General features: G+C 74.7%; 50 protein-coding genes (1 of these 50 cut by a window edge). 25 read left to right on the top strand and 25 right to left on the bottom strand.

Annotated features, from left to right (window positions below; translation table 11 throughout):
* Positions 1-659, bottom strand: partial view of a hypothetical protein gene (locus tag CRP51_RS13855; RefSeq protein WP_097231474.1) — the 5' portion only. 232 nt of this gene lie to the left of the window's left edge; the window shows 659 of its 891 coding nt (coding positions 1-659); it begins with the start codon at positions 657-659; its stop codon lies off the left edge, out of view.
* Positions 660-746: 87 nt separating this feature from the next.
* The gene (locus tag CRP51_RS13850; protein WP_097231473.1) at positions 747-1,097 is read right to left on the bottom strand and encodes an ArsR/SmtB family transcription factor; all 351 of its coding nucleotides are present in this window, start codon (positions 1,095-1,097) and stop codon (positions 747-749) included.
* 160 nt (positions 1,098-1,257) lie between these two features.
* On the opposite strand from CRP51_RS13850, the gene CRP51_RS13845 reads away from it, so the two are divergent.
* From CRP51_RS13845 to CRP51_RS13830, 4 genes are all read left to right on the top strand, one after another.
* Positions 1,258-2,340: an NADH:flavin oxidoreductase/NADH oxidase gene (locus CRP51_RS13845; protein ID WP_097231472.1), complete on the top strand. Its 1,083-nt coding sequence runs from the start codon at positions 1,258-1,260 to the stop codon at positions 2,338-2,340.
* A gap of 120 nt (positions 2,341-2,460) precedes the next feature.
* On the top strand, positions 2,461-3,138 hold the full coding sequence (locus tag CRP51_RS13840) for a uracil-DNA glycosylase (protein WP_097231471.1): 678 nt from the start codon (positions 2,461-2,463) through the stop codon (positions 3,136-3,138).
* Complete coding sequence (locus CRP51_RS13835; RefSeq protein ID WP_245880571.1) at positions 3,135-4,127, top strand: N-acetylglucosamine kinase; 993 nt, start codon at positions 3,135-3,137, stop codon at positions 4,125-4,127. The genes CRP51_RS13840 and CRP51_RS13835 overlap by 4 nt, the downstream gene beginning before the upstream one ends.
* A 111-nt stretch (positions 4,128-4,238) precedes the next feature.
* Positions 4,239-5,126, top strand: a complete 888-nt coding sequence (locus CRP51_RS13830) for a sirohydrochlorin chelatase (RefSeq protein WP_097231470.1) — start codon at positions 4,239-4,241, stop codon at positions 5,124-5,126.
* 19 nt (positions 5,127-5,145) lie between these two features.
* Here the strand turns inward: CRP51_RS13830 and CRP51_RS13825 are convergent, their stop codons facing one another.
* On the bottom strand, positions 5,146-6,654 hold the full coding sequence (locus tag CRP51_RS13825) for a cryptochrome/photolyase family protein (RefSeq protein ID WP_245880570.1): 1,509 nt from the start codon (positions 6,652-6,654) through the stop codon (positions 5,146-5,148).
* A 236-nt stretch (positions 6,655-6,890) separates the two neighbouring features.
* Between CRP51_RS13825 and CRP51_RS13820 the strand changes: the two genes are divergently transcribed.
* Together CRP51_RS13820 and CRP51_RS13815 are read left to right on the top strand one after the other, a co-directional pair.
* On the top strand, positions 6,891-7,355 hold the full coding sequence (locus CRP51_RS13820) for a MarR family winged helix-turn-helix transcriptional regulator (protein ID WP_097231468.1): 465 nt from the start codon (positions 6,891-6,893) through the stop codon (positions 7,353-7,355).
* Between the two features lie 128 nt (positions 7,356-7,483).
* Positions 7,484-9,574 (top strand): MMPL family transporter, encoded by a 2,091-nt coding sequence (locus CRP51_RS13815; RefSeq protein ID WP_097231467.1) that lies wholly within the window; start codon positions 7,484-7,486, stop codon positions 9,572-9,574.
* Positions 9,575-9,597: 23 nt separating this feature from the next.
* Here CRP51_RS13815 and CRP51_RS13810 read toward each other — a convergent pair whose 3' ends face one another.
* Positions 9,598-10,443 carry a class I SAM-dependent methyltransferase gene (locus tag CRP51_RS13810; protein ID WP_097231466.1) on the bottom strand — a complete coding sequence of 282 codons (846 nt, stop codon included), beginning with the start codon at positions 10,441-10,443 and terminating at the stop codon, positions 9,598-9,600.
* Positions 10,444-10,494: 51 nt separating this feature from the next.
* Between CRP51_RS13810 and rpmF the strand changes: the two genes are divergently transcribed.
* The 3 genes from rpmF (at position 10,495) to rpsN (ending at position 11,299) form a co-directional block, all read left to right on the top strand.
* Positions 10,495-10,659, top strand: coding sequence for a 50S ribosomal protein L32 (gene rpmF / locus CRP51_RS13805; protein ID WP_097231465.1), 165 nt, complete (start codon positions 10,495-10,497; stop codon positions 10,657-10,659).
* 31 nt (positions 10,660-10,690) lie between these two features.
* Positions 10,691-10,927, top strand: coding sequence for a 50S ribosomal protein L28 (gene rpmB, locus CRP51_RS13800; protein ID WP_097231464.1), 237 nt, complete (start codon positions 10,691-10,693; stop codon positions 10,925-10,927).
* A gap of 66 nt (positions 10,928-10,993) precedes the next feature.
* Positions 10,994-11,299 carry a 30S ribosomal protein S14 gene (rpsN, locus tag CRP51_RS13795; protein WP_097231463.1) on the top strand — a complete coding sequence of 102 codons (306 nt, stop codon included), beginning with the start codon at positions 10,994-10,996 and terminating at the stop codon, positions 11,297-11,299.
* A gap of 49 nt (positions 11,300-11,348) precedes the next feature.
* Here rpsN and CRP51_RS13790 read toward each other — a convergent pair whose 3' ends face one another.
* From CRP51_RS13790 to CRP51_RS13755, 8 genes are all read right to left on the bottom strand, one after another.
* Positions 11,349-12,344, bottom strand: coding sequence for an ABC transporter substrate-binding protein (locus CRP51_RS13790; RefSeq protein WP_097231462.1), 996 nt, complete (start codon positions 12,342-12,344; stop codon positions 11,349-11,351).
* Positions 12,341-13,183 (bottom strand): ABC transporter ATP-binding protein, encoded by an 843-nt coding sequence (locus CRP51_RS13785; RefSeq protein ID WP_097231461.1) that lies wholly within the window; start codon positions 13,181-13,183, stop codon positions 12,341-12,343. The genes CRP51_RS13790 and CRP51_RS13785 overlap by 4 nt, the downstream gene beginning before the upstream one ends.
* A complete protein-coding gene (locus CRP51_RS13780; protein WP_170970551.1) occupies positions 13,184-14,194 on the bottom strand; it encodes a FecCD family ABC transporter permease in 1,011 nt (336 codons plus the stop codon). It lies immediately after the preceding gene.
* A 206-nt stretch (positions 14,195-14,400) separates the two neighbouring features.
* Complete coding sequence (locus tag CRP51_RS13775; RefSeq protein WP_097231459.1) at positions 14,401-15,189, bottom strand: TauD/TfdA family dioxygenase; 789 nt, start codon at positions 15,187-15,189, stop codon at positions 14,401-14,403.
* 371 nt (positions 15,190-15,560) lie between these two features.
* Complete coding sequence (locus CRP51_RS13770; RefSeq protein ID WP_097231458.1) at positions 15,561-16,319, bottom strand: class I SAM-dependent methyltransferase; 759 nt, start codon at positions 16,317-16,319, stop codon at positions 15,561-15,563.
* A gap of 89 nt (positions 16,320-16,408) precedes the next feature.
* A complete protein-coding gene (locus CRP51_RS13765; RefSeq protein ID WP_097231457.1) occupies positions 16,409-17,632 on the bottom strand; it encodes an aminotransferase class V-fold PLP-dependent enzyme in 1,224 nt (407 codons plus the stop codon).
* 5 nt (positions 17,633-17,637) lie between these two features.
* Positions 17,638-18,981: a pyridoxal-phosphate dependent enzyme gene (locus CRP51_RS13760; protein WP_097231456.1), complete on the bottom strand. Its 1,344-nt coding sequence runs from the start codon at positions 18,979-18,981 to the stop codon at positions 17,638-17,640.
* On the bottom strand, positions 18,978-20,528 hold the full coding sequence (locus tag CRP51_RS13755) for a Y4yA family PLP-dependent enzyme (RefSeq protein ID WP_097231455.1): 1,551 nt from the start codon (positions 20,526-20,528) through the stop codon (positions 18,978-18,980). The genes CRP51_RS13760 and CRP51_RS13755 overlap by 4 nt, the downstream gene beginning before the upstream one ends.
* A gap of 453 nt (positions 20,529-20,981) precedes the next feature.
* Here CRP51_RS13755 and CRP51_RS13750 point away from each other — a divergent pair, with 453 nt between their 5' ends.
* Positions 20,982-21,692: a transglycosylase SLT domain-containing protein gene (locus CRP51_RS13750; protein ID WP_245880569.1), complete on the top strand. Its 711-nt coding sequence runs from the start codon at positions 20,982-20,984 to the stop codon at positions 21,690-21,692.
* Positions 21,693-21,789: 97 nt separating this feature from the next.
* Here CRP51_RS13750 and CRP51_RS13745 read toward each other — a convergent pair whose 3' ends face one another.
* Positions 21,790-22,383 carry a GNAT family N-acetyltransferase gene (locus CRP51_RS13745; RefSeq protein ID WP_245880568.1) on the bottom strand — a complete coding sequence of 198 codons (594 nt, stop codon included), beginning with the start codon at positions 22,381-22,383 and terminating at the stop codon, positions 21,790-21,792.
* A gap of 149 nt (positions 22,384-22,532) precedes the next feature.
* On the opposite strand from CRP51_RS13745, the gene CRP51_RS13740 reads away from it, so the two are divergent.
* Positions 22,533-24,119 carry a PepSY-associated TM helix domain-containing protein gene (locus CRP51_RS13740; protein ID WP_097231453.1) on the top strand — a complete coding sequence of 529 codons (1,587 nt, stop codon included), beginning with the start codon at positions 22,533-22,535 and terminating at the stop codon, positions 24,117-24,119.
* Between the two features lie 192 nt (positions 24,120-24,311).
* Positions 24,312-26,840 carry a tetratricopeptide repeat protein gene (locus tag CRP51_RS13735; protein ID WP_097231452.1) on the top strand — a complete coding sequence of 843 codons (2,529 nt, stop codon included), beginning with the start codon at positions 24,312-24,314 and terminating at the stop codon, positions 26,838-26,840.
* Between the two features lie 298 nt (positions 26,841-27,138).
* Here CRP51_RS13735 and CRP51_RS13730 read toward each other — a convergent pair whose 3' ends face one another.
* Together CRP51_RS13730 and CRP51_RS13725 are read right to left on the bottom strand one after the other, a co-directional pair.
* Positions 27,139-29,196, bottom strand: a complete 2,058-nt coding sequence (locus CRP51_RS13730) for a glycoside hydrolase family 97 protein (RefSeq protein WP_170970547.1) — start codon at positions 29,194-29,196, stop codon at positions 27,139-27,141.
* A 157-nt stretch (positions 29,197-29,353) separates the two neighbouring features.
* Positions 29,354-30,169, bottom strand: a complete 816-nt coding sequence (locus CRP51_RS13725) for a glycoside hydrolase family 16 protein (protein WP_097231450.1) — start codon at positions 30,167-30,169, stop codon at positions 29,354-29,356.
* Positions 30,170-30,523: 354 nt separating this feature from the next.
* Between CRP51_RS13725 and CRP51_RS13720 the strand changes: the two genes are divergently transcribed.
* From CRP51_RS13720 to CRP51_RS13685, 8 genes are all read left to right on the top strand, one after another.
* Positions 30,524-31,858: a PP2C family protein-serine/threonine phosphatase gene (locus CRP51_RS13720; RefSeq protein WP_097231449.1), complete on the top strand. Its 1,335-nt coding sequence runs from the start codon at positions 30,524-30,526 to the stop codon at positions 31,856-31,858.
* Positions 31,859-31,898: 40 nt separating this feature from the next.
* Positions 31,899-33,137 carry a CynX/NimT family MFS transporter gene (locus CRP51_RS13715; protein WP_097231448.1) on the top strand — a complete coding sequence of 413 codons (1,239 nt, stop codon included), beginning with the start codon at positions 31,899-31,901 and terminating at the stop codon, positions 33,135-33,137.
* 231 nt (positions 33,138-33,368) lie between these two features.
* Complete coding sequence (locus tag CRP51_RS13710; RefSeq protein ID WP_097231447.1) at positions 33,369-33,851, top strand: DUF5709 domain-containing protein; 483 nt, start codon at positions 33,369-33,371, stop codon at positions 33,849-33,851.
* Between the two features lie 117 nt (positions 33,852-33,968).
* Entirely contained in the window at positions 33,969-34,355 is a 387-nt protein-coding gene (locus CRP51_RS13705) for a TM2 domain-containing protein (protein ID WP_097231446.1), read from the top strand.
* 5 nt (positions 34,356-34,360) lie between these two features.
* Entirely contained in the window at positions 34,361-34,777 is a 417-nt protein-coding gene (locus CRP51_RS13700) for a DUF2752 domain-containing protein (protein WP_097231445.1), read from the top strand.
* Positions 34,778-34,848: 71 nt separating this feature from the next.
* Positions 34,849-35,631 (top strand): SGNH/GDSL hydrolase family protein, encoded by a 783-nt coding sequence (locus tag CRP51_RS13695; RefSeq protein ID WP_097231444.1) that lies wholly within the window; start codon positions 34,849-34,851, stop codon positions 35,629-35,631.
* An 11-nt stretch (positions 35,632-35,642) separates the two neighbouring features.
* Positions 35,643-37,073, top strand: coding sequence for an adenylosuccinate lyase (gene purB / locus CRP51_RS13690; RefSeq protein ID WP_097231443.1), 1,431 nt, complete (start codon positions 35,643-35,645; stop codon positions 37,071-37,073).
* A gap of 70 nt (positions 37,074-37,143) precedes the next feature.
* Positions 37,144-38,292, top strand: coding sequence for an ROK family protein (locus CRP51_RS13685; protein WP_097231442.1), 1,149 nt, complete (start codon positions 37,144-37,146; stop codon positions 38,290-38,292).
* 72 nt (positions 38,293-38,364) lie between these two features.
* Here CRP51_RS13685 and CRP51_RS13680 read toward each other — a convergent pair whose 3' ends face one another.
* On the bottom strand, positions 38,365-39,087 hold the full coding sequence (locus tag CRP51_RS13680; RefSeq protein ID WP_097231441.1) for a GntR family transcriptional regulator: 723 nt from the start codon (positions 39,085-39,087) through the stop codon (positions 38,365-38,367).
* Between the two features lie 157 nt (positions 39,088-39,244).
* Between CRP51_RS13680 and CRP51_RS13675 the strand changes: the two genes are divergently transcribed.
* On the top strand, positions 39,245-40,021 hold the full coding sequence (locus CRP51_RS13675; RefSeq protein WP_097231440.1) for an SDR family oxidoreductase: 777 nt from the start codon (positions 39,245-39,247) through the stop codon (positions 40,019-40,021).
* Between the two features lie 16 nt (positions 40,022-40,037).
* Here the strand turns inward: CRP51_RS13675 and sigJ are convergent, their stop codons facing one another.
* Entirely contained in the window at positions 40,038-40,925 is an 888-nt protein-coding gene (gene sigJ / locus CRP51_RS13670; RefSeq protein WP_097231439.1) for an RNA polymerase sigma factor SigJ, read from the bottom strand.
* Between the two features lie 169 nt (positions 40,926-41,094).
* Between sigJ and CRP51_RS13665 the strand changes: the two genes are divergently transcribed.
* Together CRP51_RS13665 and CRP51_RS29980 are read left to right on the top strand one after the other, a co-directional pair.
* Positions 41,095-41,739 carry a GNAT family N-acetyltransferase gene (locus CRP51_RS13665; protein ID WP_097231438.1) on the top strand — a complete coding sequence of 215 codons (645 nt, stop codon included), beginning with the start codon at positions 41,095-41,097 and terminating at the stop codon, positions 41,737-41,739.
* Positions 41,740-41,787: 48 nt separating this feature from the next.
* On the top strand, positions 41,788-42,627 hold the full coding sequence (locus CRP51_RS29980) for a hypothetical protein (RefSeq protein ID WP_097231437.1): 840 nt from the start codon (positions 41,788-41,790) through the stop codon (positions 42,625-42,627).
* 7 nt (positions 42,628-42,634) lie between these two features.
* On the opposite strand, the gene CRP51_RS13655 is transcribed toward CRP51_RS29980, so the two are convergent.
* Positions 42,635-43,096 (bottom strand): hypothetical protein, encoded by a 462-nt coding sequence (locus CRP51_RS13655; protein ID WP_141514600.1) that lies wholly within the window; start codon positions 43,094-43,096, stop codon positions 42,635-42,637.
* Positions 43,097-43,198: 102 nt separating this feature from the next.
* Here CRP51_RS13655 and CRP51_RS13650 point away from each other — a divergent pair, with 102 nt between their 5' ends.
* Positions 43,199-46,294, top strand: a complete 3,096-nt coding sequence (locus CRP51_RS13650) for a CHAT domain-containing protein (protein ID WP_170970546.1) — start codon at positions 43,199-43,201, stop codon at positions 46,292-46,294.
* A 112-nt stretch (positions 46,295-46,406) separates the two neighbouring features.
* Here the strand turns inward: CRP51_RS13650 and CRP51_RS13645 are convergent, their stop codons facing one another.
* A complete protein-coding gene (locus CRP51_RS13645) occupies positions 46,407-47,858 on the bottom strand; it encodes a S41 family peptidase (RefSeq protein WP_097231434.1) in 1,452 nt (483 codons plus the stop codon).
* Between the two features lie 222 nt (positions 47,859-48,080).
* Between CRP51_RS13645 and CRP51_RS13640 the strand changes: the two genes are divergently transcribed.
* Positions 48,081-49,760 (top strand): DUF885 domain-containing protein, encoded by a 1,680-nt coding sequence (locus CRP51_RS13640; protein WP_097231433.1) that lies wholly within the window; start codon positions 48,081-48,083, stop codon positions 49,758-49,760.
* 71 nt (positions 49,761-49,831) lie between these two features.
* Here CRP51_RS13640 and manD read toward each other — a convergent pair whose 3' ends face one another.
* The 6 genes from manD to CRP51_RS13610 form a co-directional block, all read right to left on the bottom strand.
* Positions 49,832-51,055 (bottom strand): D-mannonate dehydratase ManD, encoded by a 1,224-nt coding sequence (gene manD / locus CRP51_RS13635; RefSeq protein WP_097231432.1) that lies wholly within the window; start codon positions 51,053-51,055, stop codon positions 49,832-49,834.
* A 33-nt stretch (positions 51,056-51,088) separates the two neighbouring features.
* Positions 51,089-51,931 (bottom strand): carbohydrate ABC transporter permease, encoded by an 843-nt coding sequence (locus tag CRP51_RS13630; protein ID WP_097231431.1) that lies wholly within the window; start codon positions 51,929-51,931, stop codon positions 51,089-51,091.
* A complete protein-coding gene (locus CRP51_RS13625) occupies positions 51,928-52,863 on the bottom strand; it encodes a carbohydrate ABC transporter permease (protein WP_097231430.1) in 936 nt (311 codons plus the stop codon). Before CRP51_RS13625 ends, CRP51_RS13630 begins: the two co-directional genes overlap by 4 nt.
* On the bottom strand, positions 52,863-54,185 hold the full coding sequence (locus tag CRP51_RS13620) for an ABC transporter substrate-binding protein (protein ID WP_097231429.1): 1,323 nt from the start codon (positions 54,183-54,185) through the stop codon (positions 52,863-52,865). The genes CRP51_RS13625 and CRP51_RS13620 overlap by 1 nt, the downstream gene beginning before the upstream one ends.
* A 240-nt stretch (positions 54,186-54,425) precedes the next feature.
* Complete coding sequence (locus CRP51_RS13615; RefSeq protein ID WP_097231428.1) at positions 54,426-55,211, bottom strand: FadR/GntR family transcriptional regulator; 786 nt, start codon at positions 55,209-55,211, stop codon at positions 54,426-54,428.
* Positions 55,212-55,251: 40 nt separating this feature from the next.
* Positions 55,252-56,244, bottom strand: coding sequence for an SDR family oxidoreductase (locus tag CRP51_RS13610; RefSeq protein WP_097231427.1), 993 nt, complete (start codon positions 56,242-56,244; stop codon positions 55,252-55,254).
* Positions 56,245-56,320 lie beyond the last annotated feature (76 nt).

Here is a 56,320-nt window from a genome sequence, read left to right as displayed (position 1 = left end):
CCGAAGAGGCTGCCCTCGGGGTCGTCGGACGAGCACAGCAGCGTGGTGGCGTCGCGGAAGTCGCAGCCCTGCACGTCGCGGACGGGCCGGTCGAGGTGGACGGTGGCGACCTGCGGCAGGTCCTCGGAGGGCGAGGTGTCCGGATGGACGCCCGGGGTGGGGAAGACCAGGAAGCGGTCCATGGTGCCCCACTCCCCGGAGAGCATCCACCGGCCGTCCGGCGAGATCGCGACCCAGGAGTTGTTCAGCACCTCGTCGGGACCGAGCCGGTGGACGTACTCGGCCCAGTCCCCGGACGGGTCCTGGACGCGGTACATCTTGGTGTCCCCGTCGTCCCGCTGGTAGGGCTCGATGTAGTGGCCGTCGTAGGAGGCGTCGGGGTCGCCGACGTGGTTCCAGCCGCGGGTCCTGACGTCGAACGGGATGGTGCCGATGCCGGTGTAGCGGTTGGCGCTGTTCGCGGGGACCTCGACGGAGGCGAGCCCCTGGCTCTCGGTCAACGGGTCGGCGCGGTCGGAACCGACCTCGCTCCAGGTGTCGGCGGCGGGCGCGGGGTCGGCGGCGGCGGGCGGCGCCGCGGAGAGCCCGGCGGCGAGCGCGAGGGCGGCGAGCAGGCCGGTCGCGGCGACGGGGCGGCGGCGTGGGGCGCGGGGGGACATGGGGACGGGGCTCCTCGGTGGTGGGGGAACTCTCGCCCGGGAGTCTTCCCCGCCGAGGAAGGCGTGTACAGACCAACTCGGCCCGGTTCAGGTCCCGTCGGCCCGGCGGCGGGCGGTCAGCACGACGTCCAGGAGCCCGGGGAAACGCGCGTCGAGATCGGCGCGGCGCAGGGCGTTCAGCTTGGCGGTGCCCCGGTACACCTGGCGGATGACGCCCGCCTCGCGCAGCACCCGGAAGTGGTGGGTGCAGGTCGACTTGGAGACCGGCAGCGCGAACGCGGAGCAGGGCAGCTCCTCCCCCGTCTCCGCGAGGACGCCGACCACCGAGAGCCGCACCGGGTCGGCCAGGGCGTGCAGCACCCGCTCCAGCGCGAGCTGCTCGCGGTCGGGGTGGGCCAGGGCGCGGCCCGGGGCTGCGGTGCCGGCTCCGGACGTCATGGCCCCATCCTACGGAACGGGTCCGCGCCGGCGGCCGCGCGCCGGGCGCCCTCGCCCGGCGCCGGACCCTCCTTGTACGATGACTCTCGTACTTAACGTCCCGCCGCGCCTCACGGCCCTCCGAGGCCGGGCGCCGGGCGGGCCCGTGGGAGGAGATTTGGTGAGTTCGCTCTTCGAGCCCTGGTCGTCGCGTTCGCTGACGGTGCCCAACCGGGTCTGGATGGCCCCCATGTGTCAGTACTCGGCGGACGCCTCGGGACCGGACGTCGGGGCGGTCAACGACTGGCACGTCACCCACTACGTCAGCCGCGCGGTCGGCGGCGCGGGGCTGGTGCTGCTGGAGGCCACCGCGGTCTCCCCCGAGGGGCGGATCAGCCCCCGGGACCTGGGGCTGTGGAACGACCGGCAGCAGGAGGCGCTGACCCGGCTGACCGGGCGGCTGCGCGCCCACGGCGCGGTCGCCGGCGTGCAGCTCGCGCACGCCGGGCGCAAGGCGTCGACGCACGTCCCGTGGGAGGGCGGCGGGCCGCTGGCCGAGGACGAGGGGGCGTGGACGACGCTGGGCCCGAGTCCGCTGCCGTTCGACGCGGGCCACCCCGCCCCGCACGAGTTGAGCGTCGAGGAGATCGGCGAGGTCGTCGAGCGGTTCGCGGCGTCCGCCCGCCGCGCGCTGGCCGCCGGCTTCCAGGTGGTCGAGGTGCACGGCGCGCACGGCTATCTGCTCGGGGAGTTCCTCTCCCCGCACAGCAACCACCGCACCGACGGCTACGGCGGCGACTTCGCCGGGCGGGCCCGGCTGGCGCTGGAGGTCGTCGAGGCCGTGCGGGCGGTGTGGCCCGAGGACCTCCCGTTGTTCTTCCGGATCTCGGCCACCGACTGGCTGCCGGAGCACGGATGGACCCCGGACGACACCGTGCGGCTGGCCGGCGAGTTGCTGGCGCGCGGCGTCGACCTGCTGGACGTCTCCTCCGGCGGCAACGCCCCGGGGGTGCGCATCCCGACCGGTCCCGGCTACCAGGTGCCGTTCGCGGCCCGCGTCAAGGCGGAGACCGAACTCCCGGTGGCGGCCGTCGGATTGATCACCGAGCCGGAGCAGGCGGCCAAGATCCTGGAGGCCGGCGAGGCGGACGCCGTCCTGCTGGGCCGGGCGCTGCTGCGCGAGCCCTACTGGCCGCGGCGCGCCGCGCGGGAGCTGGGCGCGACCGGGCTGCCGCTACCCCCGCAGTACCTGCGGGCCCACTGAGCGGCCACGGCGCACGGAATACCGTTGCCCCGGCGCGTGGACTCCCCCGCGCGCCGGGGAACGCCCGGGGGCCGCGACCGGTCAACGGGCTGTCGGTGCTTGCCAGTAGGGTGACCGACCGTGGCAGCACGAGCATTGCATGAGATTGTCGAGGCGGGCTGGGCGAAGGCGCTGGAGCCCGCGGCCGAGCGGATCGCGGCCATGGGGGACTTCCTCAGAGCGGAGATCGCGGCCGGCCGCACCTATCTGCCCGCGGGCGGACACGTCCTGCGCGCGTTCCAGCAGCCGTTCGACGAGGTGCGGGTGCTGATCGTCGGTCAGGACCCCTATCCCACGCCGGGGCACGCCGTCGGCCTGTCGTTCTCCGTGGCGCCCGAGGTGCGCCCGCTCCCCGGCAGCCTGGAGAACATCTACCGCGAGCTGGGCAGCGACCTCGGCCTGCCCCGGCCGTCCAACGGCGACCTGACGCCCTGGACCGAGCAGGGCGTGCTGCTGCTCAACCGCGCGCTGACCACCGCGCCCCGCCGGCCGGCCGCGCACCGGGGCAAGGGCTGGGAGGAGGTCACCGAGCAGGCGATCCGCGCGCTGGTGGCGCGCGAGCGCCCGCTGGTGGCGATCCTGTGGGGACGGGACGCGCGGGGGCTGCGCCCGATGCTGGGGCCGGTACCGGCGGTGGAGTCCGCCCACCCCTCGCCGATGTCGGCGGACCGCGGCTTCTTCGGCTCCCGCCCGTTCAGCCGGGCCAACGCGCTCCTCGCCGAGCAGGGCGCCGCGCCCGTGGACTGGCGGCTGCCGTGACGGCGTGGGTGCTGGGCGTCGACTCCGGCGGCTCGGGGCTGCGGATCGCGCTGGCGCGGGCGGGCGTCGACGGCGTGGAGCCGCCGGCCGGGCAGCGGCGGACGGACGAGCCGGTGCGCACCGGGCCCGGAGGGATCGACGCCGGCCATCTGCTGGCCCAACTGCTGCCCGCCGCTCGGGCGTTGCTCGACGAGTCGGCGCCGACGGCGCGGATCGACGCGGTGTGCGTCGGCGCCGCCGGGATGGCCACGCTCGGCGGCCGGCTGCGCGCCGAGCTGCCGCAGGCGCTGGCGGCCGGGCTCGGCGCGCGGCGGCTGGCGCTGGCCGCGGACGCGGTCACCGGGTACGCGGGGGCGCTGGGCGAGACCCCGGGCGCGGTGGCCGCCGCCGGCACGGGGATGATCGCGCTCGGCACCGAGCTGCGGTCCTGGCGACGGGCGGACGGCTGGGGCCATCTGCTGGGCGACTGCGGCGGCGGCGCCTGGATCGGGCAGCGGGGCCTGGAGGCGGCGCTGCGGGCGCACGACGGCAGGTCGGGCGGCTCGACGGCGCTGCTGGCGCGGGCGGAGGCCGCCTTCGGGCCGGTCGCCGGGCTGCCGGGGCAGCTCTATCCGCGCTCCGACCGCCCCGCGGTGCTGGCCTCGTTCGCGCCGGAGGTGGCGCGCTGCGCGAGCGGCCCGGAGGCGGACCCGGTGGCGGTGGGCATCCTCGCCGAGGCGGCGGCGCAGATCGCCGGGACGGTGGCCGCCGTCTGCCCGCCAGGCGGGGCCGGCCGGGTGGCGCTGACGGGCGGGCTGTTCCGGATGGGCGCGCCGCTGACCGAGCCGCTGGCCGGGGAGTTGGCGCGCCGGCTGCCCGGGGCCGAGGTGGTCGAGGCCGCGGGCGGGCCGCTGGAGGGGGCGTTGCTGATCGCGGGGCGGCTGGCGTTCGGGGCGTGCCGGCTGCCGGCCGATCCGGCGCTGTTGCACCTGGTCGGAGACCGGGGGTAAAGGCGGGGTGCGAGGCGCGTCACACTGACGTGCGGGATATATCGGGACACAAGCGCTTGGCGAGCCCCCGGGCGAACAGCCAACCACATCAAGGCATTAACATGCGGCGACATGAGCTCCTCCACTGGACCGGCCTCCGGCCTTCCCGTACGTATGCCGCGCCCCCGCCAGTCCGGCCGACACCGCAGGCCGGAGCCCGTTTCCGCGCCTGAGGGCGCTCCCCCGCTGGTGCTCGCCGTCCCCGGCGTGCCCTCGGCGGCGAGCCTCTCGGTGGCCGAGGAGGTGCTGAGTATCGCGCGCTCCGAGCTTCCCGGGCTCGACGCGCGGATCGGCTTCGCCGAGAAGGCGGAGGAGGAGCTGCCCGCGCTGGAGACGGTGCTCGCGGGCGCGGACGCGGCGGCGTCCGAGGAGTCGGGCGCGCCCAGCGCCATCGTGGTGCCGCTGCTGGCCGGCCCGGACAGCGCCCAGCTGCGGGGCATCCGGCAGACGGTGCTCAGCAGCGGCTCGGGCGCCGAGCTGACCGACGTGCTCGGCCCGCACCCGCTGCTCGCCGAGGCGGTGCACGTGCGGCTCTCGGAGGCGGGTCTCGCGCGCGCCGACCGCGCCCGGCTGTTCACGGTGGCGACCGCCGCCGACGGCATCGTGCTGACCACGGTCGGCGGCGAGGAGGCCGTGCAGACGGCGGGCATCACCGGCATGTTGCTCTCGGCGCGGCTGGCGGTGCCGGTGCTGGCGGCGGCGCTCGACGAGGACGGCGCGGTGGCCGCCACGGCCGAGCGTCTGCTGGAGGCCGGCTCCCGGCAGTTGGCGCTGGCGCCCTGCCTGATCGGCCCGGAGATCCCCGAGGGGCTGCTGGAGTCGGCGTCCAAGGAGGCCGGTTGCCCGGCCGCCGAGCCGCTGGGCGCCTACCCGGCGATCGGCAAGCTGGTCCTGTCCACCTACATGACGGCGGCCGGCCTGGACCCGCAGCGCTCCGGCCAGCAGAGCCCGGCGCGCTGACCCTCCCGCGCCGCGCCGCTCACGGGGGCGCGGTGCGGGAGTGGTTCCCCTCCTGTTCGAGGAGCGCGTCCAGGTCCTTCAGGCGGTCCAGGCCCTTGAGCGTCCTGGCCATCCGCCCGTTGCCCGCCAGCCGTTCGCGGTGGCGGGCGAGGAACGCCCAGTACCCCGCGGTGTAGGGGCAGGCCCGCTCCCCCACCCGGTCGCCCGGCCGGTACGCGCAGGGCCCGCACAGGTCGCTCATGCGGTGCACGTAGGCGCCGCCCGAGGTGTAGGGCTTGGTGGTCATCAGCCCCCCGTCGGCGTACTGGGACATCCCCACGACGTTCGGCAGCATCACCCAGTCGTAGCCGTCGACGAAGCAGCGGTGGAACCAGTCGGTGACGGCCGCCGGGTCCCAGCCCCGCTGGAGGGCGTGGCTGCCGAGGATCATCAGCCGGGGGATGTGGTGGGTCCACCCGGTGTCCCTGACCTGGGTCAGCACGGTGCGCAGGCAGCGCGCGGTGACGGCGTCGGCGTCGAGTTCCAGGAACCACTCCGGCAGCGGGTCGTGGTGGTCCAGGGCGTTGCGCCGGCGGTACTCCTCGCCGAAGTGCCAGTAGAGCTGCCAGACGTACTCCCGCCAGCCGGCGACCTGACGGACGTATCCCTCCACGCTGTTGAGCGGCGCGTCACCGGAACGCCAGGCGTCCTCCGCGCGGGAGACGCACTCGGCCGGGTCGAGCAGCCCGAGGTTGAGCGAGGAGGACAGCAGGCTGTGGCTCATCACCGGGTCCCGCGCCAGCATGGCGTCCTCACGCGGCCCGAACTCCGCCAGCCGGCGGCTCACGAAGCGGCGCAGCGCCGACAGGGCCTCCCGGCGGGTGGCGGGGAAGCGGCGGGGGCCGTCCACGCCGACGAAGGAGACCACGCCGTCGCGTTCCCAGCGGTCGAGGTCCTCCCTGACCTCGTCGTCGACGGCGTCCTCGCGGGGGCGGTAGGGGCCGGGGAGCCCCAGCGTCTCGGCGTCGCCCGGCGGGGGTTCGCGGTTGTCGTGGTCGAGGTTCCAGTGGTCGCCGGCCGGCTGGTCGCCGTCCATCAGCAGGTCGTGCTCGCGGCGCACCCAGCGGTAGAAGTCCTCCTGGCGCAGCGCGGCGTCCCCCTTCCCCTCCGCCCAGGCGTGGAAGTCGTCGAAGGACACCAGATAGCCGCGCGGGGGGAGCACGGTGACCTGGTCGAGGGAGGAGACCAGGCCGAGGGCGGCGCGCGAGGTGGGGTGGCAGACGGTCACCTGCCCGTCCCCGACCGCCTCGCGCAGCCCCTGCCGGTAGGTGTCGGCGCGGACGTAGGTGACGCGGTCGCCGAGCTCCGCGGCGCGGTGGCGCATCGCGGAGAGCACGAGATGGGCCTTGGCCCGGTGGAAGCGGCGGCGGCGCAGGACGGAGCGCGCCTCGATCATCACCACCGGCGCGTCGCCGGCCGGGCCTTCGGGGCCGGGGCGCAGGAAGTGCGGCCCCAACTGGTCGCCGAAGAGCCAGTGCGGGGTGCTCACGGCGCCTCCGCGCGTGGAGGCGCGGGGGTCGCGCGGGGCGCGGGGGACGGCGGCATGGGCGGGCTCCTGACCGGTGGCCGACGGCGGGCACGGGCGGGGTGGGGCACCCGGCCCGCGGGCCATCCTCACCGAGCCGGCCCCCGCCCGCCCTCCGGCGCGCCAGCGGGCGGGGTCGCCGACGGCCGTTTGCCGGACGGCGCGCCACCGGTGGTGTGCCGTTTCTATAGGCTGACGGGATGCCCGGTACCGAGGATGTGGCGACCGACCTCCAGGCGTTCGCACGACAGTTGAGGCGTGTCAACGGAGAGATCAACCGGCTGGTGCACGGCTTCGCCCTGGCGCGGGGGCTGCACCCGACGGACGTGCAGGCGCTGGCGGTGATCCTGGACAGCGAGGAGCCGCTGACGCCCGGACGGCTGGGGACCCGGCTGGGGCTGACCTCGGGGGCCGTCACGGCCTGTCTCGACCGGCTGGAGCGGTCCGGTCAGGTGCGGCGTTCGCGCGCCAGCGACGATCGGCGGGTGGTCCACGTGCACTATGTGGCGGACGCCAGGCCGGCGGCGCGGGAGTACTTCCGTCCGCTGGCGGCGGCGACCGAGAGCGTGCGCGGGCGGTTCGACGAGGCGGAGCTGTCCGTGGTGCTGCGCTTTCTGACGGAGCTGGGCCAGGAGCTGAACGAGGTGCCGGCGCCCCGACGCTGAGGCGGAGGGGGGCGCGTCCCGCGGCCGCACTCCGTCGTTATATCTTGATGCTTGAGATTGTTTTTCGTCGAGATAACTCGCCACAGCCCACGCCCCGCGGCGTACGGGCGTCTGAACGGGAGCGGCCCATGTTCGGTAGCAGGGGAAGGGCCGGCTGGCTGCTCGCCCTGGTCGTCCTCGTGGTCTGGCTCGGCGCGGGCGGGGGGTTGGGGCCGTTCGCCGGCAGGCTCGGCGAGGTGGCCACCAACGACCAGGCCGCCTTCCTGCCGGGCGGCGCCGAGTCCACCCGGGTGCTGGAGGGCCAGCGGGCGTTCCGGCAGGAGGAGTCGCTGCCGGCGATCGTGGTGTGGACGGCCGAGGAGGACGGGGCCGCGCTGCCGGGGTCGGCGCCGGAGGAGGCGGACGCGGCACTGCGGTCGCTGGCCGGGGAGGCCGCGCTGGCGGGTGAGCCGTCCCCGGCGCTGCCGTCCGACGACGGGCTGGCGCTGTCGGGTGTGGTACCGCTCGACCCGGACCTGGACGAGGAGCTCGCCGGGGCCCTGGAGCGGGTCGTCGCGGCGGCGGAGCGGGTGCCGGGCACCTCGGTCCAGGTGGCCGGCCCCGCCGCCACCCAGGCGGACCTCTCCGACGCGTTCGCGGGCATCGACGGACTGCTGCTGGGTGTCGCGCTGGTGACGGTGCTGCTGATCCTGCTGCTGGTCTACCGCTCGGTGCTGCTGCCCCTGGTGATCATCGTGGGCGCCGTCCTCGCCCTGGCCCTCGCCTGCGCGGTGGTCTACGCGCTGGCCGACCGGGACGTAGTGCGGGTCGACGGGCAGGTGCAGGGCATCCTGTTCATCCTGGTCATCGGGGCGGCCACGGACTACGCGCTGCTGTTGACCGCGCGCTTCCGCGAGGAGCTCGGCGCGGGCGGGGACCGGCTGGCGGCGATGCGCACGGCGCTGCGGCGGTCGGCGGGAACGATCGTCGCCAGCGGCGCGACGGTCGCGCTCGGCCTGTTGGCGCTGCTGCTCAGCGACCTGACCAACAATCGCGCGCTGGGCCCGGTCGGGGCGATCGGTATCGGGTGCGCGGTGCTGAGCGCGCTGACCTTCCTGCCGGCCGCGCTGCTGCTGCTGGGGCGGGCCGCCTACTGGCCGGCCAGGCCGAGGGCCGGCACCGAGGAGGGGCATCCGGTGTGGCGGCGGGTGGCCGCGCTGGTGGACCGCGCGCCGCGCCGGGTGTGGGTGGTCACGCTGGTGGCGCTGCTGGGGGGCGCGGCGTTCGCGCCCACGCTGAACGCCAAGGGCGTGCCGCTGGACGAGATCTTCGTGGGCGGCGCGCCCTCGGTGAGCGCGCAGGAGACGCTGGGCGCGCACTTCCCCGGCGGCGCGGGCAATCCGACGGTGGTGCTCGCCGACGCCGACGCCCTGGAGCAGGTGGTCGCCGTGGCGGAGCGCACCGAGGGGGTGGCCTCGGCGGCGCCCGTGAGCGCCTCCGGGCAGCCGGGCGGCGGGCCCCCGCTGGTGGTGGACGGCCGGGTGCGGGTCGACGCGACCCTGGAGGACGCGGCGGACAGCGACGCCGCGCGGGAGACGGTGGTGCGGCTGCGGACGGCGGTGCACGGCGTCGCGGACGCCGACGCCCTGGTGGGCGGGTACACCGCGCAGCAGTACGACACCCAGCGGACGGCGGGCGAGGACCGGACGGTGATCGTCCCCGTGGTGCTGGCGATCATCCTGCTGATCCTGGTCGGCCTGCTGCGGTCGCTGGTGACCCCGCTGCTGCTGGTGGCGACCGTCGGGCTCAACTTCCTCGCCACGCTGGGGATCTCGGCCCTGGTCTTCCAGGGCCTCCTCGGCTTCGGGGGCGCCGACTCGTCCGTGCCGCTGTACGGCTTCGTCTTCCTGGTGGCCCTCGGCGTGGACTACAACATCTTCCTGATGTCGCGGGTCCGCGAGGAGACACGCGCGCACGGCACCCGGGAGGGCGTGCGGCGCGGGCTGACCTCGACCGGCGGGGTGATCACCTCGGCCGGGCTGGTGCTGGCCGCCACGTTCGCCGCACTGAGCGTGATCCCGCTGGCGTTCCTGGCGCAGATCGCGTTCATCGTGGCGTTCGGGGTGCTGCTGGACACGCTGGTGGTGCGTTCGCTGCTGGTGCCGGCGCTGGTGCGGGACATCGGGCCGCGCGTCTGGTGGCCGGGGGACCTGGCCCGGCGCGAGGAGGGCACGCGCTGACCCGCGCTCGCCGCGCGCGTCCCTCAGGGCAGTCGGAGCAGGTGCATCCGGTACTCCTCGACCTGGGGGAGGCGGCGACGGGCGAGATCGTCGAGCAGCGCGCGGTGACGCGGGGGCAGGGCGTCGTGGACCGCGCGCGGCAGTGAGGTCAGGGTGTGGGAGGCGAGCACCCGGCTGCCGGGCGCCCAGTCGGCGACGACCTCGATGTCGGCGCAGCCCCAGCGCAGCCGCGCGTCGGTCCTGCTGAGGGCGTCGTGCGCGTCCTGGTCGGCGACCAGCCGGGGCGTGTGGGTGTCCAGGGCCAGCAGGGTGCCGGGCAGCCGGCGGGCGATCCGTCCGACGAGCGCGCGCACCTCCGCCTCGGGCAGGAAGGGCAGCACGGCCTCGGCGGCGAACAGGCGGGCCCCGCCGGGCTCCCGGCCCACCTCTTCCAGCCAGTCGGGCTCGGTGACGGAGGTGGCGAGCGTCGTGCGGCGCGGGGTCTCGGCGAAGAACGCGCCGCGCAGGGCGGCGACATCGGGCAGGTCGAGCTCGAACCAGCGCGCGCGGCCGTTGTCGGTCCGCTCGAAGCGGGTGTTCAGCCCCGCGCCGATCTCCACCACCGTGCCGGCGGGGTGGTCGCCGAGGAAGTCGCGGGTCCAGTGGTCGAAGAGCAGGGTGCGCAGCACCGAGCCGGTGAGGCTGGGCAGTTCGGCGAAGCGGGCGAAGTCGTAGTCCAGCGCGTCGACCAGCTCCGCGGCGCGCGGGTCGGTGAGCGCCGCGTCGGGGCGGCGATGCTCGACGGCCCGTCCGTAGAGGGGGATCAGCAGGGTCTCCTGCACGGCGCCCAGGGAGGGGCGGGTGGGCGGGTGCGACGCGTCGTGGGACATGGGGCTACTATACGCAAACGGCAATCATGTTCAATAAGGAGGTGGCCCCCCGTGGCCGTGCCCAAGCGCAAGATGTCGCGCAGCAACACCCGTCACCGCAGGGCGCAGTGGAAGGCGAGCACGCCCGATCTCGTGCCGATCACCGTCGACGGCCGACAGCACCTGGTCCCGCGCAACCTCGTGCGCGCCTACCAGCGTGGCCTGCTGACCCCCTGACCCGCCCCTTCGCGCGAGAGACGAGGCCCCCGTGTCCGCCCACTGCCAACTCACCGGCCGCAAGCCGGGCTTCGGCAACCAGATCTCCCACTCCCACCGCCGCACCCGACGCCGCTTCGACCCCAACATCCAGACCAAGCGGTACTGGCTGCCCAGCGAGAACCGGTTCGTCCGGCTGCGGCTGAGCGCCAAGGGCATCAAGACGGTCGACGTCATCGGGATCGAACGCGCCGTCGCCCGCGTCCGCGCCCGGGGCGAACGGGTCTGACGCCCCGCCCCCGCCCGTCCCCGTCCCCCGTCCCCCGTCCCCCGTTCCGAGGAGGAACGCACCACCATGGCCAAGGCCAGCAAGATCGCCAAGAACGAACAGCGCAAGGAGATCGTCGCCCGCTACGCCGCACGCCGCGCGGAGCTCAAGGCCGTCGTCCGCTCCCCCGACAGCACCCAGGCCGAACGAGAGGCCGCCCAGCGCGAGTTGCGCCGCCAGCCGCGCGACGCCAGCGCCACCCGCGTGCGCAACCGCGACAGCGTCGACGGCCGGCCACGCGGCCACCTGCGCGCGTTCGGGCTCTCCCGGATCAACCTGCGCACGATGGCCCACGCCGGCGAACTCCCCGGCGTGACCAAGTCCAGCTGGTGAACGCGCCGCCCGCCCGCGCCGGCGTGCGCGCGGGCGGGCGGGCGCCGGCTCAGCGGTCCAGCTCCCTCAGGTAGTCGCCGAAGCCCTCGACGCCGTCCACGATGCGCGGCCCGCTGATCGCCTCGTTGTAGTCGAGGATGTGGAAGTTGCGCTCCCGGACCGCCGTCACCTCGGACAGCGCGGGCGAGGAGGTCAGGAAGGCGATCTTCTCCTCGGCCGGCAGGTCACCGTAGTCGAGGATGATGATCACCTCGGGGTCGGCCTCGATGACCGGCTCCCACCCCACCGAGGTCCAGCGCTCGGTGAGGTCGGCGAAGACGTTCTCGCCGCCGGCGATCTCGATGATCTCGTGGGGCGGCGCCTGGTTGCCCGAGGTGAACGGCGCGTCGACGCCCGAATCGTAGAGGAAGACCCGGGGCGGCCTGCCCTCGGGCGCCCGTTCCCGCACCGCCTCGACCCGCTCCCGCAGGCCGGCGACGACCTCCTCGGCGCGCTCCCGCACGTCGAAGATCTCCCCCAGCCGCTCCAGGTCGGTGTAGAGCCCCTCGAACGGGGTCACCTCCAGCGGGTGCCCCGGGTAGTTGTAGCAGGTCTCGCTGTGCAGAAAGCTCTGGATGCCCAGGTCGTCCAGGATCGCGGGCGTGATGCCGCGCTCGTCGCTGAAGCCGGACTGCCAGCCGGCGACCACGAGGTCCGCGCGCGCGTCCACCACCAGCTCGCGGTTGAGCAGGTCGTCGCTGAGCATCTCCACCCGGGCGTACTCCTCGGCCCAGGGGGACTCCTCCACCGGCGGGTTGGCCGGGGGCATGACATAGCCGTGCACGGCGTCGGTCAGGCCGAGCGCGAAGAGCTTGTCGGCGCTGCCCGCCTCGTAGACCACGGCTCGCTCCGGCCTGCGGTACTCCACCTCCTCGCCGCAGCGGGCGACCGTGGTGGTCTCCGCCTCGCCGCCGGAGTCGTCGGCGACGTCGGCGCCGCAGCCGGTCAGCAGCAGCGCGCCGGCCACGGCCGGGAGGAGTACGGTTCGGGAACGGGGTGCGGTCATGGGCGACTTCCTCGGCTTTCCGGTGTGCCTCGTACCGCCTCGGCGGCTCCCGCCGGGGCGGTCGAGGAGTTCAGGGTGTAGAGCAGTTGCGGGTCGCCCGTCAGCGGGTGGGGCACCACGGTGGCGGCGACGCCGAAGACCCCGGCGACCAGCTCCTCGGTGACCACCTCGCGCGGGGTGCCGACGGCGACCAGCGCCCCGGCCTCCAGCACGGCGATCCGGTCACAGACGGCCGCCGCGAGGTTCAGGTCGTGCAGCACCACCAGCACGGTCAGCCCGGGGTCGCGCAGCAGCCCCAGCAGCGCGACCTGGTGGCGGATGTCGAGGTGGTTGGTCGGCTCGTCCAGCACCAGCAGCCCGGCCTCCTGCACCAACGCCCGCGCGGCCAGCACCCGTTGACGTTCCCCACCGGAGAGGGTGAGCACCCCGCGGTCGGCCAGGTGCAGCACGTCGAGCCGGCGCATCGCCTCCCGGCACAGCGCCCGCTCCCGCGCGCTCAGGGGCTGGTTGCCCCTCAGATGGGGCGTGCGGCCGAGGGCGACGATCTCCTCGACGGTGAAGTCCAGCTCCGTGCCGCTCTCCTGGCTCAGCGCGGCGACCCCCCGCGCGCTCTCCCGCAGCGGCATGTCGGCGAGGTCGCGCCCGTCCAGCCACACGGTGCCCCCGGTGGGGCGCAGCGCGCGGTAGACGCAGCGCAGCGCCGTGGACTTGCCGCTGCCGTTGGGGCCGACCAGGCCGACGACCTCGCCCGCGCCGACCGTGAGGGACAGGGCCCGCACCAGGGCCCGGCCCCCGGCCTCGACCGAGAGCCCGTCGAGTCGGAGTGGTTCGCGTGTCATTCAACGTCCTCCGAAGAGATAGCCCCGCCGGCGCATCAGCGCGACGAAGACCGGCACCCCGACCAGCGCCGTGATCACACCGAGCGGCAGCTCGCGCGGGGCCGCGAGGGTCCTGGCCAGCAGGTCGGCCCAGACCATGAAGACCGCGCCGACCAGGGGCGCGACCAGCAGCACCCGCACATGGCGGGCGCCCACCACGATGCGCACCAGATGCGGGACGATCAGCCCGACGAAGCCGATCGCCCCGCTCACCGCGACGATCGCCCCCGTCATCAGCGAGGTGAGCACGAACAGCCCCCGGCGCAGGGCGGTGACGTCGACGCCCAGACTGGCGGCCGTCTCGTCGCCGAGCGCGAGCACGTCCAGCGACCGGCTGCGGCGGTGCAGCACGCCCAGCCCGACGAGCACCACCAGCGCGACCACCGGAAGCGAGCCCCAGGTCGCGGCCCCCAGGCCGCCCATCGTCCAGAACAGCACGGTGTGGGTGGCCTCGCCGTCGGGCGCGAGGTAGACCAGCACGCTCATCAGCGCCTGGAACCCGTAGGCCAGCGCGATCCCGGTGAGCACCAGCCGCAGCGGCGTCAGGCCCGTGCGGCTGTAGGAGGCGAGATAGACCAGCGCCGAGGCGGCCAGCGCGCCCGCGAACGCCCCGGCCGAGAGCGCGTAGATCCCCAGCGAGCCGAAGAGGCCGACGGTCAGCACGGAGACGGCGCCGACCGAGGCCCCCGAGGAGATGCCCAGGACGAACGGGTCGGCCAGCGCGTTGCGCACCAGCGCCTGCACGGCCACCCCGATCGCGCTGAGCCCGGCGCCGACCACCACGGCCAGCAGCACGCGGGGCGTGCGCACCTGCCAGACGATCTGGTAGCGGGTCACCTCGTCGGCGGTGATCGTGCCGCCGCTGAGCGCGGCCCAGAGGTAACGGGCCACGTCCGGCGGCGAGATGACGGCCGTGCCCCACCCGATGGCCAGCAGGACCGAGACCGCCAGCAGCACCAGCAGCCCGGCCATCGCGAGGACCAGCGCCCGCCCGGCGAGCCGCGGGGTGCCCGCCTCAGCCGGAGGAGCGGGCGCCGACCCGGTGGCGGGCCCGGCGGGAAGGGCGGGCCCGGGAGCGGACCGCCCCGGGGCGGGCGTCCCCTCGCGGGGCAGGGGGGCGGGAGGTGTGGCCATATCGAGGAACGATAAGCACATTGGTAATCATTTTCAACACGTGCTCAGCGCGCATCCTCGCCCCGCAGGGTCAGAATGCGCACGGAGCGCTCCCCCTCGTGCGGGTCCCGCCCGTGCCAGCAGCGGTAGTTGTCCAGCAGCAGGATCTCCCCGCGGGCGAGCGAGAGGCGGGGCAGGGACGCCTCAAGGCCATGGACCCTGGCCTCGAAGCGCGCCAGCATCTCCCGGACATACCCCTCGCGCGGGTCGCGGCGCAGAGGGACGGCGCCGTCGGTGCGGCGCACCACGCGCCGCCCGGCCCGGGTGAACTCGACGTGGCGGGCGACGCGCGGCAGCGCCGGCAGTCCGCGCAGCCCCGCCCAGGCCCCGTAGAGGTCGACGTCCACCGTGGTCAGGAAGGCGTGCAACTCCGGGTCCTCCTCGGCCAGCCGGTCCACCAGCCGGTAGGCGTCGAGCACGAGGGAGGCGCCCCCCGAGGGCGCCGGACGCACGCTCTGCACCAGCACGTGGTCCTCGTCCGGATGGCGCCGCCGCGTCGGCACGCCCCCGACGTCCACGACGAAGTCCAGGCCGTCGGCGTGGAGATGGACCGGCCCGCCGTCCCGCGAGGCGCGCTCGCGGAGCGGGTACAGCTCGCGCAGGCGCGCGCCGAGCACCGTGGCGGCGGCCACCACCAGCGCGTCGGCCGTCACCTCGGCGCCGGTCAGCACGACGGCGCCGTCACGGGCGAGCGCGCGGGCCGCGTCCGCGCCCCGGGCGAGCGGGACGCGCGTCGGCAGCACGCCGCAGGCGCCCCCGAGCGGGTCGGCGCGGGGAACGTCGGCAACGGACATGACGGGAACTCCCTTCGGCACCGCCGGATCGGCGTGCGGCACGGGGCGACCGGCCTCGCGAACGGGGGCCGCCTGCGGGCATCCTAGGTGAAAATGATTGCCGGTTCCCCTTGGCGGGCGGGTGACGACCGCCACGTGATGGAAACGATCCCCTTCTCCCAGGGCTCACGTGAGGAGACCCGCGCCCGCCCCGCCGTGACCGCGCGACGCGGGGCGCCCTTCGCCGTCCGCGAGGCCGCCGGGCGGCGGGGGACGGCCGGAGACCAGGACGGCCCGCGCGCGGCCGACCCCCGGCCCTTCGACTCGGGTGACGGGATCGACGGCGGGGACGCGACCGGGATCGACGCGCACGGCCATCGCCACGCGGGGCGTCAGGTGAAGGCGACCAGGACGCGACTGACGCCGTACTGCCAGACGCAGCTGACCGAGCGGAAGCCCGCGGCGCGCAGCAGGCGGGCGTGGTCGGCGAAGGTGAGCGCGTTGCCGCCCTCCCCCTCCGGCGGCTGCCGGCGGGCGCGCTCCTCGAAGGCGTGGGCCAGCTCGGGGTCCAGGGCGGCCTCGCGCCACCAGGCGGCCCAGTCCGGGGTGTCGCCCTCAAGGGCCGCCGCCATCCGGCGGTCCCCGAGATGGGCGGCGAGCCCCGAGACCTCGGCGGCGTCGGCGGGGAAGTGGTCGGCGTTGACCAACATCCCGCCGGGCCGCAGCAGTTCACCCAGCTGACGGTAGGTCAGCTCCAGGGTGCGCTCGCTGAGGCAGTGCAGGGCGGTGGCCGTCAACACGGCGTCGGGGGCCCGGTCCAGGCGCAGCGCCTCCGTCCAGCCGTCGGCGCCGAGGACGGCCTCCACGTAACGGGCGGCGTCCGGGCGGTGGGTGCGCGCCAGCTCCAGCAGCAGCGGGTCGCGGTCGACGGCGACGATCTCGGCGGCCGGCAGCCGGCCGGCGAGGCGGGCGGCGAGCGAGCCAGGCCCGCAGCCGAGGTCGACCAGCAGCGGGCGGGCCAGGTCGCGCGTCGCGTACTCGGCCACGTCGGCGAGCACGGCGAAGCGCTCCTCGCGATGGATCGCGTACCGCCGCTGCTGGCGCTCCCAGCGCTCGACCCAGTACTCGGCCGTCGCCATGCTCACGCCCATGGGAACGCGCCACCTCCAGCCGTCATCGGTGTCCGTGGGCGACACCCTACCTGGCGATGGTTTTCAGTTGCGTTTCCACGGCGGACGTTTCAGTCGAGGGTGTCGAGCACCGCCAGCAGCCCGTCGATCTCCTCGGGCGTGTTGTGGACATGGAGGCTTACCCGGACGGCCCCGTCCCGCGCGTCGTCCGCGCGGGCGCCCGCCCGGCAGAGGCTGTCGGCGCGGACCAGGAAGCCGTGGCTGTGCAGGACGAATCCGAGGTCGTCGGAGCCCAGGCCGCGGTGGCGGAACGAGACGATGCCGCGCCGGGGCTGGGCCGTCGCGTCGGCGGCCAGGCTGAGCTGGCAGCCCAGCACCTCGTACTGCGGCAGCCGGCGCAGTCGGTCGGTGAGACGGGCCGCCAGGGCCGTCGTCCAGCGTTCGATCCGGCCCACGTCGGCCGCCGCCAGCCAGTCCAGGGCGACGCCGAGGCTGACCAGACCCACCGTGTTGGGCGTGCCGCTCCAGCCGCCGGGGCGGAAGGCGGGCCCGCGCGACTGGCGCGCCCAGACGGCTCCGGTGCCGGGCAGCGCCAGGGCCTTGTGGCCGGAGAAGACCAGGAAGTCCACGTCGAGCCGGCCCAGGTCCACCGGGACGTGGCCCACGCTCTGCGCGGCGTCGAGGCAGATCGGCACGTCGGGGCCGACCGCCTCGCGCAGCCGGTGCACGTTCATGTCGCCGCCGAGCACGTGGTGGACGTGGGTGGCCGCCACGAACCGGGTGCGGGGGCCGACCAGTCCGGGCAGCGCCCGGTGGTCGTAGTCCCCGGAACCCTCCTGGTAGGGCAGCCCGCGCACCACGATCTCCACGCCCGCGCGGGCCAGCCGCTCGGCGGCCTCCCGCCAGGGGACCAGGTTGGCCTCGTGGTCGGCGAACGGCACCAGGATCTCGTCGCCGTCCGCGAGCTGCGGCGCCAGCCAGTCGAGGGCGACGGCGCGCAGCCCCTCGGTGGTGCCGCTGACGAAGTGCACGGAGGAACGGTCGGGCGCGGGGTCGCCGAGGAACGCGCCGACCCGCTCCCTGACCCGTTCCAGCGCGGCGGTGGTCGCGTTGGCCCAGGGGTAGGTGCCGCGCCCGGCGTTGGCGTTCCTGGTGACCAGGTACTCCTGGACCGCGTCCAGCACGGCGCGCGGCTTCTGCGCGGTGGAGGCGCTGTCCAGATAGGCCAGCTCGGGGTGGGCGGCGACGATGGGGAACTGTTCGCGCAACTCCCGCTGCCAGGAGGCGAGTCGGGCCAGCTCGGCGTCGGGGCCCGCCGGTTCGGCGGCGCGCACGGCGCTCACTCCCGCACCAGCGGCGCGCCGGCGTCGCGCCAGGCGACGACGCCGCCGGCCAGGCTGCGCACGTTGGTGTGCCCCATCCGGGTCAGCAGCGCGGCGAACCTGGCGGACTTCTCGCCGACCGGGCAGACCAGCAGCACCGGCCGGTCCCGGCCGAACGGCAGCCCGCCGTGCACCTGCTGCTCGAACAGCTCGTCGACGATGTTGATCGCCCCCTCGATGTGCAGCGCGGCGTAGGCGTGCGAGCCGCGCAGGTCGACGACGAGCGGCCGTTCCTCCTCGATCCAGCGGCGCGCCTCCGCCACCCCCGCGTCGCGGACCGCGGCCAGCTCCGCCTCGGTGACCGTGGCCAGGGCGTTGCGGTGGGGGGCGCGGCCGAGGAGTTCAGGGCGCCGTCGGCGGACGTAGCCGAGATAGCTCTCCACCCGGTCGCAGGCGATGAAGACGGCGGTCGCGCGCTCGGCGGGCTCCCCGCTGGCGCGCCGGGCGCGTTCCTCGTCCAGGGGGCGCAGGTGGCTGACCGCGCCCCGGTAGGCGGCGCCGCTGGTGGGCCCGGCGAGCAGCCCGCAGCGGCGGTTGAGCTCGACCATGCCGTCGATCGCCTCGTCGGCGGTGACGGCCTCGATCACGTCGTAGGTCTCCGGGTCGAACAGGCCGACCTCGGCGACCTCGTCGAGGGTGCGGATGCCGGGGATGAAGTCCGACTTCGCCGCGACCAGCCCCAACACCCCGACGCCCGGGTCGTGTTCGCGCAGCACCCGGGCGACACCCGTGGAGGAGCCGGCGGTGCCGACGCAGGCGACGAACCAGTCGGGCGCCCGGCCGCCGAGATCCTTGACGATCTCGGGGCCGGTGCCGGTGGTGTGCGCCTCGGTGTTGCGCGGGTTGAAGTACTGGTCGGTGTGGAGGTGGTGGGCGCCGTCCTCGGTCAGGGCGCGGTGGAACTGGGTCAGCGGATCGTCGGTGTCCGTCGGGTCCAGGCACTCGCTGCGCCCCGGCAGCTCCTCGATCTCCGCGCCGAGCAACAGCAGCAGCTCGCGCAGCTCGGGCACCCGCATCCGGTTGGTGACGCTGCGGAAGCGGAGCCCGTGGAGGCCGGCGAGGACGGCGAGCGCCTTGGCCGTGTTGCCGCTGGACAGCTCCACCACCTGCGCGTCCCGCTCCACGGCGCCGGCCAGGTCGGGGCGCAGCATGTTCCAGGCGGCGCGGTCCTTGACGGAGCCGAACGGGTTGAGCATCTCCAGCTTGGCGTAGAGGTCGATGGTGCGCAGCCCGTGCACGGCGGGGTCGATGCGCACCAGCGGCGTGTTGCCGATGGCCTCGGTGATGTCGTCGTATCTCATGACTCTCCGCTCCTGCGCGTGGTGTGGGGCCAGTACCGCTCGTCCAGGGACCACCACCAGGCCCCGTCCGGCCGCCGGCCGGCGGCGACCTTGCGGGCGCCGGGCCGCATCTGCGCGCGGTGGGCGCGGAAGTCCATGCAGTAGCCGGCGGTGTTGGCGAAGGCGAGCAGGTCGCCGCGGTCGGGCAGGCGCGGCAGGAAGACCGTGCGCCGGGTCACCAGGTCGGACTCCAGGCAGAGGTCGCCGACGAGATGGACGCCGACCGGGCGGTCGTCGCCGTCCCCCGGGGGGTCGGCGGCGCCGGCCCGCGGCACCAGCACCGGGTCGGTCAGCACGCCGTGCTCCTCCAGACTGACGTCGCCCGCCGTCATGGCCAGCCGCACCAGCCGGGTGCCGTCCTCGGTGGCCCGCACGTCCACGACCCGCGCCAGGGAGAGCCCGCACTGGTCGACCAGGGAGCGCCCGGGCTCCACCCACAGGTCGTAGAGGTGCTCCAGCAGCACCTCGGCGAGGGGTCGGCCGAGGCCCGGCGCGGGCGTGTTCAGCAGCTCGTCGAGGTAGCCGGGCCCGGCGACCGGCCGGTGCGCGGGGTAGAGGGTGAGCCGGCCGCGCACCGTGCCGCCCTCGTTCCGCAGCCCGTAGCCGTGACCGCCCCAGGTCAGCGGCGGGCGGCGGCCGAGCACGGCGTCGGTCAGCGCGGTGGTGTAGCGCTCCCACTGGCGGCCGTCGGCGAGATAGCTCGCGCCGAAGCCGCCGCCGACGTCCACGACGCGCGGGTCCAGGCCGCGCGCCCTGGCCTCGTCCAGCACGAGCACGCAGCTCTCCAGCGCCAGCGCCTTCTCCTCAAGCCCCGTCGTGTCCAGGTGGTAGCCGACGCCCAGCAGCTCCACGGCGTCGCGTTCCCGCGCGCAGAGGTCCAGCAGCTCGCCGACGGCGCCGGCCGGGGTGCCGAAGCGGGTGCGGCGGGTCAGCAGCCGCACGCCCTCGGAGGCGAAGCCGGACAGCCGCAGCAGGACCCGCACCCGGGGCAGGCCCCTGGCGCGCACCAGGCGCACCAGGTCGGCCAGCTCGGCGGGCGCGTCCACGTGCACGGTCACCCCGGCGCGGGCGGCCAGCCACAGGAAGTCGGGGTCCTTGGGACCGGTGGCCACCACGCGGTCGGGGGCGAAGCCGGCGCCCAGCGCGTGGGACAGCTCCGCCACGGAGGCGGCGTCCAGACCGGCCTCGGTGTCGGCGAGCCGGCGGACCAGCGCGCTGGAGGCGTTGGCCTTGTGCGCGAAGCAGATCCGCCCCTGGAGCCGGTGGCGCCGGTAGACCGCGCGGAACGCCTCCACGTTCGACGCCACCACCTCCGGGAGGACCACGTTCAGCGGCGAGCCCAGCGCGTCGACCAGCTCGTGGAGCAGGTCGGGCGCGGCCAGCAGCGCGCGCAGCGGCGGCTCCAGCCGGGGTTCGAGGAAGAGCGGCTCCTCCGGGGCGGCCCCCGAGCCGTCCTCCGAGGCGGCGGAGCCCACTAACCCCTGGTCCTGGGACAAGGGTGCACCCATGAACTGACAGTCCTCCCCACGCACAACGGCGGCAACGTCCCGTGGACGCGCCCGAGTTGCCCCCTCGGCAGCCCTGATAATCATTTCCAGATCGACACGATTCACGCCCCGCCCGTGCGGCCGGGGCGCGCCGGCCCTCCGAGGACGGCCACCGAGCGGTCACGTCGAGTGATTCCCCGGCCCGCGCGCTGTGATGCCAGACATAGGACAAAGGTCCCCTACGAGGCGGGGTAGCGGTGCCGCGCGCCCGGGGCCCGGCGGCGGGCGGGGGTCGGGCCGGGGGCGTCTACGGGCCGGGTTCGTAGCGGAGGTCTTTGCCCGGCTCAGGGGGCCGCGCTAAGACTGGCCGTCGTCCGCAATCGCGGGATTTACCCCCACTTCCAACGAGGAACGACCACATTGTTCGCACACAGCACCCCTGGCCCCCGCTGGTCCCGGAACCGCAGGGTTTCGGTGGCCGGTGTCGTCGCCGCCGGCGCCGCGGCCATGGCCGTCTCGCTCGTACCGGGCAGCGCGGCCGGCGACTCCCCCGAGGCGCGCACCGCTCCCGCCCCGACCGCGACCCCGACCGAATCCCCCGTGGCCTTCACGCTCGCCCAGGCCGCGGCCGACTCCGGCTCGCCGCGTGACGTCCTCGCCGGCCGGCCGTCCGCCCTGGAACTCCGCCCCGACGCCCAGCCCCGGCAGGCCGCCGCCGACGACGAGGAGACGGCGGAGACGGCGGACGAGCAGCGGAAGAGCGCGGAGCCCGCGACCGAGGACGACGACAGCGGCGAGGACAAGAACGGCGACGACAACGGCGACGAGGCCGCGCCCGCCGCCGCGCCCGCCGAGGAGACGTACCCGGACAACCTCGACGGCTGGATACGCGAGGCCCTGGACATCATGGACGAGCACGACATCCCGGGCACCTACGAGGGTATCCACCGCAACATCATCCGGGAGTCCAGCGGCGACCCGAACGCCATCAACAACTGGGACATCAACGCCCAGAACGGCGTGCCCTCCAAGGGCCTGCTCCAGGTCATCAAGCCCACCTTCGACGCCTACCACGTCGAGGGCACCGCCCACGACCAGTACGACCCGGTGGCCAACATCGTGGCGGCCTGCAACTACGCGGCCGACCGCTACGGGTCGATGGACAACGTCAACGGCCCCTACTGACCATCCCCCGCCCGCCGCTCCCCCTCGGCGGGCACCCCGACCCGGTCCGCCCCGCCGCCCCGCGGGGTGGGCCGGGTCGCTTCGCGGGGGCGGACGTTCAGCCGGCGACGGAGGCGCGCCCCGGGTGGCGCGGGCCGAGGAAGACGACGACGCCGGTCTCCTCCGAGGCGCGCGCCGGCGCCGCCTCGACCCAGCCGAGGCGCCGGTAGAAGGCGCGGGCCGGTGCGGCGACCAGGTGGGTGAGCAGCCAGCAGCGTCCCGACGGCACGTCGTCCGTCACGGCCGCCAGCAGCGCCCTGCCGACGCCCCGGCCGGCCGCCGCCGGATCGACCGCCAGGTCGTTCACCTCGCGACCGCCGCACAGCAGGGCCCTGGTGCGCTCGGCGCCCAGCGTCGCGGCGGCCTTCCCGTAGGAACGGTCCCGGGGGAAGACCTCCGGTGTGGTCACACCGGTCGCGAACCCCAGCACCCGCTCCCCGTCCCGGGCCAGCGCGGCGACGAACCCCGGCCTGCGCACCTCGTCCGGCAGCCGGCGCACGAACACGTCGGCCCTCGACTCGTCCTCGTTCCACGGCGGCCCTGCGAACGCCGCGACATAGGCCCGCCGCAGCCCGGCGCGCCGCCGCAGCAGCTCCGCCCCGTCGACCCGGAGCGCGGTCGGCTCCGCTCCCCGGCCGTCTCCCCGCACCACTTCGCCCCCTCACCACGCGCCACGGCGCCCGCGTGCGCCCAGCCAAGCACACCGCGCGCGGCTCGCGGGAACGCCCCCGGGGCCGCGCCCGACTACTAGGGCGAGGCGGTCGAACGTCGGCCGGCCCTCCGAACGGCAGGTGGTGCGTGATGGCGACAGCGCCGCGTACGCGGGAGAACGACAGCGGGGCCGGGGACGAGCCGGCCCCGGCGGCGGAGGGGCGGCGGACGTCCGCGCGTCCGCTGGTGTTGCGGCTGCACTTCTACGCCGGGCTGCTGGTGGGTCCCTTCCTGCTGGTCGCGGCGTTCTCGGGGCTGCTGTACGCCGCCTCGATCCAGGTCGAGAAGTACGTCTACGACCACGAGCTGAGCGTCCCCGTCGGCGAGGCGCACCTGCCGCTCGACGAGCAGATCGCCGCCGCGCGCGCCGAGCATCCCGAGGGCACGCTCAGCGGGGTGCGCCCGGCAGCCGAGCCGGGGGCGACGACCCGGGTCCTGCTGGACCTGCCCGATTTGGGTCCAAGCCACCGGCTGGCGATCTTCGTCGACCCGTACACGGCGGAGGTCAGGGGGGACCTGGAGGCGTACGGCTCCTCCGGCGCGCTGCCGTTCCGCTGGTGGATCGACGAGCTCCACCGGAACCTGCACCTGGGCGACTTCGGCCGGCACTACAGCGAACTGGCCGCCAGTTGGCTGGCGGTGATCGCCCTGGGCGGGGTCGTGCTGTGGATCGGCCGCCGCCGCACCCGCCGCCGCGTGCGGCGGACGCTGCTGCCCGAGCGCGGGCTCGCCGGCCGGCGCCGGACGCTGGGGTGGCACGGCCCGGTCGGGCTGTGGGCCGCGCTCTTCCTGTGCTTCCTCTCGCTCACCGGGCTGACCTGGTCCCAGCACGCGGGCGCCCACATCACCGACCTGCGCGCCGAGTTGTCCTGGCAGACACCGGCTCCCGACACGTCTCCCCCGTCGGGCGGCGGCGAGGGCGGCGAGCACTCCACCCACGGCGGGCGGACCGACGGCGACGCGGCGGACGACCACGCCGACCACGCCGACCACGCGGAGCACGCGGAGCACGGGGAGCACGGGGAGCACGGGGAGCACGGGGACCATGCCGAACACGGCGAGCACGGCGGTGGCGGCGAGGCCGGGGAGGACGGCGAGCCGGTCGTCACCGCCGGACAGGCGCTGGAGAGCGCGCGGGGCGCGGGGTTGCGCGAGCCCGTCGAGGTGGTCTACCCGACCCAGCCGGGCGGAGCCTTCGCCGTGCAGGAGATCCAGGCCCACTGGCCCACCCAGGTCGACGCCGTCGCCGTCGACCCGGTCAGCGGCGAGGTGACGGACACGGTGCGCTTCGGCGACTACCCGGTCGCCGCCAAGCTGGCGCGCTGGGGCGTCGACGGGCACATGGGGCTGCTCTTCGGGCTGCCCAACCAGCTGCTGCTGATCGCGGTGGCGGGCGCGTTGCTGACGCTGATCGTGCTCGGCTACCGGATGTGGTGGCAACGGCGGCCCACCCGGGGCGGGTTGGCGTGGGGCCGCCCGCCGCGCCGTGGCGCCTGGCGGCGCGCGCCGTGGGCGGTGCTGGTGCCGCTGCTGGCGGGCGCGGCGGTGCTGGGCTGGTACCTGCCGCTGTTCGGGCTGTCACTGCTGGCGTTCCTGGTGCTGGACGCCGTGCTGGGCGCGCTGCACCGGAGAAGGTCCCGGACTCCCGGCTCCGTCCCCGAGGGGGAAGGCGGGTAGCTTTCGGCCCGGACGGGAACTGCCGCGCCCTTCCCGCTCGTCCTTTCCCGTGAGAACGCCATCACGAAAGGTGAGGGTGGTGGGGAATGCTCCCGGTGTCGGTAGGGCCGCCGGCGGCGATGGCGCCGCGCGGCCGACGGCCGATACCGACGACAGCGGCAGCGACCCGCCGCCACCGAGGAGTTGACCGGCATGGGGCAGGCGGAGGCAGCCCACGGAGGCGCGGCGGATGGCCGGAGCGACAACACGATCAGCGGCGGCATCTTCTTCCACGCGGTCATCCAGGGGCGGGACATCACCGTGCAGCTGCCGCCGCGGATCACCCCGGCCCTCTCCGGCCTGCCGGCGCCCTCCGCCGCCTTCACCGGCCGCGACCAGGAGGTCGACCGGCTGCTGAGGGAGCTGGCCCCGGACGTCAGCGGCACGGGCGCCGGGCGGGCAGCGCCCGTGACCGCCGTGTCCGGTCTGGCCGGCATCGGCAAGACGGAACTGGCCGTTCAGACCGCCGCCCGGGCCCGCAAGAAACCGGGCTGGTTCCCCGGCGGGGTGCTCTTCACCGACCTGTCCGGCTACGACCCCGAGCGCAGCCTGTCTCCCGAGCGGGCCCTGGAAGGACTGCTGCGCGCGCTGGGCATGACCGGCGATCACATACCCAACGGTCTGCAGGACCGGCAGCGGCTGTACCGCAGCGTGCTGGCAGCCTACGCGGACAACCGGCAGCGGATCCTGGTGGTCGTCGACAACGCCCGCACCGCAGAACAGGCCCGCCCGCTGTTGCCCACCGACGGTGTGACCGCTGCCCTTGTCACCTCCCGCCACACCCTCGACGGACTCGACGCCCGCCTCCACGACCTCGGTGTCCTTGGGGAGTCGGCCTCCGTCGCCCTGCTCGACCAAGCGCTGCGCCGCGCCCGTGGAGAGGGCGACACCCGCGTCGCCGACGATCCGGAAGCGGCCACGACGATCGCCCGGCTGTGCGCGGGCCTGCCGCTGGCCCTGCGTATCGTCGCCGCCCTCCTGGCTGCCGCGCCCGCCCGTCCCGGGGCCTCCCTCGCCGCCGCCCTGCGGGCTGGACACACCCGCCTGGACAAGCTGAGCCGCCCCGACCGGGCCGTGCGGGCGGCCTTCGACCTGTCCTACCGACTCCTCGACGGAAATCACGCCCGGCTGTTCCGGCTGCTGCCTCTCAACTCCGGCCCCGACCTGTCCACCGAGGCCGCCGCCCACCTCGCCGGCACCGACCCGGACAGGGCCGAGGAACTGCTGCAACACCTGGCCGACGCACACCTGGTCGAGCCCGGACAGGTCTGGGGCCGCTGGCGGATGCACGACCTGGTCCGGCTCTTCGCGGACGAGGCCGGGCAGGCCCGCGCCACGGACGACGGCCGGGACGCGGCGGTGGACCGCCTGCTCGACCACTACCTCACCACCGCTCAGGCCGCCGACACGCACCTGCAGACAACGCCGGGCCTGCCCCTCCCGGACGACTTCACCGACCGCGATCAGGCGCTGGAGTGGCTGGACGCCGAACGGGGCAACCTGGTCGCCGCCGCCACGGCCGCCCCCGCACACCACGCCGCCGCCACGGGACTCGCACTGGCACTTGGCACGTTCCTCGACCTGCGCCGCTACGCGAACGACTGGGTCGACCTCAGTACCGTCGCCGTCGCCGTCTGCCGGGAGGCCGGAGACCGCCACAACGAGAAAGCGGCGCTCGATGCTCTGGGGCGTGCTCTCTTGCGTGCGGGCAGATCCGGAGAAGCTGTCGACACCTTCAGGGCGTGTCTCGCTCTGTGCCGTGCGGCCGGAGACCGCCACGCGGAAGCCATGACGTTGAGCAACCTCGGACAGGCTCTGGCGTCCCTGGAGAGGTTCGTGGAGGCCGTCAACGTCCTCAGCGAGGCCGCGGGCCTCTTCGGGGAGATGGGGGACAGCCTGGGCGGAGCCCGGGTGCTGGGCATCCTGGGGCCCATCCAGATCGAGTTGGGCGGATCCGAGCGGGCTGTCGGCTACCTGACCGAGGCCGTCGCGCACTGGAGGGAGGTGGGCGACCGCCACGCGGAGAGCGTGACGCTGGACACCCTCGGACTGGCCCTGGTCGGCGCGCGCGAGTTCGGGGAGGGAGTCAAGGCTCACGCCGACGCCGTCGCCCTCTTCCGTGAATGCGGTGACCCCCATGGGGAGGCGCACGCGCTGAACAACCTCGGGGCCGCGTTGATCCGGATGCGCAGATTCGACGAGGCCGCCGACTCCGTTCTCGGCGCCGCCCGCCTCTCCAAGGAGATCGGATACCGTCGATGCGAGGCCATGGCGCTGGCCAACTTCGGGCAACTACTGCTTCAGAAGCGGAGCTTCGACAAGGCCGTCACTCCGCTCACCACCGCTGCCGGTCTCTTCCGGGAAACCGGCGACCGCCGCAGCGCGGCCTCGACGCTGAACCTCCTCGGCCAAGCCCTCGCCGAGGAGGGCAGATTCGACGAGGCCGCTGACGTCGGGGTCCAGGACGCGTCGCTCTGCCGGGAGTTGGGCGACCGCCACGGCGAAGGCATCGCCTGGAAGAACGTCGGGCTCAGTCTGTGTCAGGTACGCAGATGCGACGAGGCCGTTGAGGCTCTCTCCTCCGCCGCTGCCCTCTTTCGAGAGACCGGCGACCGGCGCCGCGAGGCCGAGGTACGTGTCCAGGCGGGCCTGGCCCGCGCCGCAGGCGGGCGGCCCGGCTGACGGCCGCTCCCCGCCGGTGAGGTCTCAGACGGCCGCGGCCGGCACGAGCGGGTGCGGCGTCCCGGCGGCGCCCAGCTCGCCGGCCTCCGGGCCGGAGCGACGCCGACGGACGGTCGCGTCCGGGAGCGTGCCGAGGCGGCGGAACAGCGGAGACGCCAGCCGGCTCGGAGGCTGTCACCGCACGGCCGAGCGGTGCCTCGGCGGCGTCCGGGGCGTGGCGGGACCTCGCCCGTTCATGGCCCGCACGGTGCCGCCGAGGCGTGAGGGGCGTTCCCACGCCGGTGGCGGCCCGGGGCGCTCAGAGCGGACGGAAACGGATCGCGGTGCCTCCGCCGGCGACCAGGCGCAGCCTGAGCGTGGTGGAGGCCCGCACCGTCTCGGTGCGGATGTCGATCGGGAGGGGGTTCTCGCGCCACGTCGTCTCGGCGGCGTCCTGGTAGATCTCGGCGACGTAGCGGCCCCGGGCCAGGAAGCGCAAGGGCACCCGCAGCGTCCGGTCGTGCTCGTCGGTGATCGCCCCGAGGTACCAGAGGTCGCCCTTCCGGCGGGCGGCGACCGTGTGGTCGCCTATCTCGCAGTCCAGGAACCTGGTCTCGTCCCAACTGGCCGGCATGTCCTTGAGATAGGCGAACCCGGGGTGGGCGCGGTAGTTCTCCGGGGTGTCGGCCAGCATCTGGAGCGGGCTGAAGAAGACCGTGTAGAGGGCGAGTTGCGCGGCCGAGGTGGTCTGCACCCGGGTGTTGAGGCCGGCCGGGTCCCAGGTCACGTTGAGCACGCCGGGGGTGTAGTCGGCGGGGCCGCCCATGAAGCGGGTGAACGGCAGGATGGTGGCCTGCTCGGGCGGGTTGCCGTTCTCACCCATGTAGTTGTGCTGTTCCATCCCGGCGACGCCCTCGCCGGTCATCATGTGCGGATGGGTGCGGGCCAGCCCGGTCGGCTTGATGGCCTCGTGCGCGTTGATCATGATGCGGTGGCGGGCCGCCGCGTCGATGACGCGCTGGTAGTGCCGGACGGCCTCCTGGTCGTAGTGGCTGCGGTTGACGCCGCCCAGTTCGAACCTGGTGGCGTAGCCGGTCTTGATCGCGTCGATGCCCAGCTCGGCGTAGCGGCCGAAGATGGTCTCCAGGTGCTCCTCGTAGTAGTCGACGAAGCCGCGCGTCTCGTTGTGCGCGACGAAGCGGACGCCGTTGGCCTCGGCGTAGCGCAGCACCTCGGGGAGGTCGAAGTCGTCCCTGGGCGTGAGAAAGTCCTGTCCGGTCCACTCCCCGCCGGCGCCGGTGTTCCAGCCCTCGGCGAGCACATGGCCGGCGCCGGCCTCGCGGGCCAGGTCGATGTACTCCTTGACCCGCGCGGTGGTGGCGCCGTGCCGCGGCCCCTCGGTCCAGGTGGTGTCGCGGCGTTGCAGCTCCCACCAGACGCCGACGTAGGTGCCCGGGGTGATCCAGGAGGTGTCGTCGAGCGCGCACGGCTCGTTGAGGTTCTCGATCAGGTGGGACTCGGCGAGGTCCCCCGCGCGGTCGCCGATGGTCAGGGTGCGCCAGGGAGTGGAGAACTCGCCCTCCAGATGCGCCTTGTTGCCGTCCGGGAGGCTGATCAGCTCGCTGACCAGGGTGCCCGGCCGGTCGTCCCGCCCGGTCGCCGCCAGGGTCATGCTCGGATAGTCCACCAGCGCCGCCTCGTGCACCACGACATGCGTCCCCCGCGCGGTGGCCAGCGTCAACGGCGTCTGCGCGGTGGCCACCTCGGCGAGCGGGGCGCGGCGGTAGTGGCGTTCGTCGGCGTTCCAGTCGGTGCCGGCCTCCAGCGACCAGCTGGTGGCGTCGGCGGGCAGCGCGAACTCGGTGCGCTCGGCGGTGACGGTGTAACGGTCGAGCCCGTCCTGGGCCGGCAGGCGGTAGCGGAGGCCGACACCGTCCTCGAAGACCCGGAAGATCACGTCGAGCCGGGTCCCGGTGTCCCGCTGGACGGTGCGCACCACGCACTCGTTGGCGTGGTTGCGCACGGTCGCGTCCGGGCCCCAGACGGGGCGCCAGGTCTCGTCCACGGTGTCGCGTTCGACGGACACGATCTCCAACCCCTCGGTGAGGGAGGGGCGTTCCGCCAGGTCCAGGCCGAGCCCCGAGGAGGCGACCAGGGTCTCCCCCCGGCGCGCGACCTCGTAGCGCAGACGACCGTCCACGAGGCGGACGGTCACCCGCACCGGGCCGCGCGGCGCGCGGACGGTGAGGCCGCGGGAGGCGGCGCCCGCGGCGGTGCCGCCTGACTCGGCGGCGGCCGGGGCGGTGGTGACGGCCCCGACGAGCGCCGCCCCCACGGTGGCGCCCAGAACCGTACGGCGGTTCGGCTTGCTGTTCACTTCACGCTCCATTGCGAACAAGTCCAACACGGGCGAACAGAACTGAGCACATCCTGTCGCCGTGCTCGGCCGCCTGACAATGGTCGTGCGCGACGGGACGACCACCGTGCCGCGTCGGGGCGGCGGCGGTCGCGCCGCGAGGGCCCGCCCGGCGCGGCTACGCGCGGGTGCGGCCGACGTAGAGGTCGCGCGCGTGGTAGAGGGTGTCGGTGGTCGGCCCCGAGGAGCCGGAGGAGCCCTCCATCTGGAGGTTGACGATGATCCACAGCGGCTGGTCGACGAAGCCGGCGCCCCGGTGCTGGCCCACCCAGTTGTCGTCCAGGTAGTAGTGGATGTCGACGTCGGTGGCGCTGACCTGGGCGATCCAGGCGCGGTAGCTGTGCCAGGCGCCGGGGTCGGCGACGTCGACGACGGTGTTGGACCAGCCGCCCGAGGCGTTCCGGTAGGTGTTGAACCAGTTGCGGGCGTCCCCCTTGTACTCCAGGATGTCGCTCTCCGGCGGCCAGCTGTTGACGCCGGTCAGCCAGAACGCGGGCCAGGTGCCGGGGGCCGACGGCGCCCGGAAGCTGCCCTTGACCTCCCACTCGGGGAACTGGGCTCCCACCACCACGTGTTGCCTGGCGTGGATCGCGCCGGAGTGGTAGCGGATGGGCAGATGGGGGTCGGCCGAGCTGTTGCCCTCGTCCCAGTCGATGCGGGTGGCGCGCAGCGTCAGCGTCCCCCCGTCGAGCGAGACGTGGTGGTGGTCGGTGGGGCTCCCGTACATGCGGGCGGTGCCGTTGTGGTCAGAGCCCCAGGGGTAGAGGTAGTTCCAGGACCGCTCCAGCGTGGCGTAGTCGGCGAACGAGTCGCTGATCACCGTCTCCCAGGCGGTGGGCCCGACCGTCGCGGCGGCCGGGCGCGGCCAGCCGACGGCGGCCGCGGCCAGACCGGCGCCGCCGGCCGTGAGGAAGCGTCGTCGCGTGTGCGTCATGGCTCCGAGACCTTTCCGTGTGAAGGACGTGGGTCGCGCGATGCGCTGTGGCCGTTCCCTGGCCTCGGCACTCGGTGCCGGCTCCCTCCGCCGGAGAACCACGACAGACGCCCACACCATCACCCCGGGTCACTCCGTGGTCAACAGACGGCGAAGAAACCTTCACGTTCGACGGGCGTTCGACAGCCGTTCCGGCGGCGTTCCACCGGCGCGCGTCCGAGCGGCCGTGCGGGCGGCCGTCCTGCGCCGACCGGGTGGGGGGCGGGGGGTGGCTGCGGCCCGGTCGCCCGCGTGGCGGGGGCGGGACGCGTATCCAGGAGCTCCCTGGACGGCCGGCCGACGGAGAGAACCCCCATGGCGCAGCACCGGGACCACCCGGACATCCCCTACTCCTCCCTGCTGGACCTGCCGCTGTCCACGGACCTGGACCGGATCAGCGCGCAGCTGCACGACCTGGCCCGCGCCCAGGGCAGCCTCCAGGGGCTGCTCGACGCGGTGCTCGGCATCAGCGGGGAGCTGGAGCTGCCGGCCGTGCTGCGGCGGATCGTCAGCACGGCGATGCACCTGGTCGGCGCGCGGTACGGGGCGTTGGGGGTGCTGGACGAGGAGGGGGACGCGCTGGCCGAGTTCATCCCGCTGGGGCTGGACCGCCAGGAGCTGGAGAACCTGGAGGGCGTCGAACTGCCGCGCGGACGCGGCCTGCTGGGACATCTGATCCATCATCCCGAGCCGCTGCGGGTGGCGGAGGTCTCGGCACACCCGGAGTCGGCCGGCTACCCGCCGGGCCATCCGCCGATGCGTTCCCTGCTGGGGGTGGCGATCCGGGTGCGGGAGCGGGTCTACGGCAACATCTATCTCTCCGAACGACGCGACGGGCGCCCCTTCGACGAGCACGACGAGGGGGTGATCCGCGCGCTCGCCGGCACGGCGGGGGTGGCGATCGAGCACGCCCGGCTCTACCAGCGGGTGCGCGGCAGCGCGGAGACGTTCCAACGGATGCTGCTGCCCACCCTGCTGGACCTGGCGCCGCTGTCGGCGGCGACCATCTACCGGCCGGCCAACGAGCCGGACCACCTGGGCGGCGACTGGTACGACGCGCTGCCGCTGCCGGACGGCTCGTGCGTGGCGGTGATCGGGGACGTGGTCGGCCACGACATCCGGGCGGCGGCGCGGATGTCGCAGGTGCGCAACATGCTGCGGGCGCTGGGGCTCAGCGGCGGACGTTCCCCGGGGGCGCTGCTGAGTCAGCTGGACGAGATCCTGACCACGGTCGGCGAGAGTGTCTTCACCACGGCGTGGCTGGCACGCGTGGAGCCGGCGGGCGGCACCGACTGGGCGGTGCGGTGGAGCAACGCCGGCCACCCGCCGCCGCTGCTGCTGGTGCCGGGGCGGCGCCCCCGGTTCCTGGACGAGGAGCCCGGGGTGCCGCTGGGCGTGGACGCGGGGGTCACGCGCCCGGAGCACCGGGCGGAGCTGCCGGCCGGGAGCGTGCTGGTGCTCTACACGGACGGGCTGGTCGAGGAGCCGGGCCGGTCGCTGGACGACGGGATGCGGACGTTGGCCCGGGTGGCGGAGGCCCGGCTGGGCGGCTCGCTGGAGGAGCTGTGCGAGGCGCTGGCCACCGAGTGCGCGGGGGACGCCGGGGACGACATCGCGATCCTCGCCCTGCGCACCCCGGACGGCGACTGAGAAGCCCGCCCGGATCGAACGGGCGTCCTACGATGAGGGAATGACCTCCCGGGACGCCGCGACCGCCGACCACGCCGCGGCGCGCGACGCACCGCCCAGGTCCCTGGTCTGGGCGCGGCGGTTGGCCGTGCCCGCGCTGCTGCTGGCGGCGGCGAACCTGCGTCCCGCCGTCACCAGCCTCGGGCCGGTGCTGGAGGAGGCCAGGGCGGGGCTGGGCATGAGTGCCCCGGTCGCCGGCCTGCTGACCTCGATGCCGGCCGCCTGCTTCGCCCTGGTGGGCTTCGCCGCTCCCCCGCTGGCCCGGCGGCACGGACCCGACCCGGTGGTGCTGCTGGGCATGGTGGTGCTGACGGCGGGCCTGGCGCTGCGCCCGCTGGCGGGGAACGCGGGCGCGTTCCTCGCCCTGAGCACCCTGGCGCTGGCGGGGATCGCGCTGGTCAACGTGTTGATGCCGGTCGTGGTCAAGGAGCGCTTCCCGGAGCGGGTCGGCGCGATGACCGGCGCCTACGCGATGGCGCTGAACGTGGGCGCCTCGACGGCGGCGGCGGTGACCGTCCCGCTGGCCGACCGGTTCGGCGACTGGCGGGTCGGGGTGGGCGCCTGGGCGCTGCTGGCGGGCGTCGCGGTGCTGCCCTGGCTGGCCCTGACGCGCGCCGGCACCGCTCCGGCCTCCCCCTCCGAGCCCGCCGAGGCGCCGGCCGTGGCGCCGCGGCTGACCAGGAACCCGACGGCCTGGGCGCTGGCGGTCTACTTCGGGCTCCAGGCGACCGCCGCCTACGTCGTGATCGGCTGGCTGCCGCAGGTCTTCCGGGACGCCGGGATCTCGGCGGAGGCCGCGGGGCTGCTCTTCGCGCTCACCTCGGTGCTGGGCATCCCGCTCTCCTTCGCGCTGGGCGCGGTCGTCGGACGGCTGCGCGGCGGGCAGGGCGGCATCGCGGTGGCCCTCGGCTTCTTCGGGCTCGCCGGGTACGCGGGGCTGTGGGCCGCGCCGGCGACGGCGCCGTGGCTGTGGGCGGGGCTGCTGGGCGTCTCCAACTGCGCGTTCCCGCTGGCCCTCACGATGATCGCGCTGCGCGGCAGGGACGGCGGGATCGTCGTCCGCCTCTCCGCGTTCGCCCAGGGCATGGGCTACCTGCTGTCGATCCCCGGGCCGCTGCTGGTCGGGGTGCTCTACGACCTGGACGGCGGGTGGCGGCTGCCGTTGGCCTTCCTGATGGTGCTGGTGGTGCCGCAGATGGTGGCCGGGGCCCTCGCCGGCCGCCGACGGCAGATCGGCTGAGCCGACCGTCCGACGCGCCGCCCCCGGCCGGGCGGGGGCCCGGGTGCCCCGGCGACCTCGGCACACAGCTCGTCGACACCCGGGCGCGGCGGGTGACCCCGCGATGGAGGGGGCGCACAGATCCCGCCCGACACTCCCCCACCTCGCACGCGTCGCCGTTTCGCCCACCGAACGGGCGTTTTGTCCCGGCGGTGCCGGGGAAGCCGGAGCGGACAGAAGGGAGGGCTGGAGATGAGTGACGACGCCGCGATGGGCGACGAGGTCTACCAGCCGACCACGTCGGAGACCAGGGACGACCCCTACGAGCTGGACCTGGAGAACAGCCTCGACGGCTACGACGAGGACGCCACCCTCGACGAGGGCTACTCCCCGCCGGAGAAGCCGCTGGCCGTCGACGACCCCGGCACCACGGCGCGCGGCCAGCGCGAGGGGCCCAGCCTCGACCAGCGGCTGACCGAGGAGACGCCCGACGTCCGGCCGCCGGAGGGCGACGGCGTCGGCGACCTGCCGGACAGCGAGGGCGAGCCGGTGGACCGCGACCAGGTCGGTGACGCACGCGCCGGGCGGCTGGTGCGGGCGAGCGACGAGGCGACGCTGCGGCCGGACCCGGTCGCCGCGGAGGACGAGGGGATCGACGGCGGCGCGGCGACCGCCGAGGAGGCCGCGATGCATCTCACGGAACCGGAGGGGGCGCCCGGGGTGTCCGAGGAGTGAGGGAGGCACCCGGCGCGTTACCCGATGATCCGGTTGTTTGGCAGTATGTCGCCTGGCCGCGTTCTCCAGTGGCGGCCGTTCCCGTTTTCCCAACCGCTCATCGTCCTTTGGGGGGACATGTCCGACCAGAATCCCTACCAGCAGCCCAACCCGCAGCAGCCCCCGCCGGGCGGCCAGCCCGGGTACGGCTACCCGCAGCAGCCGCCCGGCGGCTACGCGGGCGGCTACGGCGGGCAGCCCGGCTACGGCGCGGACCCCAACGCGCCCTACGGGTACGACCCCTACGGCCGTCCCTACTCCCACAAGTCCAAGATCGTCGCGGGTGTGCTCCAGATCCTGCTGGGCGGCGTCGGCGCCGGCCGCTGGTACACCGGGCACGCCGGCATGGCCGTCGCGCAGCTGCTCACCTGCGGTGGCCTGGGCGTCTGGGCGCTGATCGACGGCATCCTCTTCCTCGTCAAGGACGACCGCACCGACGGTGACGGCCGGGTCCTGAAGAACTGACAGCCGTGGACCGCGTACGGCGGACCGAAGCGGTGGCGCGCCGGGTACACCCCGCCGCGCCACCGCTCGCCGCGTGGGGCGCCGGCCTTCTCGGCGCCCTCTACCTGTGGCGCACCGACCCGCACCAGGGCGGCGCCCTCCTCCCCCGCTGCCCGGTCAACTGGGCCACCGGCCTCGACTGCCCCGCCTGCGGCGCGACCCGGATGTCCTACGACCTGCTCCATCTCGACCCGGCGGGGGCGTTCGCGGCCAACCCGGTGCTGCTGCTCCTCGGCGTGCCGCTGGCCCTCTTCCTCTCCGGGCGCTGGCTGGCCGCCGGACTGCGCGGTGAACGGTACCGGCCCCGGTTCACGCCGGCGGCCACCGCGGCGGTGCTGGCCGTGGCCGCGGTCTGGGCGGTGGCGCGCAACCTGCCGGGTTGACCCGGCGATGACCCGGTGCCCACCGGGCGGGCGGCGCACGCCGTGCCGTACTCGTTAGCATGGACGGCGCCATGCACGAGATCGCAGAGTTCCGCAGTCTGGTCGCCCTGGGCGACTCGTTCACCGAGGGCATGTCCGACGCCCTGCCCGACGGCGGCTACCGGGGCTGGGCCGACCTGTTGGCCCAGCGGCTCGGCGAGCAGCGCTCCGACTTCCGCTACGCCAACCTGGCGGTGCGCGGCAAGCTGATGCGCCAGATCGCCGAGGACCAGGTGCCCGTCGCGGCCGCCATGGGCGCCGACCTGGTCACCCTCGTCGGCGGCCTCAACGACGTGCTGCGCCCGCGCTGCGACATCGACGAGATCTGCGGGCTGCTGGACCGAGCGGCGGGCGAACTGGCTCCCAACTGCCGGCAGTTGGTGCTGATGCGCAGCCCCGGGCGGCAGGGGCCCGTGCTCGACCGGTACCGGGGCCGGATGGAGGCGCTCTTCGCCGCGATCGACGAGATCGCCGGGCGGCACGGCGCGCTCGTGGTCGACCTCTACGCGGCGAAGTCGCTCGGCGACCCCCGGATGTGGGCCGACGACCGGCTGCACCTGACGACCGAGGGGCACCGCAGGATCGCCGAGGCCGTGTGGGAACGGCTGGGCGGCGAGCCCGCGTTCGACTGGGACGAGCCGCTGCCGGCGACCGCGCCCGGCCGCTGGTACGCGCGGCGCGCGGCGGACGCGCGGTTCGCCCGGCAGTATCTGCTGCCGTGGATCGGACGCCGGCTGACCGGGCGTTCCTCCGGCGACGGCCGCCCCGCCAAGCGACCCGACCTGGCGCCCGTGGCCTGGGAGAAGGGGCCGTAGAATCCGGCCTTGTGACTGACAAGCCGCGCATTCCGAACGTCCTGGCCGGCCGCTACGCCTCGGTGGAGCTGGCCCGGCTCTGGTCCCCCGAGAACAAGATCGTGCTGGAGCGCCGGCTGTGGCTGGCGGTGCTCGCGGCCCTGGCCGACCTGGGCGTCGAGGTGCCGGCCGGCGCGGTCGACGACTACCGGCGGGTGCTGGAGTCGGTCGACCTGGCCTCCATCGCGGAGCGCGAGCGGGTCACCCGGCACGATGTGAAGGCGCGGATCGAGGAGTTCAACGCGCTCGCCGGGCACGAGCAGATCCACAAGGGCATGACCTCCCGCGACCTGACGGAGAACGTCGAGCAGTTGCAGCAGCGGCTCTCCCTGGAGCTGGTGCGGGACCGCACGGTCGCGCTGCTCGCCCGGCTCGGACGGCTGGCGGGCGAGCACGCCGGGCTGGTGATGGCCGGGCGTTCGCACAACGTGCCGGCGCAGGCGACGACGCTGGGCAAGCGGTTCGCCACCGCCGCCGACGAGCTGCTGGTGGCCTTCGGCCGGCTGGAGGAGCTGCTGGCCCGCTACCCGCTGCGCGGGGTGAAGGGCCCGGTCGGCACCTCGCAGGACATGCTGGACCTGCTGGGCGGGGACGAGCACCGGCTCGCCGAGCTGGAGGGGCGGGTCGCCGGGCACCTCGGCTTCACCCAGGTCCTGGGCTCGGTCGGGCAGGTCTACCCCCGTTCCCTGGACTACGAGGTGGTCAGCGCGCTGGTCCAACTGGCCGGCGCCCCCTCCTCGTTGGCCAAGACGATCCGGCTGATGGCCGGGCAGGAGCTGGTCACCGAGGGCTTCCAGCCGGGACAGGTCGGCTCCTCGGCGATGCCGCACAAGATGAACACCCGCTCGTGCGAACGCGTCAACGGGCTCGCCGTCGTGCTGCGCGGCTATGCCTCGATGACCGGCGAACTGGCGGGCGACCAGTGGAACGAGGGGGACGTCTCCTGCTCCGTCGTGCGCAGGGTGGCGCTTCCCGACGCGTTCTTCGCCTTCGACGGGCTGGTCGAGACGATGCTGACGGTGCTCGACGAGTTCGGGGTCTTCCCGCCGGTCGTCGCCCGCGAGCTGGACCGCTATCTGCCGTTCCTGGCGACCACCAAGGTGCTGATGGCGGCGGTGCGCGCCGGCGTCGGGCGGGAGAGCGCGCACGAGGCGATCAAGGAACACGCGGTGGCGTCCGCGCTGCGGATGCGGGAGGGTGCTGAGCGGAACGAGCTGCTGGACCGGCTCGCGGCGGACGAGCGCGTGCCGCTGGACCGGCCGGCGCTCGAGGAGCTGATGGCCGACCGGCTCTCCTTCACGGGAGCCGCGCACGGCCAGGTGGCCGCCGTGGTGGCGCGTGTCGACGAGGTCGTCAAGCGCTACCCGGAGGCCGCCGGGTACGCCCCGGGCGCGATTCTCTGAGGACGCCGACGGGGCACGGCCGGCAGGGGGGCGGCGCGGAGCGGGTCAGACGGCGTGGCAGGGAGACACGGTGGGCCAACTCATGGGCGGCGACCCCTCGTTGCTGCGCAAGATCAACCAGGCGGCGGTACTGCGCGCGCTGCGCGCGGCCGGCCGCGGCTGCTCGCTGACGGACCTCGCCGCCACCACGGGGCTGTCCCGGCCGACGGTCGAGGGCGTGCTGGAGGGCCTGGCGCGGACCGGACTGGTCGCCGAGGCCGAGGGCGCGGCGGCGGAGGGCGCGCGGCGGGGCCGGCCGGCCCGGCGCTACCGGTTCCGCGCCGAGGCCGGGCGGCTGCTGGGCGTGGAGGTCGGCAGCCGGCGGGTCACGGCGGTGCTGGCCGACCTGGCCGGCCGGCGGCAGGGCGAGGCGACCCGCGCGGTGGAGACCGAGGCGCCGGCCGCCGAGCGGCTGGAGCGGCTCGCGCACACCGCCCGGACGCTCCTGGGCGACCTGGGCGTGACCGTCTCCGCGCTGCGCGCGGTCGGCGTGGGCACGCCGGGCATCATCGGCCAGGACGGCTCGGTGGCGCTGTGCGCGGCGCTGCCCGGGTGGACCGGGCTTCCGCTGGGCGAGCGGCTGCGCGAGCTGTTCCGGGTGCCGGTGCTGGTGGAGAACGACGCCAACGCGGCGGTGCTCGGCGAGCGTTGGGTCGGCGCGGCGGCCGGCGCCGACGACGTGGTGATGGTGCTGGCCGGGCTGAGCCCCGGCGCGGGGTCGCTCATCGGCGGACGGCTGCACCGGGGGCACGGGGGTGCGGCCGGGGAGATCGGCGCGCTCCATCTGCTGGGCCGGCAGGCCACGCCGGAACGGCTGCTGTCGACGGCCGGCACGCCCGTCGACCCGCTGGACGAGCGGGCCGTGACGCGGGTGCTGGCGGCGGCGCGGGCCGGCGACCCGCGCGCGGAGGACGCGGTGGCGCGGTTCGTCGAGCGGCTGACCCACGACGTGGCGGCGCTGGTGCTGGCGCTTGACCCGGAGCTGGTGGTGGTCGGCGGCTGGGCGGCCGGGCTGGAGAGGGTGGTGGAGCCGCTGCACCGGGAGTTGGAGCGCTACTGCCTGCGGGCGCCCCGCGTGGTGGCGTCGGCGCTGGGCGGCGGGGCGGTGGCGACGGGGGCGGTGCGGTTGGCGCTGGACCATCTGGAGGCGGAGCTGTTCACGGTGACGGAGACCGGCTGAGCCGTCCCGGCGGGCGCGCGAGCGACCACCCACCGGGGCGCGGACGACCGCCCGCCCGGCAGGGCGGAAGCGTTACAGCGCGCCGCCCGCCGGCGCGAACGTGAGGCGGCAGGTGTCGGCGCGATACGTGGCGAGGGAGACCGCCGCGACGCGGCCGGCGGCCGTGTAGCGCGTGGTGACCAGCAGCACCGGGGAGCCGGGCAGCCGGTCCAGGCCCCTGGACTGCTCCGCGTCGGCCGACCCCAGCTCCACCGACCGGTCCTGCCCCTCCAGCGGCTGGTCGCGCAACGCGGCCAGCGCCTCGTCGGCGCCCTCGGCCGGCCGGGCCCCCGGCAGCACGTAGAGCCGTTCGATCGCGACGGGCTGGCCGGCGGCCACCAGCACCCGGCCGACCAGCGACAGCGGCGTCCCGCGCGGCACGTCCAGCGCCTGCGCCACCGCCGCCGGCGCGGCCACCGTGGCGAGGCCGGTGACCGTCCAGGGGTCGTCCTCGGCGCCGGGCCAGGTCTGCCCGGCGGGGCTGACGTCGACCCCGACACGCGGCGGCGCGACCGTGGTGCCCACTCCGCGTCGGCGCTGGAGGCGCCCCTCCAGCTCCAGCTGGTCGAGGGCCTGCCGCAGGGTGGCACGCGCGACACCGAACCTGGCGGCCAGCGTGCGCTCGTCGGGCAGCACCTGCCCGACGCTGAACTCGGCGTCCAGCGCGTCGGTCAGCGCGGTCCTCAGCTGCCAGTACTTGGGCTCGGCCGGCGCTGTGCCCGGCCGGGACGCGGTCCGTCCAGTGGTGGTCCCCACCCTCGCCTCCCCTGCCGCGCACCGGCCGGCACCCCGCGGGGGCGCCCGGGAACGTCGCGGAACGCGGTGATTATGAAAGGTTGTTGCGTAACTGGACTTTAGGGTCGCTCCCGGACTTGGTCAAGACCAAGGTCCGCGCCCGATCTAGGCTGCGGGGATGACACACGTGAGGCATGACGAGGGGCCCGGCGCACCGGTGACCGTGGTGACGGGCGGCGGACGCGGCATCGGCGCCGCGGTGGCGGTGCGGCTGGCGGAGGCGGGGCACGACGTGGCGATCGGCTGCCGGCGGGACACCGGGGCCGCCGAGGCGGTGGCGGCGCGGGTCGAGGCGGCGGGGCGGCGCGCGGTGGTGGTGGCCGGCGAGGTCAGCGAGGAGGCCGCCGTGGAACGGCTGTTCGCGACGGCCGCCGAGGCGCTGGGCCCGGTGACCGGGCTGGTCAACAACGCGGCGATCACCGGGCCGCTCGGCCGGTTCACCGAGACGCCGACCGAGGTGATGCGGCAGGTGACGGAGGTCAACGTGCTGGGCGCGCTGTGGTGCGCGCGCGCCGCCGCGTTGGCGATGTCGACGCGGCACGGCGGCAAAGGCGGCGCGATCGTGAACGTGTCGTCGGCGGCCGCGACGTTGGGCAGCCCCGGCGAGTACGTGCACTACGCGGCGAGCAAGGCGGCGCTTGACGCGTTGACGGTGGGGCTGTCCAAGGAGCTCGCGCCGGAGGGCGTGCGGGTCAACTCGGTGCAGCCGGGGATGACGTTGACGGACATGCACGCCACGATGGGCGACCCGGAGCGTCCGTGGCGGAAGGCGTCGCAGATCCCGATGGGCCGCCCGGGCCGGCCGGAGGAGGTGGCCGGGGCGGTGGCCTGGCTGCTGTCGCCCGAGGCGGGCTACACGACGGGCACGGTGCTGCGGGTCGCCGGCGGCCTGTGAGGCGCGGGGCGGGTGCTCAGCGCGGGAGATGGGCCAGCTTGTCCGGGTTGGTCACCACGTAGACGCGCTGCACCCGCCCGTCCACCACGTCCAGCAGGAACGCGCCCAGCGGCCCGCGCGGCGTGTGGGCGTAGACGGCGGGACAGCCGTTGAACACGGCGAACCGGGCGACCAGTCCCTCGCTCTCCTTGACGCCCACGCCGGCGAGGAAGCGGCTGACCTTGTCGGCTCCGACGATGACGCGGCGCGGCGCCTTGGCCTGGCCGCCGCTGTCCCCGACCAGGGTGACGTCGGCGGCCAGCGACTCCAGCAGGGCGCCGACGTCGCCGTCGAGGGCGGCGGCGAGAAAGCGCTCCGCCAGCTCGCGCTGGTCGCGGGGGTCGACGGTGTAGCGGGGGCGGCGTTCGGCCATGTGCCGGCGGGCGCGGGCGGCGAGCTGGCGGACGGCCGGCTGGTCGCGGCCGAGGGCCTCGGCGATCTCCGGGTAGCCGACGCCGAACGCCTCGCGCAGCACGAACACGGCGCGCTCCAGCGGGGAGAGCGACTCCATCATCACCAGCACGGCGAACGAGACGGTGTCGGCCAGCACCGCGCGGTCGGCGCCCTCGGGCGCCGGGGTGGGGGCGAGGGAGTCGGTGGGCAGCGGCTCCGGCAGCCAGGGGCCGACATAGGTCTCCCGGCGGGCCGCCTGCTCCCGCATCCGGTCCAGCGCCAGCCGGGTGACGATCCGCACCAGGTAGGCGCGCGGGTCGCGCACCTCGCCCCGGTCGCGCGCCGACCAGCGCGGCCACGCCTCCTGGAGCACGTCCTCGGCGTCGGTGACGCGGCCCAACATGCGGTAGGCGACGCCGAAGAGCAACGTTCGGTGCGCCTGGTACGTCTCCAGAAGGGTGTCGTCCGCCACCGTCCCATCACACCAGGCCGCGTCCGAGCCCGCGCGCCCGGGTCCCCTCGCCGGGACCCGGGGGCCGGGTGCGGCGCGAGGTGCGGTGGTGCCGGTGCGTGAGGCGCCTTTACCCGTCGGTCACAGCTCGTTCGTGACCAGGCAATAACCACAGACGAGAGTGCGGGACATGGATGAGTGGGACACACCGCGACCGACGCTCCACCTCGCGCGCCTGGGGCTGCCCGGGCACGCCGGTGGCTGCCCCTCGGTGCGCGGTCGCGCCGCGTCGGCCGCCGAGGCGGCCCTCACGCGGCACGGAACGGCGCTTACCGAGGCGGCACTGGCCGGCGGTGGGCGCGTGTGGGTGCGAGGAGTCGACGAGGAGGACCTGCCGGCGGCGTTGGCGCTGCACGCGCGCTGCTCGCCCGCGAACCTGGTGCGCCGTTACCCGGGCGGCGCGGGCGAGGCGGACGGCTATCTGCGGCACCTGCTGAACGGGCGGCACGGCCGGAGCGTCGCGGCGCACCTGGACAGCGGGGAGTTGGTGGGGCTCGGGCATGTCCTGTGGGACGGGGCCGAGTCCGAGGTGGCGCTGCTGGTGGCGGACGCGTGGCAGTGCCGGGGAATCGGCGGGGCGCTGGTGGAGACGCTGCTGGCGCTGGCGGTGGCGCGGCGTTCCGAGGGCGTGTACGCGGTGGCCAGGGCCGGGGACGCGGAACTGCTCGGGGCGCTGCGCGCGACGGGGCTACCGTGGACGGAGTCGCCGGAGGACGACGACGCGCTGGTGGTGTCGGCGCGGCTGCCTGGCGGGACGGCGTTCACGGGCGGTTGACGCCGCGCCCACCGGGTAGACCGCTGCCGGTGAGAGAGGGGACGCGCGGTGGGCGCTGCGGGCGAGCTCAGGAAGTCGCTGCTGTACATCGACGGGGAGACCATGCTGCCGCTGGCGTACACGTACGAGCCCGCGGAGGGCGGTTTCCGCACGCTGGGGATGGTGCGGGTGGGCGGGACCGTGCTCATGCGGACGGTGCGTCAGCCGGGGCCGGACACGGCGACGGTGCGGGTGGAGTTCCTGACGCGGGTGCTGGAGGCGCTGTATGTCGCGCCGGGTGCGGCGGTGCGGATCGCGCGGGGCGCGGATCATGTGCGGGCGGACGGCACGTTGGAGCCGAGGCCGCTGGTGCCACCCGGCACACGCCTGTTCCCCGCGGGCACGGTGCCGGCGCTGCTGGTCGGTCTGCTGGTGGGCGGTTGGGTGGTCGGCTGGTACGGGGCGGTGGTCGGCGCGTATGTCGGGGCGGCCACGCTGCCGGACCTGGCGCGGTGCGCCTGGCAGACGGCGCGGGCGCGCAGGGGCCGGGGCGTGGTGCTGGTGCCGGAGGCGGTGGCGGGGCTGCTGATCGCGGCGGGCTCGCTGGCCGGCGCGTTGATCGGCTGTCTGACGGCGGACGAGGGCGCGGACCGGGTGCGCGGGGTGTTCCTGGGGATGGCGGTCGCGGCGCTGGTGCTGTCCCTGGTGGCGACGCGGTTCAGCATGGTGCCGCTGCGCCACCGGACGGGGGCGTGGCTCGGGCCCCTGGTGGTGGGCGCGCAGGCGATGGTGACGCACGCGGTGTGGGCGGACCCGGCGGGGTTGGCGTGCGGGGTGGGCATGGGGATGCTGCTGGCGGCGGGGTTGACGGCGGTGCTGACGGAGCGTCAGGGGACGCCGTCGGGCTGACTGCGCGTCAGTTCGACTGCGGCGGCACGCCGTTGTCACTCGCCACGATGGACCAGGTGGAGGTGGCCGCGTCGTAGCTGACCCGGAAGCGGCCCTCGGTCCGTTCCAGCGTGGCGACGACGTCCCGCAGGCTCGCGGCGGCGGAGGCGGGCAGCCTGGTGGGCATCTCGACGACCAGCCGGCCCCCGTTGGCGACGATCTCCAGCGTCTCGGTGTGGTCGATCCGGGCCTCGATCTCCTTGCGCCGCCTGCGGCCGACGAGCTTGGCGATCTTCGGCCAGACGTCCTCGCCCGCCTTGGTGGCGATGGCGCTGACGAACGGCTGCAACGCGGAGACGACCACGACGGCCGCCGCGAGCTCCACCGGGTCGAACCGTGTGGCCTGGGGCACCGAGCAGTTCCAGCAGTGGGCGGCGGTGCGGCGGTGACCGCACGTCGGGCAGCGGTACTTCGACGATGTCCCGGTCATCCTCGTCTCTCCCCCGTCACCATGGAAGCCCTGGCGCCAGCCTGCCGGGCACGGGGGCGGGGCGCAAGCCGGACGGGGGCCGGACGTCGTCGAGGGGGGCACGTGGAAGAGGAGATGCTGCTGCACCATCAACTGGCGCTGCGCGGCGAGTGGTTGATGGGACGAGCGCGCCATGGCCGCTCGCTGCGGAGGACCCGGGCGGCTCGCCGGGCGTTTCAGCGGGCACTGTCCGTGATGGCCTCTCACCACCCGGACCGCGCGGCGTGCCTGAACAACCTGGGCGTGCTGCTGCGTTGGGAGTTCCGAAGGACCGGCGACGAGGAGCCGCTGGAGCGGCTGCTGGAGGTGAACGCGCGGATCGTGGTGTTCCTGCCGCCCGAGCACCCGGACCGGCGGCGACACCGCCACAACATGCGGGCGTTGCTGGCCGACGTGCTGACCGCCGGGGGGCGTCCCGGGCTGGCGGCCCGGCTGCTGCCGCTGGCCAGGGAGGCGGCGGCCGACGAGGACGCGCGGTCGGTGTCGGGGCCGCTGCTGGCGCACTGCCTGGACGACGCCTACCGGGAGAATGGGGAGCTGTCGGCGCTGCGGGAGATCGTGGAGCTGTGGCGGGCCGCTTCGGCGGCGGGCGCCCCTGACCCCGAGTGGGGCTGGGTCCCGTTTCACGAACTGGGCAGGGCGTCGCGGACCCTCGGGGTGCGCACCGGGGAGCGGGAGTCGCTGGCGGAGGCCGTGGAGTGCGGGCGGCGGGCCGTCCGGCTCTGCCCCGAGGGGAACGCCGGGCGGGCGGGCTGTCTGCGGGAGTTGGCCAACTCGCTGCACGCCGACTTCGTCGACGGCGGCCCGGGCGACGAGGGCGCGTCGGCGCTGCGGGAGGCGGAGGAGTGCGCGCGGGAGGCGGTCTCGGCGGCGCGGGCGGGGAGCGGCGAACGGGCGTCCTGCCTGTCCACGTTGGGCATCGTGCTGCGCGGTCGCTTCGAGACGACGCGGGACCTGGGGGCGCTGCGGGAGGCGGTGCGGGCGTGCCGTGATTCGGTCGCCGGCCTCGCGGCCGACGACCCGCGCCGGCGCGCGCTGTACAACAACCTGAGCGCGGCGGAGCAGGAGTTGTTCAAACGGACCGGTGAGGTGGCCGCCGCGCACCGGGCGGTGGCGGCCTCCCGCGCGGCGATGGCATCCCTGTCACCCCACGACCCGCAGCGCGCGGGGACGTTGAGCGAGCTGGGCAACGCGCTCCATCTGCTGGCGGCGACGCTTCATCCCGGCCTCCCGCCCGGCGAAACCCCCGAGGCGCTCGGCGCGGACGACGTGCCGGTGCTGGTGGAGGCGGTCGAGACGGCGAGGGCGGCGGTCGCGCTGGAGTCGGAGCCCCGGGGACGGGGCGCCGCGCTCACCAATCTGAGCATCGCGGCCCGCACCCTCCACGAACACACCGGGGACCGGGCCGCGTTGGCGGAGGCGATCGAGGGTGCGCGGGAGGCCGCCGCGCTGGGCGGCGGCGCGGACGGGGCGGTCGCGCTCTACACCCTGGTCCAGGCGCTCGCGCGGGTTCCGGCGACGCCCGAGTCGCTGCGCGAGATGCGCCGGTGCTGCGACGCCCTGGCGCGGGGCGCTGCCCCGACCCGGGTGCGGGTCCTGGCGCACCGGTTGCTGGGGCGGACGGCGATGACGGCCGACCCGCCGAGGCCCGATCTGGCGTTGGTCGCCTACGAGCGGGCCGTCGGCTGGCTGCCACGGCTCGCGCCCCGCCGACTGCTGCGCGCCGACCGCGAGTTCGGCCTGGGCGAGTTCGCCGGGCTGCCGGCGGAGGCCGCCTCGGCGGCGCTGGCGCGCGAACAGCCGGAGCGCGCGGTGGTGTTGCTGGAGCACGCGCGGGGCGTGCTGCTGCGCGAGGGGCTCGGGCACGAGGAGGAGCTGGACGCGCTGCGGCGGGTGGAGCCGGCGCTGGCCTCGGAGTTCACCCTGCTGCGGGAGCGGCTCGACGCCTCCGACCGGGCCGGCGCCCATCTCTACGCCGACGGCTTCGCCCCGCCGGTCCCACCGGCCGAGGAGGCCGCACGCCACTCGGAGTGGGCGGACCGTTGGGAGGAGTTGCTGACCCGGGTGCGTCGGCTGCCTGGCCTGGCCGGCTTTCTGCTGCCGCCGACGCCACTGGAGCTGCGCCGGCGGGTCGGCGACCACCCGGTGGTGCTGGTCAACCCGAGCCCGTTCCGCTGCGACGCGTTGCTCCTCACCGCGGACGCGCCGGTGCGGGTCGTTCCCTTGGCCTGCGGGCTGGACGAACTCCGTGCCGTGGCGGAGGACTTCGCGCGCGACGCGGTCGTGGACCGCGAGGGCGCGACGGAAGCGAGGCTGCTGGGGCACCTGGAGTGGCTGTGGGAACGCGTCTGTCGTCCGGTGCTCGACGCGCTCGGCCTGCCGCCGGGGGCGGACGGGGAACCGCCTCGGGTGCGCTGGTGCCCGGTCGGCGTCGCGGCGCGGCTGCCGCTGCACGCGGCGGGTGTGCCGGGTCGGCCTGGCGCCTCCGTGCTGGACCGGGTCGTCTCCTCCTACACCTCGACGGTGGGGGCGCTGCCGTACGGGCCGTCCGGCGCGGGACGGACGGAACGGCGGCTGGTGGTCGTCGAGGTGGCGCGGGCGCCGGGTGCGCGGGCACTGCCGGGCGCGGCGCTGGAGGCACGCCGGCTGGCGGAGCTGATGCCGGGCGTGACCGTGCTCTCGGGCCCGGAGGCCACCCGGGAGGCGGTGCTGGCGGAGCTGCCCCGGCACGAGGTGGCCCACTTCGCCTGCCACGCGGTCACCGACCCCCGTTCGCCGTCCCTCAGCGCCCTGCTGCTGCACGACCACGTCGCGGCGCCGCTGACCGTGCTGGAGCTGGGCGCCGCCCGGGTGGAGCACGGGGCGCTGGCCTATCTGTCGGCCTGCCGGACCGGCGGCGGCGAGGAGCGGCTCGCCGACGAGGCGGTGCACATCGCCTCGGCCTTCCAACTGGCCGGCTACCGCCAGGTCGTGGCCACGCTCTGGCCGGTGGGCGACGGCGACGCCGGCCGCGTCGCCGACGACTTCCACACGGCGCTGGCCGCCGCCGGCACCACGGCCGACGCGGCGTCGCATCTGCACCACGCGGTGCGGGCCCTGCGCGACGACGCCCCGGGGGAGCCGTCCCGCTGGGCCGCCCACTTCGCCCTCGGTGGTTAGGCGGGTGGACAACTGGTCAGCTGACCAGAGGGGCCAGTGGACCGGTGGTCAGCCGGCCCACTGGCCTGTTCCACAACTGGTCAGCTGGTCGGCTGGCCAGTTGGTCCACTGGTCAGCCCGCGTCACCGCCGAGCAGGGCGCGCGCCTCGGTCAGCGCCGAGTCGCGGTGCGCCTCGAACTCCTCGTCGGTGAAGACGGGCGTCGCCACCGCCGGCGGGATGCCCGCGATGTCGAACGTCCGGCCGTCCTCGGTCAGGAACTCCTCGTTGGGCAGCGCGAAGCTCCAACCGCCGGGCAGGGTGCGGTCCAGGGTGTCGGAGAACGATCCCTGGGTGTTCTCCCCGACCAGGGTGACGCCCGGCTCGCGGCCCAGCAGCGACTGGGTGGTGGTCTCCGCGGCGGAGATGGTCAGCCGGGACGTCAGCACGGCCACCGGCCCGTCGTAGGTCGGACCGTCGAACGGCTCGACCCGGATCTCCTGGTCGGGGGTGTGCCCGGCCGGGTCGTCGGGGTCGTTGCGCGCGTGCTTGGTGTAGGCGACGTAGGGACGGTCGGTCAGCCGGGAGGCCACGTGCAGTCCGAGCCGGTCGGAGCCGCCGCCGTTGAACCGCAGGTCGAGAACGAGGCCGCGCAACGCGTCGGGCCCCTCGGTGCGGGCCTCGGTGAACACCTCGTCCAGCGCCCGGTCGAGTTCGGCCACGTCCTCGGCGTAGCCGTCCTCGTCGGTGTAGCCGGTGAAGGAGGTGATCCGCAGGTAGCCGACGCCGTCGGCCATGTCGGCGTAGGAGACCGCGCCGTTCGCCCAACGCCGTTGCTCGGCGCCGACACTCTCGGCGGTGGCCTCCTCGATGCGCTGGATCAGTTCGGCGTCGGGCAGCTCGGTGTCCTCCCGGTGCCCGGCGTAGTAGTCGCCCGAAGGGGAGGCGAGGCTGGTGTGCGCGTCGTGCAGCGGCTCGATCATCTCGCGCAGGAGCGCGAAGAGTTCGTCCTCGGTGGTCTCCTCGGTGACGCGCGGCCGGTACTCCTCGCGCACCGCCTCCCAGTCGACGCCGCGCGCCTCGAAGAACGGGTACTGCTCGGCGTAGGTCTGCCAGAAGACGTCGAACGCCTCGACGGGATCGCCGGCCGGCTCCTCACCGCAGTTCTCCGGCAGCGCCTCCAGGCGGTGGAGCGCCCGGTCCCCGACGCTGTCGGCGAAGCTCCAGCGCGCGCCGTTCGCACCGTCGGGGGTGACGGTGATCGGCGAGGTCTCCTCGCTCGCGAAGGTGACGCCGCCGTCCTCGCCGGGCTCTCCGGCGCGTTCCCCGGTGACCAGGCCGGGCAGGCAGCTGAGCGTGGTGACGTCGTAGGTACGCAGCCTGTCGCCCTCCACCTCGACGAGGGTGCCGTAGCCGTCCGTCGTCCAGACGCCGTCCGGCGAGAACGGCTCCGCGTCGGCGCCCCTGGCGTCGCCGGCGCAGGCCGCGAGCCCGGTGGTGGTGACGGCGAGGGAGAGGGCGAGCAGCGCGGCGCGGCTCCTCGGACGGGCGAGACGGGCGTGGCGGGAGAGACGGGCGGGTGCCATGGAGCGGGGCCTTTCACGTGCGGTCGGGGCCCGCGGGAACCGGGCCCGCCCATGACTCTCCCAGCGGGAGGCGCCCGGCCCCATGGCGTTGCCCACCGTCCCGGGGTGGGGTTTTCCCCACCCGCGCTCTCCGGCCTCCGAGGCCCCCGTCAGGGCAGGGGTGACCGGGCCGTCGGTGGGAACGATGGTGACGTATGTCGACTCCCGTACCAGGATGGCTTCATGGCTGACTCACGCACCCCGCTCCCCCGCCGGCTCGCCGACGCGTACGTCGACGAGCTGGTCGCCCTCGACCCCATCACCGGAACGTTCCTCGGCGATCCGGGGAGTTCGGGCAGACTGCCGGACTTCTCACCACGGGGGATCGAGGCCGAGGCGGAGCTGGCGCGGCGCACCCTCGCCCGGCTCGACGACGCCGAGAGGCTGCCGGGCGCCGACGCCGAGGGCGAGCGGCGCTGCGCGCGGCTGCTGCGGGAGCGGCTGACGGCGGAGTTGGCGGTGGCCGAGGCCGGGGAGCCGCTGCGGGCGATGAGCAGCCTCTACTCGCCGGTGCACTCGATTCGCACCATCTTCCCGTTGACGCCGACCGAGACGGAGGCGGACTGGTCGGCGGTCGCGGCGCGGCTGCGGGCGGTGCCGGAGGCGCTCGCCGGGTACCGGGAGTCGCTGACCGAGGGCCTGGCGCGGGACCTGCCGGCCGGTCCCCGGCAGGTGCGGGAGACGTTGGCGCTGCTGGACGAGTCGCTGAGCGCGCCGGGCGGCTGGTTCGCCGAGTTCGTCGCGCCGGGGCCCGAGGCGCTGCGGGAGGAGCTGACGGCGGCGGCCGGGCTCGCCAACGAGGCGATGGACGGGCTGCGCGCGTGGCTGCGCGAGGAGTACGCGCCCCGGGTGTCCGGGGCCGACGACATCGCGGGGCGGGAGCGGTACGCGCGGTGGGCGCGGTACTGGAACGGCACCGACCTGGACCTGGACGAGGCGTACGCGTACGGCTGGTCGGAGTTCCACAGGCTACGCGCGGAGATGGTCACCGAGGCGGAGAAGATCCTGCCGGGCGCCGACCCGTGGGCGGCGCTGCGCCATCTCGACGAGCACGGCACGGTGGTCGAGGGTGTCGAGGAGGTGCGCGTGTGGTTGCAGCGGATGATGGACGAGGCGATCGCGGAGCTGGACGGCACCCACTTCGAGCTGGCCGACCGGATCAAGCGGGTCGAGGCGCGGATCGCGCCGCCCGGCGGGCCGGCGGCGCCGTACTACACCAGTCCGTCGCTCGACTTCTCCCGTCCGGGCCGCACCTGGCTGCCGACGATGGGCGAGACGCGGTTCCCGGTCTACGACCTGGTCTCGACCTGGTACCACGAGGGCGTTCCCGGCCACCACCTCCAACTGGCGCAGTGGGTGCACGTCGCCGACGAGTTGTCCCGCTACCAGACCACGGTCGGCGGGGTCAGCGCCAACATGGAGGGCTGGGCGCTCTACGCCGAGCGGCTGATGGACGAGCTGGGGTACCTGACGTCGGCGGAGACCCGACTGGGCTACCTGGACTGCCAGATGATGCGCGCGGTGCGGGTGATCATCGACATCGGGATGCACCTGGAGCTGACCATCCCGGAGAACTCGCCGTTCAAGCCGGGTGAGCGGTGGACGCCGGAGCTGGCCGAGCGGTTCTTCCAGCGGCACAGCAGCCGTTCGCCGGAGTTCGTCGCCAGTGAGCTGGTGCGCTATCTGGGGGCGCCGGGGCAGGCCATCGGCTACAAGCTGGGCGAACGGGCCTGGCTGCGGGGCCGGGAGGCGGCGCGGGCGGCGCGGGGCGCCGGGTTCGACGCCAAGAAGTGGCACATGGCGGCGCTGTCGCTGGGCTCGCTCGGGCTGGACGACCTGGAGGCCGAACTGGCCGTGCTCTGAGGCCGCGTCGCGACCCGCCGGGGGCGCGCCCCGGGGCCGTGAGGGCCCGGGAAGCGCCCCCGGCGCGTGGTTCACCAGTCGTGGACGGTGCCGTCCGCGAGCCGGTTGACCGGGAGGTACGCCGGACGGTACGGGTGGGCCGCGGCCAGCTCCTCGTCGAGGGTGACGCCGATGCCGGGCTCCTCGCCGGGGTGCAGGTGACCGTCGGTGAAGGTGTAGGCGTGGCGGAAGACCGCGTGGGTGTCGGCGGTGTGGCCCGAGTACTCCTGGATGCCGAAGTTGTGGACGGCCAGGTCCAGGTGGATCGCGGCGGCCATGCCGACGGGCGAGATGTCCTCGGGCCCGTGGATGGCGCTCTTGATCTGGTACTGCGCCGCGAGGTCGAAGAGCTTCCGCAGCGGGGTGACGCCGCCGAAGTGGGTGACGGCGGAGCGGGCGTAGTCGATCAACTGCTCGGTGAGCAGCGTCTGGTAGTCGTGCACGGTGTTGAGGACCTCGCCGATCGCCAGCGGGGTGGTGGTGTGGTGCCGCACCAGCCGCAGCGCCTGCTGGTTCTCGGCCGGGGTGCAGTCCTCCAGCCAGAACAGGTCGTAGGGCTCCAGGTCCTTGCCGAGCCTGGCGGCCTGGATGGGCGTCAGCCGGTGGTGCGCGTCGTGCAGCAGCGGGAGTTCGGGGCCGAACTCGTTGCGCACCGCCTCGAAGACGCCCGGCAGGTGGCGCAGGTAGGCGGCGGTGTCCCACTCCTCGACGACGGGGCGGGGGCGCTGGTCGAGACGGGTGGCGTTCTCCTGGCCGAGCGCGGGGTCCTGGTGGACGCCGTAGGTGTTGCTCAGGCCGGGGACGCCGATCTGCACCCGGATCGCCTGGTAGCCCTCGGCCCGCCGGGCGCGGATGGAGTCGAACAGCTCGGGCAGGTCGCGGCCGTTGGCGTGGCCGTAGGCGCGCACCCGCTCCCGGCTGGCGCCGCCGAGCAGCTGGTAGAGGGGCAGCCCGGCGACCTTGGCCTTGATGTCCCACAGGGCGACGTCGACGGCGGCTATCGCGGCCATGGTGACCGGGCCGCGGCGCCAGTAGGCGCCCCGGTAGAGGTACTGCCAGGTGTCCTCGACGCGGTGCGGGTCGGCGCCGATCAGCAGCGGCACGACGTGGTCGGTGAGGTAGCTGGCGACGGCGAGTTCCCTGCCGTTGAGGGTGGCGTCGCCGAGGCCGGTGACGCCCTCGTCGGTGGTGATCCGCAGGGTGACGAAGTTGCGGCCGGGGCTGGTGACGACGACCTTCGCGTCGACGATCTTCATGGCTGAGGGGTCTTCCTGGTGGGGTGCGGTGGATCAGCCCTTCGTGGCCCCGGCCGTGAGGCCGGCCACGAGGTATTTCTGACCGATGAGGGCGGCGATCACGACCGGGACGGTCATCAGGCTGGCGGCGGCCATCAGCCCGCCCCAGTCGGTGCTGGCGTAGGAGATGAAGTTGAAGAGGGTGACCGGCGCCGTGCGGGTGTCCTCGTCGGCGAAGATCAGCGCGAACATGAAGTTGTTCCAGCTGGAGACGAACGCCAGCAGCGAGGCGGTCGCGGTGCCGGGCGCCGCCAGCGGCAGGGCGATGCGCCAGAACGCGCCGAAGGCGCTCAGCCCGTCGGTCCTGGCGGCCTCCTCCAGCTCCACCGGAAGCCCCTCGAAGAAGCCGATCATGATCCACAGGATCAGCGGCACCGAGACGAACATGTGGCTGAGGATCAGCACGGTGTAGCTGCCGACCAGTCCCGCCTGGGCGAAGAGGTAGTACCAGGGCACCAGCAGCGAGACGGCCGGCACGATGCGGGCGATCAGCACGACCGAGCCCGTGCGGTGCATCGTGAAACGGCCGACGGCCCACGCGGCGGGCACCGCGAGCAGGGCGGAGAGCGCGGTGGAGACGACGCCCACGATGAGCGAGTTGCGCATCGAGGTGATGATCTCGCCGTCGTCGAGGACGTTGCGCAGGTTCTCCAGCGTCGGGGAGAAGATCAGCCCGACGGTGGGGTCGGTGACCTGGACGTTGGTCTTGAACGCGGCGGCGAACATCCACACGAGGGGCAGCGCGAAGAACAGCGAGACCGCGACGACGGCCGCGCCGCGCAGCCAGCCGAGGGCGCGCCGGCGCCGTGCCGCCCGGGCGGCCAGGTGGGCACTCATGCTTCCTTCCTTCCGGCGCGGCGCCGCAGCAGGACCACGACGGCGATGATGAAGAGGGTGAACAGCACGAGCACCGCGGAGGCGAGCCCGTACTCCTGGTAGTCAAAGGTGAGGCCGTAGGCGTAGACGTTGAGCGTCTCCACCTCGTAGTCCGAGCCGCCTCCCGGGCCCTTGGTGGCGTAGAGGATGTCGAAGGTCTTCAGCGCGTCGACGGACCGCAGCACCAGCGCCGTCATCAGCGTCGGCAGCAGCATGGGCAGCACGACGTGGCGGAAGCGCTGCCAGGGTCCGGCGCCGTCGACCAGCGCCGCCTCCTCGGGCTCCTCCGGCAGCGTGGAGAGGCCGGCGAGCAGCAGCAGCGTCATCATCGGCGTCCACTGCCAGATGTCGATGAACATCAGCGTCGGCAGCGACTGGCTGACCGAGCCGAGGAACTCCTGGGTGGGCAGGCCGAGCGAGTCGAGTATCTGGTTGGCGACGCCGTTGGTCGGGTCGAGGATCAGCAGCCACAGGATGCCGATCGCGACGGGCGTGGTCAGCAGCGGGATGATCAGGATGGTCCGCACCCAGCGCATCCCGCGGAACGCCCTGCGCATCAGCATCGCCAGCGCCAGCCCGAGCGCGGTCTCGACCGCGACCGCGCCGACGGTGAAGACGACGGTGCGCTCGATGGCCGGCCAGAAGCGGCGGGTGTCGGAGAGGGCGTCCTGGAAGTTGCGCAGCCCGACGAAGGAACGGTCGGCGTTGACGGCGCCGAAGGCGTCGGTGAAGCCCAGGTTGAGCGTGAAGAGCAGCGGAAAGACGATCATCAGGCCGACGAACGCCAGGGCCGGGGCGAGCATCGCCCACTTCAGGCGCCGGTTGGCCTGCTCGAACGTGCGCGGGGTGCCGGCGGTCCGCCGGCCGCCGGGCCGCGTCGACGTGGTGGCCATCAGCCCTCCCGGTAGCGGTTGTCGCGGACGAGGAACTCGGCGAACTCGGCGTCCGCGTCGCGGGCCACGCCCGGCACGGACTCGCCGAGGATCCCGGCGACCAGCGGCCGTCCGACGATGTCCCGGGCCCGCGCGACCTGGAGCACCTGCGGCCGGTCGGTGCCGACGCCGCGCTCGGCGCTGATCCGCATGGTCTCGGCGAGTTCCGCGGGGAAGCTGCCGAGGGTCTCGCTGTCCGACCAGGCGGACTCCCGGGCGCCGGGGATGCCCTCGGCCTGGAGCGCGGCGACCATCTCGGGTCCCGAGGCCCAGCGCAGGAACTCCCAGGCGTCGTCGCGCAGCAGGGAGAACTCGTTGATCCCCAGGCTCCAGGACGGGATGTTGTGCGGACGCGCCCCGGCGGGGCCGGCCGGGAACGGGGCGAAGCCGACCAGGTCCTGCACGGTGGAGACGCCGGGGTCGAGGAAGTTGGTGTAGATCGCGTCGGCGTCCACGTAGAAGGCGGCCTTGCCCTGGGCGAAGATCGGCATGGCCTGTTCCAGGCTCATGTTGGTCGCACCGGGCGGGCCGGTCTCGTGCAGCAGCCGGCCGTAGTACTCGTAGGCGGCGATGGCCTCGGGGGTGGCGAGGGCGGAGCGCCCGTCGACGACGAAGTCCCCGCCGAAGGAGTACAGGAAGCTGGACCACTGGCTGACGGCGCCGTTGCGCTGGCCCCGGCCGACGAAGCCGAAGAAGTTGTCGCGGCGGTCGGCGAGTTCGAGGGAGAGCTCCCTCAGCTCGTCGAGCGTGCCGGGCGGCCCGCCGAAGTCCTCGACCAGGTCCCTGCGGTAGTAGAGCGCGGGCCGCTCGGTGACGACGGGCACGCTCAGCACGCTTCCGTCGACGGCGGAGCGCTCGCGCGGCGCCTGCTGGAAGTCGCTCCACCGGTAGCCGGCGTCGCCCTCCACGCGGTCGGTCAGGTCGACCAGCCAGCCGTTGTGCGCGAAGAGCAACTGCTCCTGGAGCGCGCGCACCATCATGACGTCGACGTCGGTGGCCGACGCGTTGAGCTTCACGTTGTAGCTGCTGGTGAGCTGGTCGGCGGTGAGCATGGAGATCGAGACCCGCCGCTTGATGCGGTCCTCGATCTCCTCCAGCCGGTCGGCGATCGCGTGGGACCAGACGTGGTTGATCGCCGTGACGCGCAGCGGCGCGTCGGGGGACGCGGTGCCGCCGCGCGTCGAGCAGGCGCCGAGCGTCGTCCCGCCGACGGCCGCGACCGCCGCGGTGGCGGCCAGCTTGCCGAACGAACGGCGGCTGACCCCCTGGCTGCTCGTGGACATCCTCGTCCTCGACTTTCTGCGTACTCGTGCTTCTTGGTGCGTGTGCGTGCGGATGCGCCCTGGTGTGCGCGGGGGGTCGCGCGGGTGTGCGCGACAAGGTTGGTCCAACTGGTAGGACCAGATGGACCGTAACAGGGCTCCCCCGGCTCTGACCAGCCCCGCTTGCGAAGCGTTACCGGGCGCGGTGGGAGGTCAGCCGGGTGTCATCACCGCGGCGGTCGCGCGGGGGCGTGCCGGCCCTCAGTCCTGGGCGGCGCCCCCGCGCAGCAGGGTGTCGATGTGCTGGCGGGCCATGACGTCCAGGCTGAGGTCGAGGTCGGCGCCGTAGGTGCGCAGCCCGAGGCGGAGGTGTTCCCGCATCCGGGTCCGCGCCGACTCGACGTCGCGGGCCACGATCGACTCCAGGATCTCGGGGTGGTGCGGGACGCCCGGCTCGCCGATCGAGGGGTCGGAGTTGGAGCGGAGCATCATCTCGAACATCATGCCGCCGATCGACGACAGCATGATCCGCAGCACCGGGTTGCCGCTGGCGGCGGCGATCGCGTCGTGGAAGTCGAGGTCGGCGCGGGCCTTGTGGATCACGTCGGTCGCGGTCAGCAGCGCGTCGTTGGCCACCCGCATCGCGTCGAGGTCGGCCGCGGTGGCCCGCTCGGTCGCGAGCCCCACGATCTCGACCTCCAGCGGGATGCGGGCCTCGATCAGATGGCGCACGGTGGGCCGGCCGGCCCGGTAGAGGGCGTCGTAGTTGCGGGCGTGCCCCGGGCTCTGCTCGGCGACGAACGAGCCGCGGCCCGGCGCCACCTCGATCAGGTGCTGGGCCTCCAGCCGCCGCAGCGCCTCGCGGACCACGTTGCGGCTGGCGCCGAAGTGCTCGGCCAGCTCGCGCTCCGAGGGAAGCTTGCTGCCGACGGCGATCTCGCCGGAGCGGATGTCGTGCTCCAACTGGCGTGCGACGCGTTCGGTCAGCAGCCCCCGCTGGGACGAGGAAACCGCACGTCCCGACGGCGACGTGGGCGGGGCGGTCATGACCAGGAGCTTAACAGCAGGCCCGCGCCCGCCTCCCCGGCTACCGGGCGGCGCCCGGCTTCCCGGGCCGCAGCGCGGCGCGGGCGACCCGGTACAGCACCGCCGCGCAGCAGACCGCCGCCAGCCGGCGCGACGCGGTCCTGCGGCGGCCGTGCCAGCCGCCGTGCCGGGCGGCGGGCGGCGAGGAGCGGAAGGCGTTGCCCGTGCTGTCGGCGGCGCCCTCGGTGCGGGAGAGGTGGTGACGGTCCATCTGCCGGGCCAGCAGCCGCTCCGTGGTGCCAGGCAGCGCCGCCGACAGCCACGCCAACGCCCCGGCGGCCGGCCCCACCCACGCCTCGCGCCGGGGCGCGCGCGTGAGGCGCACGATGCGGCGGGCGGCGCGCTCCGGCGAGTAGACGGGGGCGAGCGGCCGGACGGCGCGCCCCGAGTAGTTGGCGGCCCTGGCGAAGAACGGGGTGTCCATCGAGGCCGGCAGCACGGTGCACACATGGACGTCGCGGCAGCCGTCGAGCCTGAGCTCCTGCCGCAGGGCGCCGCCCAGGGCCCGCACCGCGCTCTTGGCCACGACATAGGCGCTGTTGAGGGGGACCGGAGCGGCGCCGACGGCCGAGGAGACGTTGACCAGGGTGCCGGTGCCCTGTTCCCGCATGACCCGGAGGGCGGCGCGCGCCCCGTGCACGCACCCCATGACGTCGGTATCCAGCACCCGGCGGAAGACCTCGGGCGGGACGCTGTGCAGCGACCCGAAGGCGGCCACCGCCGCGCAGTTGACCCACACGTCGATCCGGCCGTACGCGGCGACGGCCCGGCGGGCCAGCTCCTCGACGGCGGCGGCGTCCGTGACGTCGGTGACGACCACCAGCGCGTCCGCCCGCCCCCGGCGTCGGCAGCGGCGGGCGACCTCCTCCAGCGCCGCGCCCCGCCGGGCCGCCAGCACCACCGCGCAGCCCCGGGCGGCGAACCGCTCGGCGCAGGCGCGGCCCACCCCGCTGCTGGCCCCCGTGATGACCACGACTCTCTTCCGCGTCCGCATCCTGGCTCCCGTCGCGCGTACCGGCCGTCCTTCGCCCGGCGGCCCTCGGACTGCCGGGCCGCGGGAAAGGTGGTTA

The organism is Streptomyces zhaozhouensis (assembly GCF_900230195.1).
In the GTDB taxonomy this organism is placed as follows: Bacteria; Actinomycetota; Actinomycetes; order Streptomycetales; family Streptomycetaceae; genus Streptomyces; species Streptomyces zhaozhouensis.
The sequence above is the reverse complement of the archived record's forward strand: the minus strand, read 5'-3'. Positions and strand labels throughout refer to the sequence as shown.

Excerpts from the sequence above, each read along its gene's own strand:
- CRP51_RS13665 (WP_097231438.1), top strand. The coding sequence starts at position 41,095 with ATGGATGAGTGGGACACACCGCGACCGACGCTCCACCTCGCGCGCCTG.
- CRP51_RS13645 (WP_097231434.1), bottom strand. The coding sequence starts at position 47,858 with ATGGCACCCGCCCGTCTCTCCCGCCACGCCCGTCTCGCCCGTCCGAGG.
- CRP51_RS13820 (WP_097231468.1), top strand. The coding sequence starts at position 6,891 with ATGCCCGGTACCGAGGATGTGGCGACCGACCTCCAGGCGTTCGCACGA.
- CRP51_RS13625 (WP_097231430.1), bottom strand. The coding sequence starts at position 52,863 with ATGGCCACCACGTCGACGCGGCCCGGCGGCCGGCGGACCGCCGGCACC.
- CRP51_RS13630 (WP_097231431.1), bottom strand. The coding sequence starts at position 51,931 with ATGAGTGCCCACCTGGCCGCCCGGGCGGCACGGCGCCGGCGCGCCCTC.
- CRP51_RS13850 (WP_097231473.1), bottom strand. The coding sequence starts at position 1,097 with ATGACGTCCGGAGCCGGCACCGCAGCCCCGGGCCGCGCCCTGGCCCAC.
- CRP51_RS13770 (WP_097231458.1), bottom strand. The coding sequence starts at position 16,319 with ATGGGCGTGAGCATGGCGACGGCCGAGTACTGGGTCGAGCGCTGGGAG.
- CRP51_RS13755 (WP_097231455.1), bottom strand. The coding sequence starts at position 20,528 with ATGGGTGCACCCTTGTCCCAGGACCAGGGGTTAGTGGGCTCCGCCGCC.
- CRP51_RS13760 (WP_097231456.1), bottom strand. The coding sequence starts at position 18,981 with ATGAGATACGACGACATCACCGAGGCCATCGGCAACACGCCGCTGGTG.
- CRP51_RS13695 (WP_097231444.1), top strand. The coding sequence starts at position 34,849 with ATGCACGAGATCGCAGAGTTCCGCAGTCTGGTCGCCCTGGGCGACTCG.
- CRP51_RS13610 (WP_097231427.1), bottom strand. The coding sequence starts at position 56,244 with ATGCGGACGCGGAAGAGAGTCGTGGTCATCACGGGGGCCAGCAGCGGG.
- CRP51_RS13815 (WP_097231467.1), top strand. The coding sequence starts at position 7,484 with ATGTTCGGTAGCAGGGGAAGGGCCGGCTGGCTGCTCGCCCTGGTCGTC.
- CRP51_RS13790 (WP_097231462.1), bottom strand. The coding sequence starts at position 12,344 with ATGACCGCACCCCGTTCCCGAACCGTACTCCTCCCGGCCGTGGCCGGC.
- CRP51_RS13780 (WP_170970551.1), bottom strand. The coding sequence starts at position 14,194 with ATGGCCGGGCTGCTGGTGCTGCTGGCGGTCTCGGTCCTGCTGGCCATC.
- CRP51_RS13615 (WP_097231428.1), bottom strand. The coding sequence starts at position 55,211 with ATGACCGCCCCGCCCACGTCGCCGTCGGGACGTGCGGTTTCCTCGTCC.
- CRP51_RS13705 (WP_097231446.1), top strand. The coding sequence starts at position 33,969 with ATGTCCGACCAGAATCCCTACCAGCAGCCCAACCCGCAGCAGCCCCCG.
- CRP51_RS13715 (WP_097231448.1), top strand. The coding sequence starts at position 31,899 with ATGACCTCCCGGGACGCCGCGACCGCCGACCACGCCGCGGCGCGCGAC.
- CRP51_RS13725 (WP_097231450.1), bottom strand. The coding sequence starts at position 30,169 with ATGACGCACACGCGACGACGCTTCCTCACGGCCGGCGGCGCCGGTCTG.
- CRP51_RS13740 (WP_097231453.1), top strand. The coding sequence starts at position 22,533 with ATGGCGACAGCGCCGCGTACGCGGGAGAACGACAGCGGGGCCGGGGAC.
- CRP51_RS13720 (WP_097231449.1), top strand. The coding sequence starts at position 30,524 with ATGGCGCAGCACCGGGACCACCCGGACATCCCCTACTCCTCCCTGCTG.
- CRP51_RS13810 (WP_097231466.1), bottom strand. The coding sequence starts at position 10,443 with ATGTCCCACGACGCGTCGCACCCGCCCACCCGCCCCTCCCTGGGCGCC.
- CRP51_RS13620 (WP_097231429.1), bottom strand. The coding sequence starts at position 54,185 with ATGTCCACGAGCAGCCAGGGGGTCAGCCGCCGTTCGTTCGGCAAGCTG.
- CRP51_RS13640 (WP_097231433.1), top strand. The coding sequence starts at position 48,081 with ATGGCTGACTCACGCACCCCGCTCCCCCGCCGGCTCGCCGACGCGTAC.
- CRP51_RS13830 (WP_097231470.1), top strand. The coding sequence starts at position 4,239 with ATGAGCTCCTCCACTGGACCGGCCTCCGGCCTTCCCGTACGTATGCCG.
- CRP51_RS13675 (WP_097231440.1), top strand. The coding sequence starts at position 39,245 with ATGACACACGTGAGGCATGACGAGGGGCCCGGCGCACCGGTGACCGTG.
- CRP51_RS13655 (WP_141514600.1), bottom strand. The coding sequence starts at position 43,096 with ATGACCGGGACATCGTCGAAGTACCGCTGCCCGACGTGCGGTCACCGC.
- CRP51_RS13775 (WP_097231459.1), bottom strand. The coding sequence starts at position 15,189 with ATGTCCGTTGCCGACGTTCCCCGCGCCGACCCGCTCGGGGGCGCCTGC.
- CRP51_RS13710 (WP_097231447.1), top strand. The coding sequence starts at position 33,369 with ATGAGTGACGACGCCGCGATGGGCGACGAGGTCTACCAGCCGACCACG.
- rpsN (WP_097231463.1), top strand. The coding sequence starts at position 10,994 with ATGGCCAAGGCCAGCAAGATCGCCAAGAACGAACAGCGCAAGGAGATC.
- CRP51_RS13785 (WP_097231461.1), bottom strand. The coding sequence starts at position 13,183 with ATGACACGCGAACCACTCCGACTCGACGGGCTCTCGGTCGAGGCCGGG.
- manD (WP_097231432.1), bottom strand. The coding sequence starts at position 51,055 with ATGAAGATCGTCGACGCGAAGGTCGTCGTCACCAGCCCCGGCCGCAAC.
- CRP51_RS13735 (WP_097231452.1), top strand. The coding sequence starts at position 24,312 with ATGGGGCAGGCGGAGGCAGCCCACGGAGGCGCGGCGGATGGCCGGAGC.